Source organism: Loktanella sp. DSM 29012 (genome assembly GCF_900110705.1).
Classification (GTDB): domain Bacteria; phylum Pseudomonadota; class Alphaproteobacteria; order Rhodobacterales; family Rhodobacteraceae; genus Loktanella; species Loktanella gaetbuli.
In genome coordinates this window covers 1-55,898 of the sequence record NZ_FOEJ01000003.1, presented here as the reverse complement: position 1 = coordinate 55,898, position 55,898 = coordinate 1, and the positions used below count along the sequence as shown (strand labels likewise).

At 61.2% G+C, this 55,898-nt stretch carries 57 protein-coding genes, 1 tRNA gene and 1 pseudogene (1 of these 59 running past the window's edge); 31 read left to right on the top strand and 28 right to left on the bottom strand.

From position 1 onward, the window contains the following. Together hpt and BMX27_RS07555 are read left to right on the top strand one after the other, a co-directional pair. Window positions 1-29, top strand: partial view of a hypoxanthine phosphoribosyltransferase gene (gene hpt, locus BMX27_RS07560; protein WP_056031527.1) — the 3' portion only. 508 nt of this gene lie to the left of the window's left edge; only the last 29 of its 537 coding nucleotides appear in the window; its start codon lies beyond the left edge, outside the window; the stop codon is at window positions 27-29. Further along, entirely contained in the window at window positions 26-205 is a 180-nt protein-coding gene (locus BMX27_RS07555; protein WP_090159277.1) for a hypothetical protein, read from the top strand. Before hpt ends, BMX27_RS07555 begins: the two co-directional genes overlap by 4 nt. Here the strand turns inward: BMX27_RS07555 and lipA are convergent. Both lipA and BMX27_RS07545 read right to left on the bottom strand, forming a co-directional pair. Then, window positions 202-1,149 carry a lipoyl synthase gene (gene lipA, locus BMX27_RS07550; RefSeq protein ID WP_056031521.1) on the bottom strand — a complete coding sequence of 316 codons (948 nt, stop codon included), beginning with the start codon at window positions 1,147-1,149 and terminating at the stop codon, window positions 202-204. The two genes, BMX27_RS07555 and lipA, sit on opposite strands and share 4 nt — an antisense overlap. Before the next feature lie 99 nt (window positions 1,150-1,248). Continuing rightward, window positions 1,249-2,316, bottom strand: coding sequence for a DUF6456 domain-containing protein (locus tag BMX27_RS07545; RefSeq protein WP_090159276.1), 1,068 nt, complete (start codon window positions 2,314-2,316; stop codon window positions 1,249-1,251). Window positions 2,317-2,551: 235 nt separating this feature from the next. Here BMX27_RS07545 and BMX27_RS07540 point away from each other — a divergent pair, with 235 nt between their 5' ends. Then, window positions 2,552-2,860, top strand: coding sequence for a DUF6477 family protein (locus BMX27_RS07540; protein ID WP_090159275.1), 309 nt, complete (start codon window positions 2,552-2,554; stop codon window positions 2,858-2,860). Here BMX27_RS07540 and BMX27_RS07535 read toward each other — a convergent pair. Then, window positions 2,853-4,400, bottom strand: coding sequence for a trimethylamine methyltransferase family protein (locus tag BMX27_RS07535; protein WP_090159274.1), 1,548 nt, complete (start codon window positions 4,398-4,400; stop codon window positions 2,853-2,855). The two genes, BMX27_RS07540 and BMX27_RS07535, sit on opposite strands and share 8 nt — an antisense overlap. A 127-nt stretch (window positions 4,401-4,527) precedes the next feature. Here BMX27_RS07535 and guaA point away from each other — a divergent pair, with 127 nt between their 5' ends. From guaA to BMX27_RS07515, 4 genes are all read left to right on the top strand, one after another. Further along, entirely contained in the window at window positions 4,528-6,102 is a 1,575-nt protein-coding gene (gene guaA, locus BMX27_RS07530) for a glutamine-hydrolyzing GMP synthase (protein WP_090159273.1), read from the top strand. Beyond that, the gene (locus BMX27_RS07525; RefSeq protein ID WP_090159272.1) at window positions 6,099-6,365 is read left to right on the top strand and encodes a putative quinol monooxygenase; all 267 of its coding nucleotides are present in this window, start codon (window positions 6,099-6,101) and stop codon (window positions 6,363-6,365) included. The genes guaA and BMX27_RS07525 overlap by 4 nt, the downstream gene beginning before the upstream one ends. After that, on the top strand, window positions 6,362-7,219 hold the full coding sequence (locus BMX27_RS07520) for a DMT family transporter (protein ID WP_090159271.1): 858 nt from the start codon (window positions 6,362-6,364) through the stop codon (window positions 7,217-7,219). The genes BMX27_RS07525 and BMX27_RS07520 overlap by 4 nt, the downstream gene beginning before the upstream one ends. Before the next feature lie 132 nt (window positions 7,220-7,351). After that, the gene (locus BMX27_RS07515; protein WP_090159270.1) at window positions 7,352-8,839 is read left to right on the top strand and encodes a hypothetical protein; all 1,488 of its coding nucleotides are present in this window, start codon (window positions 7,352-7,354) and stop codon (window positions 8,837-8,839) included. A gap of 76 nt (window positions 8,840-8,915) precedes the next feature. Here BMX27_RS07515 and lpxB read toward each other — a convergent pair whose 3' ends face one another. From lpxB to pyrH, 13 genes are all read right to left on the bottom strand, one after another. Beyond that, window positions 8,916-10,067, bottom strand: coding sequence for a lipid-A-disaccharide synthase (lpxB, locus tag BMX27_RS07510; RefSeq protein WP_090159269.1), 1,152 nt, complete (start codon window positions 10,065-10,067; stop codon window positions 8,916-8,918). Next, a complete protein-coding gene (locus tag BMX27_RS07505) occupies window positions 10,064-10,846 on the bottom strand; it encodes an LpxI family protein (protein ID WP_090159268.1) in 783 nt (260 codons plus the stop codon). The genes lpxB and BMX27_RS07505 overlap by 4 nt, the downstream gene beginning before the upstream one ends. Next, entirely contained in the window at window positions 10,843-11,625 is a 783-nt protein-coding gene (lpxA, locus tag BMX27_RS07500) for an acyl-ACP--UDP-N-acetylglucosamine O-acyltransferase (protein WP_226746883.1), read from the bottom strand. Before lpxA ends, BMX27_RS07505 begins: the two co-directional genes overlap by 4 nt. After that, window positions 11,622-12,095 carry a 3-hydroxyacyl-ACP dehydratase FabZ gene (fabZ, locus tag BMX27_RS07495; protein ID WP_090159266.1) on the bottom strand — a complete coding sequence of 158 codons (474 nt, stop codon included), beginning with the start codon at window positions 12,093-12,095 and terminating at the stop codon, window positions 11,622-11,624. Before fabZ ends, lpxA begins: the two co-directional genes overlap by 4 nt. Window positions 12,096-12,168: 73 nt before the next feature. Beyond that, a complete protein-coding gene (locus tag BMX27_RS07490; RefSeq protein ID WP_090159627.1) occupies window positions 12,169-12,777 on the bottom strand; it encodes an OmpH/Skp family outer membrane protein in 609 nt (202 codons plus the stop codon). Window positions 12,778-12,797: 20 nt separating this feature from the next. Continuing rightward, the gene (gene bamA, locus BMX27_RS07485; protein ID WP_090159265.1) at window positions 12,798-15,125 is read right to left on the bottom strand and encodes an outer membrane protein assembly factor BamA; all 2,328 of its coding nucleotides are present in this window, start codon (window positions 15,123-15,125) and stop codon (window positions 12,798-12,800) included. A 125-nt stretch (window positions 15,126-15,250) separates the two neighbouring features. Next, window positions 15,251-15,376 (bottom strand): hypothetical protein, encoded by a 126-nt coding sequence (locus tag BMX27_RS17000; RefSeq protein ID WP_256212435.1) that lies wholly within the window; start codon window positions 15,374-15,376, stop codon window positions 15,251-15,253. Between the two features lie 74 nt (window positions 15,377-15,450). Beyond that, on the bottom strand, window positions 15,451-16,779 hold the full coding sequence (gene rseP, locus BMX27_RS07480; RefSeq protein WP_090159264.1) for an RIP metalloprotease RseP: 1,329 nt from the start codon (window positions 16,777-16,779) through the stop codon (window positions 15,451-15,453). A 4-nt stretch (window positions 16,780-16,783) separates the two neighbouring features. Next, complete coding sequence (dxr, locus tag BMX27_RS07475) at window positions 16,784-17,953, bottom strand: 1-deoxy-D-xylulose-5-phosphate reductoisomerase (RefSeq protein WP_090159263.1); 1,170 nt, start codon at window positions 17,951-17,953, stop codon at window positions 16,784-16,786. Beyond that, entirely contained in the window at window positions 17,950-18,759 is an 810-nt protein-coding gene (locus BMX27_RS07470; protein ID WP_090159262.1) for a phosphatidate cytidylyltransferase, read from the bottom strand. Before BMX27_RS07470 ends, dxr begins: the two co-directional genes overlap by 4 nt. A 1-nt stretch (window position 18,760) precedes the next feature. Beyond that, window positions 18,761-19,486, bottom strand: a complete 726-nt coding sequence (gene uppS / locus BMX27_RS07465; RefSeq protein WP_090159261.1) for a polyprenyl diphosphate synthase — start codon at window positions 19,484-19,486, stop codon at window positions 18,761-18,763. A 124-nt stretch (window positions 19,487-19,610) separates the two neighbouring features. Then, complete coding sequence (gene frr / locus BMX27_RS07460; protein WP_090159260.1) at window positions 19,611-20,171, bottom strand: ribosome recycling factor; 561 nt, start codon at window positions 20,169-20,171, stop codon at window positions 19,611-19,613. Between the two features lie 117 nt (window positions 20,172-20,288). Then, window positions 20,289-21,011, bottom strand: a complete 723-nt coding sequence (pyrH, locus tag BMX27_RS07455; protein WP_056032126.1) for a UMP kinase — start codon at window positions 21,009-21,011, stop codon at window positions 20,289-20,291. An 83-nt stretch (window positions 21,012-21,094) separates the two neighbouring features. Here pyrH and miaA point away from each other — a divergent pair, with 83 nt between their 5' ends. The 3 genes from miaA (at window position 21,095) to BMX27_RS07440 (ending at window position 24,697) form a co-directional block, all read left to right on the top strand. Next, window positions 21,095-21,991 carry a tRNA (adenosine(37)-N6)-dimethylallyltransferase MiaA gene (gene miaA / locus BMX27_RS07450; protein WP_177172680.1) on the top strand — a complete coding sequence of 299 codons (897 nt, stop codon included), beginning with the start codon at window positions 21,095-21,097 and terminating at the stop codon, window positions 21,989-21,991. A 61-nt stretch (window positions 21,992-22,052) separates the two neighbouring features. Next, the gene (locus BMX27_RS07445) at window positions 22,053-22,910 is read left to right on the top strand and encodes a helix-turn-helix transcriptional regulator (protein ID WP_090159258.1); all 858 of its coding nucleotides are present in this window, start codon (window positions 22,053-22,055) and stop codon (window positions 22,908-22,910) included. 125 nt (window positions 22,911-23,035) lie between these two features. Beyond that, a complete protein-coding gene (locus tag BMX27_RS07440) occupies window positions 23,036-24,697 on the top strand; it encodes an ABC transporter substrate-binding protein (RefSeq protein WP_090159257.1) in 1,662 nt (553 codons plus the stop codon). 61 nt (window positions 24,698-24,758) lie between these two features. On the opposite strand, the gene BMX27_RS07435 is transcribed toward BMX27_RS07440, so the two are convergent. Further along, the gene (locus tag BMX27_RS07435; protein WP_090159256.1) at window positions 24,759-26,045 is read right to left on the bottom strand and encodes a DUF2254 domain-containing protein; all 1,287 of its coding nucleotides are present in this window, start codon (window positions 26,043-26,045) and stop codon (window positions 24,759-24,761) included. Window positions 26,046-26,091: 46 nt separating this feature from the next. After that, on the bottom strand, window positions 26,092-26,592 hold the full coding sequence (locus BMX27_RS07430; RefSeq protein ID WP_319004428.1) for a lytic transglycosylase domain-containing protein: 501 nt from the start codon (window positions 26,590-26,592) through the stop codon (window positions 26,092-26,094). Window positions 26,593-26,818: 226 nt separating this feature from the next. Here BMX27_RS07430 and ssb point away from each other — a divergent pair, with 226 nt between their 5' ends. Beyond that, window positions 26,819-27,358 carry a single-stranded DNA-binding protein gene (gene ssb / locus BMX27_RS07425; RefSeq protein ID WP_090159255.1) on the top strand — a complete coding sequence of 180 codons (540 nt, stop codon included), beginning with the start codon at window positions 26,819-26,821 and terminating at the stop codon, window positions 27,356-27,358. A 43-nt stretch (window positions 27,359-27,401) separates the two neighbouring features. On the opposite strand, the gene aroB is transcribed toward ssb, so the two are convergent. Then, complete coding sequence (gene aroB, locus BMX27_RS07420; protein ID WP_090159254.1) at window positions 27,402-28,505, bottom strand: 3-dehydroquinate synthase; 1,104 nt, start codon at window positions 28,503-28,505, stop codon at window positions 27,402-27,404. Next, the gene (locus BMX27_RS07415; RefSeq protein WP_256212434.1) at window positions 28,502-29,080 is read right to left on the bottom strand and encodes a shikimate kinase; all 579 of its coding nucleotides are present in this window, start codon (window positions 29,078-29,080) and stop codon (window positions 28,502-28,504) included. Before BMX27_RS07415 ends, aroB begins: the two co-directional genes overlap by 4 nt. 165 nt (window positions 29,081-29,245) lie before the next feature. Here BMX27_RS07415 and BMX27_RS16840 point away from each other — a divergent pair, with 165 nt between their 5' ends. From BMX27_RS16840 to BMX27_RS07395, 4 genes are read left to right on the top strand one after another with little or no spacing between them, the layout of a single operon-like run. After that, window positions 29,246-29,386, top strand: a complete 141-nt coding sequence (locus BMX27_RS16840) for a hypothetical protein (RefSeq protein ID WP_172794847.1) — start codon at window positions 29,246-29,248, stop codon at window positions 29,384-29,386. A 32-nt stretch (window positions 29,387-29,418) separates the two neighbouring features. Continuing rightward, on the top strand, window positions 29,419-30,894 hold the full coding sequence (locus BMX27_RS07405; RefSeq protein WP_090159252.1) for a hypothetical protein: 1,476 nt from the start codon (window positions 29,419-29,421) through the stop codon (window positions 30,892-30,894). 11 nt (window positions 30,895-30,905) lie between these two features. Beyond that, entirely contained in the window at window positions 30,906-31,829 is a 924-nt protein-coding gene (locus BMX27_RS07400) for a site-specific tyrosine recombinase XerD (RefSeq protein WP_256212433.1), read from the top strand. 55 nt (window positions 31,830-31,884) lie between these two features. After that, window positions 31,885-33,201: an HlyC/CorC family transporter gene (locus BMX27_RS07395; protein WP_090159250.1), complete on the top strand. Its 1,317-nt coding sequence runs from the start codon at window positions 31,885-31,887 to the stop codon at window positions 33,199-33,201. 42 nt (window positions 33,202-33,243) lie between these two features. Here the strand turns inward: BMX27_RS07395 and BMX27_RS07390 are convergent, their stop codons facing one another. Continuing rightward, a complete protein-coding gene (locus BMX27_RS07390) occupies window positions 33,244-33,867 on the bottom strand; it encodes a class I SAM-dependent methyltransferase (protein ID WP_090159249.1) in 624 nt (207 codons plus the stop codon). After that, window positions 33,867-35,405 carry a helicase HerA-like domain-containing protein gene (locus BMX27_RS07385; protein ID WP_090159248.1) on the bottom strand — a complete coding sequence of 513 codons (1,539 nt, stop codon included), beginning with the start codon at window positions 35,403-35,405 and terminating at the stop codon, window positions 33,867-33,869. The genes BMX27_RS07390 and BMX27_RS07385 overlap by 1 nt, the downstream gene beginning before the upstream one ends. Window positions 35,406-35,728: 323 nt before the next feature. Here BMX27_RS07385 and BMX27_RS07380 point away from each other — a divergent pair, with 323 nt between their 5' ends. Then, window positions 35,729-36,325, top strand: coding sequence for an invasion associated locus B family protein (locus BMX27_RS07380; protein ID WP_090159247.1), 597 nt, complete (start codon window positions 35,729-35,731; stop codon window positions 36,323-36,325). A gap of 61 nt (window positions 36,326-36,386) precedes the next feature. On the opposite strand, the gene BMX27_RS07375 is transcribed toward BMX27_RS07380, so the two are convergent. From BMX27_RS07375 to BMX27_RS07360, 4 genes are read right to left on the bottom strand one after another with little or no spacing between them, the layout of a single operon-like run. Next, complete coding sequence (locus BMX27_RS07375) at window positions 36,387-37,589, bottom strand: beta-ketoacyl-[acyl-carrier-protein] synthase family protein (RefSeq protein ID WP_090159246.1); 1,203 nt, start codon at window positions 37,587-37,589, stop codon at window positions 36,387-36,389. 5 nt (window positions 37,590-37,594) lie between these two features. Then, window positions 37,595-37,879, bottom strand: a complete 285-nt coding sequence (locus BMX27_RS07370) for an acyl carrier protein (RefSeq protein ID WP_090159245.1) — start codon at window positions 37,877-37,879, stop codon at window positions 37,595-37,597. Between the two features lie 3 nt (window positions 37,880-37,882). After that, complete coding sequence (locus tag BMX27_RS07365) at window positions 37,883-38,977, bottom strand: UDP-3-O-(3-hydroxymyristoyl)glucosamine N-acyltransferase (RefSeq protein WP_090159244.1); 1,095 nt, start codon at window positions 38,975-38,977, stop codon at window positions 37,883-37,885. Between the two features lie 32 nt (window positions 38,978-39,009). Further along, a complete protein-coding gene (locus tag BMX27_RS07360; protein ID WP_090159624.1) occupies window positions 39,010-40,608 on the bottom strand; it encodes a L,D-transpeptidase family protein in 1,599 nt (532 codons plus the stop codon). A gap of 335 nt (window positions 40,609-40,943) precedes the next feature. Between BMX27_RS07360 and BMX27_RS07355 the strand changes: the two genes are divergently transcribed. The 15 genes from BMX27_RS07355 to BMX27_RS07290 all read left to right on the top strand — a co-directional run bounded on the left by BMX27_RS07355 (window position 40,944) and on the right by BMX27_RS07290 (window position 53,569). Next, the gene (locus BMX27_RS07355) at window positions 40,944-41,513 is read left to right on the top strand and encodes a YcbK family protein (RefSeq protein WP_090159623.1); all 570 of its coding nucleotides are present in this window, start codon (window positions 40,944-40,946) and stop codon (window positions 41,511-41,513) included. A 93-nt stretch (window positions 41,514-41,606) separates the two neighbouring features. Further along, a tRNA-Gly gene (locus BMX27_RS07350) sits at window positions 41,607-41,680 on the top strand. Window positions 41,681-41,973: 293 nt separating this feature from the next. Continuing rightward, on the top strand, window positions 41,974-42,150 hold the full coding sequence (locus tag BMX27_RS16835; RefSeq protein WP_177172679.1) for a hypothetical protein: 177 nt from the start codon (window positions 41,974-41,976) through the stop codon (window positions 42,148-42,150). A gap of 285 nt (window positions 42,151-42,435) precedes the next feature. Beyond that, window positions 42,436-43,434 (top strand): ABC transporter substrate-binding protein, encoded by a 999-nt coding sequence (locus BMX27_RS07345; protein ID WP_256212432.1) that lies wholly within the window; start codon window positions 42,436-42,438, stop codon window positions 43,432-43,434. After that, complete coding sequence (locus tag BMX27_RS07340) at window positions 43,431-44,468, top strand: FecCD family ABC transporter permease (RefSeq protein WP_090159242.1); 1,038 nt, start codon at window positions 43,431-43,433, stop codon at window positions 44,466-44,468. Before BMX27_RS07345 ends, BMX27_RS07340 begins: the two co-directional genes overlap by 4 nt. Beyond that, complete coding sequence (locus tag BMX27_RS07335; RefSeq protein WP_090159241.1) at window positions 44,465-45,229, top strand: ABC transporter ATP-binding protein; 765 nt, start codon at window positions 44,465-44,467, stop codon at window positions 45,227-45,229. The genes BMX27_RS07340 and BMX27_RS07335 overlap by 4 nt, the downstream gene beginning before the upstream one ends. Window positions 45,230-45,302: 73 nt before the next feature. Beyond that, window positions 45,303-46,205 carry a DMT family transporter gene (locus BMX27_RS07330; protein WP_090159240.1) on the top strand — a complete coding sequence of 301 codons (903 nt, stop codon included), beginning with the start codon at window positions 45,303-45,305 and terminating at the stop codon, window positions 46,203-46,205. A 193-nt stretch (window positions 46,206-46,398) separates the two neighbouring features. After that, window positions 46,399-47,316 carry a LysR substrate-binding domain-containing protein gene (locus tag BMX27_RS07325; protein ID WP_090159239.1) on the top strand — a complete coding sequence of 306 codons (918 nt, stop codon included), beginning with the start codon at window positions 46,399-46,401 and terminating at the stop codon, window positions 47,314-47,316. 223 nt (window positions 47,317-47,539) lie between these two features. Next, window positions 47,540-48,925, top strand: a complete 1,386-nt coding sequence (locus BMX27_RS07320) for an NAD(P)H-dependent oxidoreductase (protein ID WP_090159238.1) — start codon at window positions 47,540-47,542, stop codon at window positions 48,923-48,925. Beyond that, window positions 48,922-49,215 (top strand): putative quinol monooxygenase, encoded by a 294-nt coding sequence (locus BMX27_RS07315; protein ID WP_090159237.1) that lies wholly within the window; start codon window positions 48,922-48,924, stop codon window positions 49,213-49,215. Before BMX27_RS07320 ends, BMX27_RS07315 begins: the two co-directional genes overlap by 4 nt. Beyond that, entirely contained in the window at window positions 49,212-50,126 is a 915-nt protein-coding gene (locus BMX27_RS07310; RefSeq protein ID WP_090159236.1) for an NAD(P)-dependent oxidoreductase, read from the top strand. The genes BMX27_RS07315 and BMX27_RS07310 overlap by 4 nt, the downstream gene beginning before the upstream one ends. A 25-nt stretch (window positions 50,127-50,151) precedes the next feature. Beyond that, a complete protein-coding gene (locus tag BMX27_RS07305) occupies window positions 50,152-51,171 on the top strand; it encodes a DctP family TRAP transporter solute-binding subunit (protein ID WP_090159235.1) in 1,020 nt (339 codons plus the stop codon). Between the two features lie 69 nt (window positions 51,172-51,240). Beyond that, window positions 51,241-51,729: a TRAP transporter small permease gene (locus BMX27_RS07300; protein ID WP_177172678.1), complete on the top strand. Its 489-nt coding sequence runs from the start codon at window positions 51,241-51,243 to the stop codon at window positions 51,727-51,729. Continuing rightward, window positions 51,726-52,997, top strand: coding sequence for a TRAP transporter large permease (locus tag BMX27_RS07295; RefSeq protein ID WP_090159233.1), 1,272 nt, complete (start codon window positions 51,726-51,728; stop codon window positions 52,995-52,997). The genes BMX27_RS07300 and BMX27_RS07295 overlap by 4 nt, the downstream gene beginning before the upstream one ends. Beyond that, window positions 52,973-53,569, top strand: coding sequence for a gluconokinase (locus BMX27_RS07290; RefSeq protein WP_218144652.1), 597 nt, complete (start codon window positions 52,973-52,975; stop codon window positions 53,567-53,569). The genes BMX27_RS07295 and BMX27_RS07290 overlap by 25 nt, the downstream gene beginning before the upstream one ends. Window positions 53,570-53,763: 194 nt before the next feature. On the opposite strand, the pseudogene BMX27_RS07285 reads toward BMX27_RS07290, so the two are convergent. Together BMX27_RS07285 and BMX27_RS07275 are read right to left on the bottom strand one after the other, a co-directional pair. Next, window positions 53,764-54,888: pseudogene (locus BMX27_RS07285) on the bottom strand (IS3 family transposase). Between the two features lie 458 nt (window positions 54,889-55,346). Further along, complete coding sequence (locus tag BMX27_RS07275) at window positions 55,347-55,829, bottom strand: hypothetical protein (RefSeq protein ID WP_090159231.1); 483 nt, start codon at window positions 55,827-55,829, stop codon at window positions 55,347-55,349. Between the last annotated feature and the right edge of the window lie 69 nt (window positions 55,830-55,898).

Below are 55,898 nucleotides of genomic sequence, written 5' to 3'. Positions count from 1 at the left end.
ATATCGGCTGCGTGCGGTTCACGTCATGAACCCGCGCTGGCTGCTGAACGCCAGTCGATGGGCCCGCAATCCGCCATCGGCCAAACGGGTCTGGCTGGGTCTGGGGGTGATCGCGATCTGTCTTGCTCTGGCGGGTGTCGAGCACCTGTTCGGCCTGTCGATGGACGCGGACCCAGCAGGTCCGCGCCCCATCACGCAGCCCTAGCCCAGTTTGGCCAGCCGTGCCGCCTGAAGCCGGGCGAAATCATCGCCCGCGTGATAGCTTGATCGCGTCAGCGGTGAGGCCGAAACCATTAGGAAACCCTTGCCGAACGCGGCCTTCTCGTAGGCTGCGAACTCCTCGGGGGTGACGAACCGATCAACGCGGTGGTGCTTGGGCGTCGGTTGCAGATACTGACCGATCGTCAGAAAATCGATGTCAGCGGCGCGCATGTCCTCCATCACCTGAATGACAGCCTGACGGTCCTCGCCTAACCCGACCATGATGCCGGATTTGGTGAACATGGTGGGGTCCAGCTCCTTGACCCGCTGCAACAGTCGCAGGCTGTGGAAATACCGGGCACCGGGCCGCACCTCGGGATAGAGACCGGGCACGGTTTCAAGGTTGTGGTTGAACACGTCCGGCTTCGCCGCGACCACGACCTCCAGTGCCTCTGGTGCGCAGCGAATGAAATCGGGGGTCAGGATTTCGATTGTCGTGCCCGGGGCCTGACGGCGCACGGCGCGGATGGTCTGCGCGAAATGCTCTGCCCCGCCGTCCGCGACGTCGTCACGGTCAACCGATGTGATCACGACGTGTTTCAGACCCAGTTTCTTGACCGCATCCGCCACACGGCCCGGCTCAAACACATCCAGCGCCTCGGGAGGTTTGCCTGTCGCGATATTGCAGAACGTGCAGGCGCGGGTGCAAACCTCGCCCATGATCATCATCGTAGCGTGGCCCTGGCTCCAGCATTCGCCGACGTTCGGGCAACCCGCTTCTTCGCAGACCGTCGTCAGCTTGTGCGTGCGCATGATGTCGCGCGTGGTCTTGTACCCTTCGGACGTCGGTGCCTTGACCCTGATCCAGTCCGGTTTCTTGGGCTGGACGTTGTCGGGCCGCTTGGCCTTTTCTGGATGCCGCTGAGCCGGAATTTTCAGGTCGCGCATGATGACCGCCTTGGTTCGCCATTGGTTCCCTTGCACTTAGGCGCTTGCGCAGCAAAAGTCCATGAACCCGCCGCGCAGTCCCGCCATGCAAATCGGCGCTTAGCCTATCATGGGTGACTGTTTGCCGTTCGCACTGTCATAGTGACGCAGCAGGCGTTGCAAGGCGATGCGCAGAACGATCTTGCCCGAACGCGAGGACCAGCCCATGGCGCGTTCGGTTACCTCCAGGCCTTCCAGCAGACAGCAACAACGCAGGACGGCGTCCTGCAATCCCGGCCCCAGGTCGTCCAACGCATCCGTCACCCGTTTGCGCGCGGCCAATGCACCACGCGACAATGATCTGCGCGGTTCAGGCGACAGCGCCGCGCGCCAGTCCTCGGTCACGTCCGGGCCTGCGTCAGCGACGACGAAATCCTCTCGCAGACGCTCGCCTGCCTGCACCAGTTCACGCGACAGGAACGGTTTGCCCGCCTTGTCGCGCCGGCGCGACAGCCCCATCAACGGCGTTTCGGTCGCAATGAACCGTGACGCGGCCTGCCGACCGTTCGGGGCAATCCAGTCCGCATGCCCTGCCGCCGCATCCGCAAATCCCTGCGCCCTGTTTTCGTCACGTGCCGTCAATCGGCGCAATTCCGCCCGGCCCGTCGATGTCACGAAATAACGCGCAATCCGTGCGCCCGGATCGGCGCAGGAAATCCAGTTCTGCAACGCAAAGGCCTGCGCCAATTCAGCCTCGACCACAGCCGTCCGCAGCGTCTCACCCTCTGCGTCCTCTCTGACGATCACCGCGCTGTCCATGTCACGGGCGACAGCCATGACCGCACCGGGTTCGCACAGACGTCGCAGGATATGGCCCGCCTCACGTTCCATCCGCGCCTTGCTCAGGGTGCGCGACGGCATCGCCGCAACCGGAGATATGGGCGTGATCGGAGATACCTTTTGTGCGAGATGCGCATCCGTTTCGGACAGCGCCCGCAAAGCCGCGTCAACCAGCGGATCATCACGACGCGCCTCGCAATTGCGCACCTGCCGCAGGATCGTTGACGGATGAACCGCCCGCTTGCGCGCGAGTGCGCGAATGGACCGTCCCTTGGTCGTATGGGCGATATAATCCTGGACTGGCGACGGCACCCAGTCCGCATCGTTTGCGTTTTGTGTTGAATTCATCGTTGCGTCCCCTTCCCGGCTACGCAGGTTTGACCAAGGCCAACCTGTCTATTTCGAACAACCTATGAGTGTCTAATTAACTAGACGTTAATATTAACACACTCGTAACTTTCTGCTCTGAAAGGATTTATTTTCGCCTGATGGATCGCGCGATGAAATCGACCGCGGCGCAACACCGCCTGAGATTGTGAAAAACTGACATCCGTTGCGATACGAAAATGCAAAGGATGACACGATGCTCGATCTTCATACACAGATACGCAGGCTCAATCGACCACAGCTCCTTGTGCGCGCGGCACGCTTTGCGCTGACCGACTATCAACTGGGGCGCGATCTGTCGCGATTGCTGGACGGGCGGGTTCCGGCGACCCCCGGCCCGACACTGATGATCCTGATGGAACGAGAGACCGAAATGGAGGCTGCCCGCCGCGCGCAATCCTATGATTACCGGATTGGCGATCACATCACCGCGTTATGTGCCATCATGTCAGAGGCGCGCGACCTTGCAGCGACGCGCCCCTGCCCGGTGCCACCCCCTACATGAAGCTGTCGGGCATCGACGCCTTCTTGTCGGCGACATAGGCACGCAGCCGTGCCTCGATCTCGGGATCGAGGGGCGGCTGCCGGTATGTGTCCAGCAGACGTTTCACCCGCGCGCTGGCGAGAGCCTGCGTATCGCGCGCGCCCTCCTCGTCCCAAGTCTCGAATGGCTTGTAGTCCAGCAGCTCTGACCGCCAGAATGCGGATTTGAAATTCTGCTGCGTATGCGCACAGCCCAGAAAATGCCCACCCGGTCCGACCTCGGCGATGGCATCCATGGCCTGCCCGTTTTCGGACATGTCCACGCCCTTGGCGAAATGGTGCAATGCCCCCAACTGGTCGGCATCCATCACGAATTTCTCAAAGCTGGCGACCAGACCGCCTTCCAGCCAACCACAGGCATGCAGCATGAAATTCACACCCGACAACAGGCCCATGTTCAGACTGTTTGCCGTTTCATAGGCAGCCTGTGCATCGGGCAGTTTTGACCCGCAGAACGACCCGGCCGACCGGTATGGCAGGTTCATTCGCCGTGCGAGCTGCCCCACACCGTAGGTGATATGGCTGGCCTCTGGCGTGCCAAAGGTTGGCGCGCCAGAGTTCATGTCGATCGAGGTCACAAAGGCCCCCATCACCACCGGCGATCCGGGCCGCACAAGCTGGGAATAGGCAATGCCGGCCAGCGCCTCTGCCAGCACCTGCGTCAGCGTTCCCGCCACCGACGTCGGTGCCATCGCGCCACCCACGATGAACGGACTGATGATGCTGGCCTGATTGTTGGCGGCAAAAACCTCCAGTGCACCCATCATCACCGAATCGAACGTCAGCGGACTGTTGATATTGATCAGTGACGTCATCACCGTGTTGTTCTGCACGAAGTCCGCACCGAACAGGATGTTGCACATGTCGATCGAATCCTGCGCGCGGCTGGGTTCTGTCACGGACCCCATGAACGGCTTGTCCGACAGAATCATATGCGCCAGCAGCATGTCCAGATGCCGCTTGTTCACCGGAATGTCGGTGGGTTCGCAGACCGTTCCGCCGGAATGGTGCAACCATTTCGACATATAGCCCAGTTTTACGAATTTCTCGAAATCATCCAGCGTCGCATACCGGCGGCCGCCCTCTGCGTCGCGCACAAATGGCGGGCCGTAAACCGGGGCCAGCACCAGATTCTTGCCGCCGACCACGACTGACCGTTCGGGATTACGGGCATGCTGGATGTATTCCGACGGGGCCGTGCTGCACAGCTTGCGTGCCAGACCGCGTGGAATCCGCACGCGTTCACCCTCGATCTGCGCACCCGCAGCGCGCCAACGATCCAGCGCCGCCGGATTATCGACGAAATTCACGCCGATCTCTTCCAGAACCGTTTCGGCGTTGCGCTCGATGACCTGCAACGCCTCTTCGGTCAGAACCTCGTAGTTGGGAATGTTGCGTTCGATATACTTTGCGGTTTCGACGCTGACGGCGGTGCGTTCCGCGCGCCGGGCGGCCCCACCGCCACCACGGGCCCTGCGGCTGGGGGAGATTGTTTCTGTCATGTCGGGCCTCTTCAAGCTTGCGTTGCCCCTACATACGCCCGTGAATCATGTCGGGCGGGGTGACAAACGCCATGCCGCGCACGAAAGCGACATTGCAGCGCCGCCTGTGACAGCATAATCAGGCCACATGGATATGATTGAACATGAACGCCTGTTGATCGTCGACTTTGGCAGCCAGGTCACCCAGCTGATCGCCCGCCGGCTGCGCGAGTTAAACGTCTACTGCGAAATTCACCCCTACCAGAACGTCACGGACGCTTTTCTGGCTGATTTTGCCCCCCGCGCCGTGATTTTCTCCGGCGGACCGGACAGCGTGACCCGGCCGGGATCACCCCGACCGCCCAAGTCGATCTACGACCTGGGCGTGCCAATTCTGGGCATCTGCTATGGCCAGCAGGTCATGATGCAGGATCTGGGCGGCCATGTTGAAGGTGGCAAGATTTCGGGCGGTGGCGGCACCGCCGAATTCGGCCGCGCATTCGTGACACCCACGGGTCGGCTGGACCTGCTGGACGGCTGGTTCACCAATGACCGCGAACAGGTCTGGATGAGCCATGGCGACCACGTGGCCAAGATCGCACCGGGGTTCGAGGTCTATGGCACCTCCCCCAATGCACCATTCGCCATCACCGCCGATGCCGCACGCCATTTCTATGCCGTGCAATTCCACCCAGAGGTGCACCACACCCCCAACGGTGCAAAGCTGTATGAAAACTTTGTCCGGCTGGCCGGGTTCAGCGGCGACTGGACAATGGAAGCCTACCGCGAACAGGCCATTGCCACGATCCGCGAACAGGTGGGCGACAAACAGGTCATCTGTGCGCTGTCCGGCGGGGTCGACAGCTCTGTCACCGCTATTCTGATCCACGAAGCGATCGGCGATCAACTGACCTGCGTCTTTGTCGACCACGGTCTGTTGCGGCAGGGCGAGGCCGAACAGGTCGTCACGATGTTCCGTGACAATTACAACCTCAACCTGATCCACGCCGACGAATCAGAACTGTTTCTGGGCAAACTCGACGGCGTCAGCGACCCCGAGACCAAGCGCAAGATCATAGGCGGGTTGTTCATCGACGTGTTTCAGAAATACGCCGACGGCATTCAGGGTGCCGAATTCCTTGCCCAAGGCACGCTGTATCCCGACGTGATCGAATCGGTCAGCTTTTCCGGTGGGCCGTCCGTCACGATCAAGAGCCACCACAACGTCGGTGGCCTCCCTGAAAAGATGGGTCTGAAACTGGTCGAACCCCTGCGAGAGCTGTTCAAGGACGAGGTCCGCGCACTGGGCGTCGAACTGGGTCTGCCGCCGTCTTTCATCGGGCGTCACCCGTTCCCCGGCCCGGGCCTTGCGATTCGCTGCCCCGGCGAGATCACCCGCGAAAAGCTGGAGATCCTGCGCAAGGCCGACGCGGTCTATATCGACCAGATTCGCAAGCACGGCCTCTATGACGAAATCTGGCAGGCCTTTGTCGCGATCCTACCGGTGCGCACCGTCGGCGTGATGGGCGACGGACGCACCTATGATTTTGCCTGCGCCCTGCGCGCGGTGACATCGGTCGATGGCATGACCGCGGATTACTACCCGTTCACCCACGATTTTCTGGGCGAAACCGCAACGCGCATCATCAACGAGGTGCCGGGCATCAACCGCGTCACCTATGACATCACCAGCAAACCTCCGGGCACGATCGAGTGGGAATGATCTACCTGACGGGGGCAATGACCTGCCCGCCTGACCGCCGTGATGCGGTCCGGGCGGCCTTGCCCGCGCATATAGCGCTGACCCGTCAGGAAAACGGCTGCATCACATTCGATGTGGCCGAAACCACGCCGGGCGTTTTCACGGTGTCTGAAACGTTTGCAGACCAGGCCGCATTCGACGCCCATCAATTACGCGCTGGCGCGAGCACATGGGCAAAGATCACAGCGGGGCTGCCACGCAACTACACGGTGACCAAGGGATGAACCCGACCCTGCGCGCTGGTTTGTGGATGATCGGCGCCATCGGGTCCTTTACATCCATGGCGGTTGCAGGACGCCAGATCAGCTTTGCCCTCGATACCTTTGAAATCATGCTGTTTCGCAGCCTGTTGGGTATAATCATCGTGGTCACGGTTGCAGGTTTCGCAGGCACGCTGAACCAGGTCGACACCCGCGATCTGCGCTTGCACGGGATGCGCAACCTTGCGCATTTCACCGGCCAGAACCTGTGGTTCTTTGCCGTCGCCAGCATCCCGCTGGCACAGGTTTTTGCACTGGAATTCACGACGCCGATCTGGGTGCTACTGTTGTCACCTCTCTTGCTGGGGGAACGCATTACACAGGCAGGCGTCATCGCGGCCATCATGGGGTTCGTGGGCATTCTGATCGTCACCCGTCCGGGCACGATCCCCTTGACACCTGGTCTGGCCGCAGCCGCGGCCTGTGCCATATTTTTCGCGCTGACCGCGATCTTTACCCGGCGGCTGACCCAGCGGCACAGTATCACCTGCATCCTGTTCTACCTGACCGTCATGCAGGCCGTCTTTGGCATCGTCTGCGCCGGTTGGGACATGGACATCGCCATGCCAAATGCCGCGACCCTGCCATGGCTGATCGTGATCGGATGCGCGGGCCTGCTTGCGCATTTTTGCCTCACGAACGCCTTGTCGCTGGCGACCGCAACGATCGTCATGCCGATGGATTTCGCCCGGTTGCCGACCATCGCGATCATCGGTGCACTGGTTTATGCAGAACCCCTCGACCCGTGGTTATTCCTGGGTGCCGCGTTCATCATTGCAGGCAATTACATCAACCTGCGCCGCAAGGCAGCCGCGTAAACCGTCCCCCGCGTCAATCAAGTCACATGGACAAATGCAACACTTGTTTAACGTAAGGTCAAACATTGACCGAATCGTAAACGCTTCTCAGACATGAATGAATGCAACCAATTTCATGGATGGGATGGAGACATGAAACTTTCACTATCGACGGCCGCAGCACTGATGCTGACGACCGCCGCATCTGCCGGTGGTATCGACCGTACGCTCAACAATTACGCAGTCCTGTTCGAAGACGGAAACTACGTTGAATTGGGCTTTGCGACCGTGCGCCCAGACGTATCAGGCGACTACCCGACAACCGCCCCGATCTTTGAAGGCGGACCCCGCGTTTTCAACGGTGGCAGCACGGGTGGCATGGCCGAGGATTATTCCACTGCATCGTTGTCCCTGAAATACGCGCTGAACGAAAAACTGGACCTGGGCCTGTTCCTGAACCAGCCCTTTGGTGCCAACGCATTCTACCCCGACGGTGATTACACCGGTCTGGCCGCAGAATGGGATTCGTCGCAGATCGCACTGGTGCTGAAATATCAGGCAACGCCGAACATCAGCGTCTACGGTGGTCTGCGCAGCATCGAGAGCCGGGCCAACATCGTGATCCCCAACAAGCTGGTCGCGCTGAACACCGTCGTACCCCAGTCCGCAGCGCAGGCCGCCGCGGCACAGGCACAAGGTGCAGCAGCACAGGCACAGGGCGGTCAGGCGCAGGCGCTGGGCGCAGAGGCGCAGGCGCTGGGCGCATTGGCACAGCAGCAAGCGGCACAAGCTGCCGCGGCCGCAGCCGCACAAGACTTCGCAACAGCTCAGACTCTTGGCGCAAGCGCAGCAGCAAACGGCGCGCAAGCGGTCGCACTTCGCGATCAGGCCATCGCACTGGGTGCCGATGCGCAGGCACAGGGTGCAGCAGCGCAAGCGCTGGGTGATCAGGCCCTCGCAGGCTTTGCTGCCGGCTTTGGCGGTGATCCCATCGATGGTCCGTATTCCTACACGGCCACCACCGAAAAAGACCGCGCAACCAGCTACCTTGTCGGTGTCGCATACGAGCGTCCAGAAATCGCGCTGCGCGTCGCACTGACCTATGAGGCCGGCTATACGCATTCGTTTGTGACCACCGAAAACGTTGATGCACTGCCCGCAGCTCAGCTGACCAGCATCACGGAAATCGAGATGCCTGACGTCTTCACCCTCGACTTCCAGTCCGGCGTCGCAGCTGACACGCTGGTCTTCGGCTCGATCCGCCACGCCAAGTGGTCTGACTGGGAAGTGCGGCCCGCAGGCTATCAGGCTATCACCGGCGACCGCGTGACGGGTATCGACGACGACGTGACAACCTACCGTCTGGGTGTGGGCCGTCAGATCAACGACCAGTTCTCGGCCTTTGCCCGCGTCACCTATGAAAAAGGCAACGACGACGTGCTGTCGCGCCTTGCGCCCACAGACGGTTCAACCGCGTTCGGCATCGGTGGCACCTACACCAATGACGCCTTCAAGATCACGGGCGGCATCGAATACGTGACCTTTGGTGACGGCCTCGACAACGCGGACGAAACGCTCGCCACCAACTTCAGCGATAACAAGGCCATCGCTGTTGGTCTGTCGGTCGGCTATCGTTTCTGATCGCACAAACATCTGAATAACAATTGGCCCCGCCTGTCCAAGGCGGGGCCATTTGCATTTGCAGGGGGTGTCTGGATCAGGCGTTCTCAGCGACGGCGATCAGCGCACGCGCGGCCCGCAGGCCGGGTGCCTCACCACCGCGCCCAAGCTGGTCCATCGTGACGTCCATCGCGACCTGCTGCGCACCCGGCGCGGCCAGCGTGTCGCGCAGGCCGGCACTGATCTTGTCCGCCGTGCAATTCGCAGCAATGTATTCTGGCACCGCACGTGTGTCGGACACCAGGTTGACCAATGTGACCGTGTCGATCCGCACCATGCGCTGCATGATGACCCGCGACAGCCACGCCATGTCATAGGCAATCACCATCGGCGTTCCGGCAGCCGCCAGTTCCAGCGACACCGTGCCGGATGCCGCCAATGCCACGTCAGCCGCACGAAACGCCGCACGTTTCACCGCACCCTCAGGATCATCCGCAGGATCAATCAAAACCGGCGTCACAGGCCAATGCGCGGTCAGATCCCGCACCAATCCGACAACCGATGCCGCACAGGGAATGACCACCGACAGATCGGGATGACTGTCACGTAATTGTCCCAGTGCGGCACCGAAACGGGCGGTCAGGCGCGTCACCTCCCCCTTGCGCGATCCCGGCAATGCCAAGACCAGTGGCCCGTCACCATTGCGATATTGCGCGCGGAACGCCTCGGCCTCGGCCTGGCTGGCCTGCGGCTGTGCAACGACCGGGTGACCGACGAAATCGCACCCCATGCCTGCTGCGGTCATGTAGGGCGGCTCGAACGGCAAGAGCGCCAGCACATGGTCGATATGACGCGCCATGCGATCTGCCCGCTTTGGTCGCCAGGCCCAGACCGACGGGGCCACATAGTGCACTGTCGTGATGTCGCTGCGTGCCTTGACCAGCTTGGCCACGCGCAAACAAAAATCGGGGCTGTCGATCGTCAGCAGCACATCAGGTCGCGTGTCTAGAACCGCCTGCGCGCATTCGGCAATCCGCCGTTTGAGCGCGCGATATTTCGGCAGCACCTCGGCCAGGCCCATGACACTCAGCTCGTCCATCGGGAACCGACTGACCAGCCCCTGCGCCTGCATCAACGGCCCGCCCACACCGTCAAAGCTGACGTCAGGCCGCAGTTGCCGCAACCCGGTCATGACGGCCCCACCCAGCGCGTCGCCAGACGGCTCTCCTGCGATCACGAAAACCCTCATCGCGTCACCTCGCGCACCCAGAGAAATTTCTGTGCGGCATCCAGCGTGGCGATGACCGCGTCGCGGTCCAATACCATCACGCCACTGGCCTCGATCACGATACCGTCGAGACCTGCCGCGATCACGCCCCGCGCCGTGCCCGGCCCAATGACAGGCAGATCAGCACGCCGATCCTGCTCGGGCTTTGGCCCCTTGAACAGAATGCCGCTCCTGCCCGGATTGCGTTCGATCAATGCGTCCGTGCCGCGGCGGTCCTCTTCGTCCACGATCCTGCCATCGCGCACAATGCAGGCTTGCCCGCTGTCGCGCCGTCCCATGTCGTGAAGACAACGATCACCCACCAGCGCATCGGACCGATGGGGCGGCCCGGGTTGTGTCACCGTCAAAACGCCAGCCGCAGGCAGCAGCCCTGGCACGATGTCATGGGCTGCTACCACCCGCAGACTATGATTTTCGAGAACAGCGATGAATGTCCGCAGTGCGCCATCGTCACCTTTGGACAACGCACGCAGCATCACGGGCAGCAACCGCACCGTCGGCCAATCGAAATGCCGCCACGCGATACCGGGACGCTGGATGCCGCCAGCCATGCAGACCTGCGTCACTCCTCGCGCCCGCAGATCCCGCAAGAAACCCCCAAGCCGTTCCAGCCTGAACCACAGATCGACCGGCACACGCGGCTCGGCCCCGTCCAGGGCGCAGATCAAAGGTCGCGCAGGCAGCCTATCCAATAGCGCCACCGGCAGGTCACCGGCACCCGCGATCAGCGCCAGCGTCATTTCGGGATCAGAAAACTGCGATCCGTCTCACCCAGCACGAAATCGACCAGCTGTTTCACATAGGCGCTATCGGTATCCTGCAAGGCCTCGACCCGCGCATGGAATGTGCCTTCACCGGACTTCAGACTCTCGAACGCCTTGCGCAGCGCAGAGATATCGTCGCGCGGCACGCCGCGCCGGCGTAGCCCGACCAGATTCAACCCTTCCAGCCCGGCACGTTCGCCCATGACCAGCCCGTGCGGCAGTACGTCGTTTGTTACCATCGACAGCGCACCGATGATCGCGCCCTGCCCGATCCGGACGAACTGGTGAATCCCCGACAACCCACCGATGATCACATCGTCCTCGATGATGCAGTGACCGGCGATGGCAACCGAATTGACGACCACGATCCGGTCGCCCAGTTGCGCATCGTGGGCCACGTGACAGCCCGCCATCAGCAGGCAGTCGTCGCCGATCCGTGTGACACCGCCACCACCGGCCGTGCCAGTGTTGATCGTCACACTTTCGCGGATGCGATTGCGCTTGCCGATCCGCAGTTGTGTTTCCTCGCCCGCGAATTTCAGGTCCTGCGGGATTTCTCCGATCACCGAAAACGAAAACACGGTGCAATCGTCACCGATATGGGTGTCACCATCCACAACAACGTGGCTTTTGAGCCAGACACCGTCACCGAGGACGACCTTGGGCCCAACCATGCAGAATGGCCCGATGGTGCAATTCGCACCGATCACCGCATGATCGGACACCACCGCAGTCGGATGAATGTCGGCACTCACCCCTTGAGGTCCAGCATGGCCGAGAATTCGCATTCTGCCGCCAGCTCGCCGTCGACTTCGGCACGTCCGTGGAATTTCCAGACCTTGCCGCCCGGCTTGCCGCGCGTCGTGGTCACATGCATCAGCATCCGGTCGCCCGGAATGACCTTGCGGCGGAACTTGGCCTTGTCGATCGACATGAAATAGATCAGCAGGTCGCCGTTCACCAAACCCATCGACGCGCCCACCATCACACCGGCCGTCTGCGCCATCGCTTCGATGATGGTCACACCGGGCATGATCGGCGCACCGGGGAAATGCCCCTGAAAATGAGGCTCGTTCATGGTGACATTCTTGATCCCGGTCGCGGTCTGTGTGCCGTCGATATCGATCACGCGGTCAACCAGCAAAAACGGATACCGATGCGGCAGGATCGCCTGAATCAGATGAATGTCAGCGACGGTGATCGGGGTCTGTTGGGTATCGGACATCTGGGCTCCTGCGTGTCTGGGCGGCTTAGGCCACGAGACTGACTAACAACTGGCCTCTTGATCGACAAGTCACTCAGGGGTCCAGCGGCGCCGCCGGTGACGTATCCAGGGGCGTGTCATCGGGGGCTTGTGGCTCGGTTCCGCCGATCAACGGCTGGTCGGCATCGGGCGCCTGCCCTGATTGCAGCATCACCGCGTCGATCCGGCTGACAGCCTCGTCCGTGATATCTGACGCTGCCAGTGCCAGAAAAACGGAACGTCGATCCAGAATGACCGATGCGCCACGTTCCAACATGAGCTGCCCGACCACATCCCGCACCGAGACAAAGAATTCATCTCGCGCGGCGGACCGCGCGCGTTGCAGCTCGACCTCCTTGGCGTCACGCGCGCGCCGGATGGCCTGCACCTTGGTGTCGAATGCATCTGCCTCGGCGCGGAATGCCTCGGCGGTCATGGTCGGTCTGCGCAGGGTCAGTGACCGTTCTTCTTCGGTCAGGGCCGCCACGATGCGATCGTTCTCGGCCTTCAATGCCTCGGCGTCCGCGTCCAGTGCGGCGCGGATCTGCTGGGCGTATTCGCTGTCGATGTACAACCGGTCATAGTCGACGATCAGGATCGGCAACGCCTGCGGATCCTGCTGTGCGGCGGCCGGGCCAGCCCACGCCGCAGCTGCGACGCACATGGCCAGAACCGCCGCCCGCATCAGAATGCGGTCGAAATCGTCAGGTCAAACGAACGGGTTTCGTCGAATTCCTCGGCCTTGAGCGCATCGGTAAAGTTGAACCGCAGCGGCCCCAGCGGAGTCGTCCAGAAAATCGCGAAACCGATGGTCGAACGCCCGGTAAAGTCATTGTAGATGGTCGTCGCATTCGGCTGGCGACCGATATCCCAGACTGAACCATAATCGACGAAAACACCGCCTGTGATACCGTATTCCTCGGGCAGACCCAGCGGGAATTCCGCCTCGAGCCGCGCCACGGCAAAGCTGGTGCCACCCAGCGCGTCGTTCACGTCATTGGCCGGATCCAGATCGCGCGGTCCCACACCGTTGGCATCAAACCCGCGCAGGGTGTTGCCGTTCAGGAAATAACGGTCCGTCACACGGCTGAACCCGTCCTGATACGACAGATGCCCACCCTCGATCGTGGCCCGCAGCGTGACGTCCTCGTTCAGCACCTTGGTTTCGGCGGCAGCCAGCGCAGATGTCTTGATGAACTGCGTGTCACCAAATCCGAATTCCTGACCGAACCGGAATACGAAACCTGTGGTCGGGTCCAGTCCGGTGCGCCGGTTGTCAAAGCTGTAGGCGTAACCCAGAGACTGCGTCGTCACGCCGTCCAATGCGGCCTCTTCCTGAATGATCGAACTGATGCCGGTGGCATCTTCCAGACCGCTCAGATCGTCATAGCTGAGTGCTACAAAAGTCGTCAGACGCCCGTTTTCGCTGACAGGGAACGTCAGGTTCGGACTAAGTCGGAAATTTTCGGTGTCATAGTCCGCATTCTGATTATCGGTGACGCGGTAGGACAAATCGATGCCCGCACGCAGATCACGACCCAGGAAATTCGGTTCCGAGAAATTGAAATCGAACACACGGTTGGAACTGGCAGTGGACACCTGCACGCCGACGGCCTGTCCGCGGCCAAGGAAATTTGCCTCGCGGAAACTTGCCACCAGTCCCACGCCCACATCGCTGTTGTAGTTGGCACCGAATGACAGCGAGCCTGTGGGCTGCTCTTCGACGTTCACATCCACGACGACCTGATCCGGGCTGGACCCTTCGCGCGCGTCAACCTCGGCATTCGCGAAAAATCCAAGGGCGCGGATACGTTCGGCGGCCTGGCGGATTTCGCGCGGGTTGAACGGGTCACCCTCGACGACGCGGAACTGGTTGCGCACAACCCGGTCCAGCGTGGTGGAATTGCCTTCGATGTCGATGCGTTCGACAAAAATGCGCGGACCGCGCACCAGCTCGAAATTCACGTCCAGCGACAGGTCGCGGTCGTTGCGCGTGATCCGCGGCTCCACCGCCACAAACGTCAGACCCTGCTGGATTGCAAGCCGTTCAAGACGCGCGATATCGCGGTCGACCTGGCCGGGCGAATAGGTCCGCCCGCTGCGCGTGCTAAGTGCAGCCTGAAATGTCGCGACATCGACCTCTGGCAGGGCAGAACTCGCGGACACGTTGCCGAACGTGAACTGCTGTCCTTCCTGAATGTTGTAGGTAATCAGATAGGCGTCGCGTTCGCGTGTCAGCGCAACATCGACGTTTTGCAGCGTGAAATCGGCGTAACCACGCGACTGGTAGAAATCGGTCAGCACCTGACGATCAAACGCGATCCGATCCTCAGAGAATGTATCGCGGCTGATGATCGCACGCAAAAGACCGGCTTCCTTGGTTTCCAGCACGCCCCGCAGGCGCCGGTCGGAAAAGCTGCGGTTGCCGACAAAGGTAATCCGTTCGACCTCGGTGACGCCTGTTTCGCTGACCTCGAAGACCACGTTCACGCGGTTTTCGGACAGACGAATGATGCGGGGTGTCACGCTTGCGTTGATGCGACCGTTACGCGCGTAGACCGACGTGATCGTCGCAACATCACGTTCAACCGTTTCAGGCGAATAGATACGGCGTGGCTGGCTTTCCAGCAGCGGCAGAAACTCGCCATCGGCCAGACGCCGGTTTCCGTCGATTGCAACCTGACTGACTGTCGGGAATTCGACTACGTCGATGACCAGCGTATTGCCCTGCGCCCGCACCTCGACGTTGTCGAACAGGCCGGATGCACGGATATTCTGGCCTGCATCGTTCAGGGTAGCCGCATCGACCGTTTCGCCGCGCGAAATGCCACCAAAGGTCAGGATGGTGCTGTCGGCAACGCGCTGGTTACCGTTGATGACAACGTTATTGAACGTAAAACTCTGTGCAAATGCTGGTGCAGCTGGCAGAACCGCGACCGCAAAAACCAGCGTCGCAGTGCGACACATTCCCATCAGTCCGGACGCACGAACGCCCCCCGTTGTCAAAGTCATGTCAGCGCCTGCTTTTGTCATCCCCAGTTGTAAACGGATTAGCCATTCCCAAGCAGGATGTCAAAAGCAAGACGCGCCCGCAAAGCTGCGAGCGCGTCAATATTCGGTAGGTTCGGTCGCTGTTGCTACAACAACGCGACGTAGCCGCCCAAATACAGGGCAAGCATCAAGATTGCGGTCATGATCGCGCGGTCCCAGTTCAGGGACACGATGGTGCTGACACTCCGATAACCTTGTTTTATCGTCTGCATCTCTCGGCTCCTTTCACATGTTGTGTGAGGAATACCGCGCAAATGTGTCGAAACTATGCAGCAAGTCTGGCCGATCAGGGGCAGAACCAGATGTCGTTGAGAATTGCAAAGATCATGAACGTCAGGATCAGCGCCAGCCCCGCTGCCATCAGCACACGCAGCGCTGCATCCGTCGGCTTGCGGCGGAAAACCGCCTCATAGGCATGAAACACCAGATGTCCGCCGTCCAGGATCGGGATCGGAAACAGGTTCAGCAGGCCGACAGCCGCCGACAGCGATGCGATGAACAGGATGAAATTTCCTGCACCCTGACTGGCCATCGTGCTGCTGGTTTCCGCGATTCCGACGGGTCCCGAGATGTTGCAGGTCGAAATTGCGCCGGTCACCACATGCCACAGCCCCGACAGCGACACCGTCAGCGTGCGCCACAGCTGCTGGACACCGATCCAGAGCGCCTCGAACGGGCCGACCCGGTCTGTGGCGGCGCTAAAGAACAGATCTCCGTTCACACCGATCAACCAGCGCGTCTCGAACCCGCCTTCGGGCAAGGGCAGATCGACGCGCCGGGGTGCAAGTTCCACGTCAATCATGTCACCGCGACGCCAGACCTCCAGTGACAGTGCGTCGCCGTTACCGGCCGTCACGATATCAACCAGTTCGCGAAATGCGATGATCGGCTGCCCGTTCACCGAGGTGATGACATCACCAATCCGCAGGCCCGCATCATCAGCCGCAGACCGCGGTGTCACCCCCGATGCGCGCGGCGGCACCGGATAGGGACCGGATACGACCATTTCAGCGCCGTCGCGGATCACCGTGTAGTCAACGCTGGCGGCAACAGGGATGGAATCGAACTGCACACCCTCTTCGTTCAGATCCAGACCATCCACCGCGACCAGCGCATCACCCGGCTGGATTTCGGTTGCGAATTGCGGCGGCAGGTCGAACACCCGCTTCACCGTGGTCGGATCGGACGGTGTCCCAACCCACATCAGGTAACCCGCAAAGATCAGGATCGTCAGCGCAAAGTTGAACAAGGGCCCCGCGGCAACGGTCGCGGCCCGGGCCCATAGCGGCGCACCCAGCATCGTGTGGCGCGCATCCCGACCGGGCACCTCCTTGCCGTCGCTGCCAACGGATGCAGCGTTCGCATCGCCCAGAAACTTGACATAGCCGCCCAGCGGCAGGGCCGCGATCTGCCAGACCGTGCCGCGCTTGTCCGTCCGGGACAGCAGCACCGGCCCGAATCCGACTGAAAACACTTCGGCATGGATACCGGACCAGCGCCCGACGATATAATGGCCGTATTCGTGGATCGTCACGATGATCGACAGCGATACGACAAACGCCAAAAGCGTAAACAATCCACCACCCAGTGAAGGCAGAAGCGTCGTCATATCCATGATGTCATCCCAGTTTTGCCAATGCCGCGTCGGCGCAGATACGCGACAGGCGATCCGTTTCCATAACCTCTTCTAACGAAATCGGGGCGTTTTGCAGACCCGAATGCGCTGACATTTTGGCGAGCGTTTCCGCCACCGCCACAGGCATGTCCATGAACCCCACCTGCCCTGCGATGAACGCATCAAGCGCCCGCTCCTTGGCTGCGTTGAAAACCGCACCCGTCTTGCCACCTGCGGACATCACCTCTCGGGCCATGCGCAGCGCGGGCCAACGCACCTCGTCGGCGGCACGGAACGTCAGTGCGCCGATGGCCGCCAGATCCAGCCGCGCGACCGGCAGGTGACTTCGGTCCGGCCAGTTGAGCGCATAGCCGATCGCGTGGCGCATATCAGGCGGTCCGACATGGGCCATCAGCGCACCATCGTTGAAGCCGACCAGCGCATGGACCAGCGATTCAGGGTGGACGATTGCTTCGATCTTGTCCGGCGAGATGCCAAAATACTCTTTTGTTTCAATCAGCTCCAGCGCCTTGTTGAACATGGACGCGCTATCGATGGTGATGCGCTGACCCATGTCCCAGTTCGGATGTGCCGAGGCCTGCGCCACAGTCGCGGTCTTGAGCTGCTCCAGCGGCCAATCACGGAATGCGCCGCCGGACGCAGTGATGATGACCCGTTCGACGGCATCCATCGGTTCACCGACAAGCGCCTGAAAAACGGCGGAATGTTCACTGTCGACAGGCAGGATGCGCGCACCGTACCGCGCAGCCGTCGCCATCAAGAGTGGCCCGGCAGTAACCAGCGATTCCTTGTTCGCCAGGGCCAGCGTGCTGCCCTGTTCCAGGGCGGCCATACCCGGCGGCAGGCCAGCAGCACCAACAATCGCGGACATGATCCAGTCGGCAGGCCTGCGTGCGGCATCGGCGATGGCCTGCGCACCGCAAGCAACCTCGATCCCCGTGCCGGACAGCAGGTCCTTTAGTTCGCCATAGCAGTCAGCACTGTCCAAAACCGCAATTTCAGCACGCAAGGCGATGGCATCGGCAGCCAGCTGTTTCGCATTGCAGCCACCTGTCAGGGCGACGACATCGAAATCATCGGGACGTCGCTTGATCAGATCAATGGTGCTTTGTCCGATTGACCCCGTGGCACCCAGTATGGTGATGCGCCTCAAAAGTTCACGCCCGGCACGTTGAATGCGCTGGCGATCAGCAGCATGAATAGCGATGCCCCCAGCAGCGCATCAAACCGGTCGAACAAACCGCCATGACCCGGGATCAGTGTGGAACTGTCCTTGACCCGCATCCGGCGTTTGAACGCGCTTTCCATGATGTCGCCCAACTGGCTGGCGAAACTCAGAACCACGCTCAGCGCCACGATGATGAAACCTGCATTTGTCAGCATCGCAAAAATGACCCCGACAACGCCTGCCGCAGCCCAACCGCCCGCGGTCCCGGACCAGGTTTTCTTAGGGCTGACCTTGGGCCAGAATTTCGGACCACCCACGACCCGGCCTACCAGATAGCCGAACACGTCAGTGGCCACGACAACGCTCACCAGCCACAGAATCCACGTGAAACCATAGTCCGCGCGGAATGTGAGCAGCCCCCAGCCGGCCACCTGCACGCCAAAGGCAAAACAAAAGAAATACAGCCGTTCGTGTTTGACCATATAGGCACCGACGATTGGCACCACCAGAAACAGCAGCAATATAAATGCGCTTTCGTGCGTCAACATGCCCGACAGCACCGATGCGGTCAGCGCCGCAAGGATCATGCCGGGTGTCGGCAGATCGGGTGCGATCATCATCCAGATTTCCCAGATCATCACGGCAACAGCGAAAATCACCAAAATCTGGAACCAGACGCCGCCCAAAACGACGGCCACGGCACCAACCGCGACCATTGCCGCGCTCGACGCCATGCGGACAGTCAGATCATCCCATTTTCCGGGGTCGGTTTGCGGGTCAGATCCAGCCATCTTATGCTGGAACAGCCCCAAATCGGCGTTCGCGCTGGCCGTATCCGGCCAGAACCCGAGAGAAAACGTCCTTGGTGAAATCAGGCCAGAGCGTGTCGATGAATTCGTATTCCGCATAGGCGGACTGCCACAGCAGGAAATTGCTGATCCGTGCTTCGCCACTGGTCCGGATGACCAGATCCGGGTCCGGCAGGAAACGCGTATCCAGGAACCGGGACAGCGTTTCCGCATCCACGTCCTTGTGGCTCAACCGGCCCTGTTCGATCTCGACGGCCAGACGCTGTGCGGCGCGGGTCACCTCGTCACGACCGCCATAGTTCAGGGCGATCGTCAGATGCACCTTGTCGTTGTGAGCCGTCAGCAGTTCAAGGTTGTCCATCAGGCTGACCAGCTTGTCGTCCAGCTTGATCCGGTCACCGATGAACCGCACCCGCACACCTTCGGACAAAAGCGCCATCGCCTCGCGTTGGATGTAACGGCGGAACAATGCCATCAGGCCCGCAACCTCGGTCTGGGTCCGTTTCCAGTTTTCGGTCGAAAAGGCAAAGATCGTCAGATACTTGACGCCTTCATCGGGACAGGCCCGCACGATTTCGCGCACGCGCCGCGCACCGGCATGGTGGCCGAACAACCGGGGCCTGCCCCGCTGCTGCGCCCAGCGCCCGTTTCCGTCCATGATGACCGCGACGTGGTGCGGTCCCTGTGGTGTCTGCTCGTCCTGGGGCATGGTGGCCCTTCCTGATTTAAACATGGCGGATGATCTTCCGCCCGGTCACTACGCCCGCATTGATGCGGTCGTAAACAGCGCTAAACTAGGTTGGCGGATCAACGCCCAACCCGGGCAATTGGCGTCAAACCTGCATGATCTCGGCTTGCTTGGTTTCCAGCGTTTCATCCACCAGCTTGATATGGCTGTCGGTCAGTTCCTGAACGGCGGCCTCCCAGAATTTCTGGTCGTCGTCAGACATGCCGTCCTTGGCCTTCTTGATCTGGTCCATGCCGTCGCGCCGCAGGTTGCGGATGCTGACACGCGCGCTCTCGGCGTAGGAACCGGCCACCTTGGTCAACTCGCGGCGACGTTCCTCGTTCAATTCGGGGATCGGCAGCATGATGATCGTGCCGTTCAACTGCGGGTTGATGCCCAGCCCGCTTTCGCGGATCGCTTTTTCAACCTTGTTGACCAGACCCTTGTCCCAGACGTTGATCGTGACCATCCGCGGTTCGGGCACGTTGACGGTGCCGACCTGGTTGATCGGCGTCGGGCTGCCATAGGCATCGACCATGATGGGTTCCAGCATCGAACCGGACGCACGCCCCGTCCGCAGGGACGCAAGTTCCACCCGCAGGTTCGCAATCGCGCCGTCCATACGGCGGCCCAGGTCGTCGGTATCAAGTTCGAAATCGTCTGCCATGTCTTGTCGCTCTCTTATCGGAGTATCATCCGGTTTTGCTTGCACTTACGTCAATTCGTGCTGCGTGTATAGATCACCGTTCGGATTGCCTGTGACCCGTTCGGATCGTTTTGCCTGTCAGTCGTGCACGATGGTATAGGTTCCGTCGCCTGCAAGGATGCCCTTGAACCCGCCGGGTTCATCCAGCGAAAACACGATGATGGGCAAGTGGTTGTCGCGGGCTAGCGCGATCGCACTCGCGTCCATCACACCCAGATGCTGGGCCAGCACCTCGTCATAGGACACCCTGTCATAGCGTTTGGCATCGGCGTGTTTGGCGGGATCCTTGTCATAGACGCCATCCACCTTGGTCCCCTTGAAAATGGCCTCGCAGGCCATTTCGTTGGCGCGCAGCGTGGCGGCCGTGTCGGTGGTGAAATACGGGTTTCCGGTGCCGGCGGCAAAGATGCAGACGCGCTTTTTCTCCAGATGGCGGACGGCACGGCGACGGATATAGGGTTCGGCCACCTCGTTCATGGTGATTGCGCTGATCACGCGGGTATGGATGCCCAGTTCTTCCAGCGCGGATTGCATCGCCAGCGCATTCATCACCGTGGCCAGCATCCCCATGTAATCGGCCGTGGTGCGTTCCATCCCCTGCGCACTGCCCTGCAACCCGCGAAAGATGTTGCCGCCACCGATCACCATACAGATCTCGACCCCCATCTGGTGCACGGTCTGGACCTCTTTCGCGATCCGCTGGACGGTGGGCGGATGTAGGCCGAATGCCGTATCGCCCATCAGGGCCTCGCCGGAAATCTTGAGCATCACGCGGCTGTAGGTCGTCGCTTTGTCCGGCATTTGGGGCATCCTGTTGGTCGGGGTTTCACTGTCCCGCAAATTGTCGCAAAAAGACCCAAGGTTCAATTGCAGAAAGGCCCGCCGTGGCACCGATCACGATCCACAGCGGCAGGCCGGTCCTGATTGCAGGCCCGACGGCATCCGGCAAATCGGCGCTGGCCTTGCACATCGCGCGCACCCAAGGCGGCGTCATCGTCAATGCCGATGCCATGCAGGTCTTTGACGGCTGGCGCATCGTCACCGCCCGCCCGGACGACGCCGATCTCGCGCAGGCAGATCACGCGCTATACGGACACGTTGCATATGATGCGCCCTATTCTGTCGGTCACTGGCTGCGCGATGTGGCACCTTTGCTGTCAGGACCGCGCCCCATCATCGTCGGTGGGACCGGCCTGTATCTGACCGCCCTGACCGAAGGGCTGGCCGACATCCCCCCCACGCCGGATGATGTGCGCGCGGATGCGGACAGCCGTCCACTGGCGGGGCTGCTGGCAGACCTTGATGAAGCCACGCGCGCGCGGATCGATACGGCCAACCGTGCCCGCGTGCAGCGCGCGTGGGAGGTGCAGAAATCGACCGGTCGCAGCCTGATCGCCTGGCAGGACGCGACTCCACCGCCGCTTTTGCCGCGTGCGGATGCAACAGCCATCGTGGTGGACGCGCCAAAGGACTGGCTGACACCTCGGATCGAGCGCCGATTTGATGCGATGCTGGATGCCGGCGCGCTGGACGAGGCACGGGCCATGGCCCCGACGTGGGACCCACGGCATCCTTCGTCCAAGGCCATCGGCGCACCTGAGCTGATCGCTCATGTCACCGGCCAGCTGTCATTGCCCGACGCACGTGCGTCGGCCATCGTCGCTTCGCGCCAATATGCCAAGCGGCAACGGACGTGGTTTCGCAAACGGATGCGCGACTGGCAAGTTGTCCCCACTGTATCCACAGATCCATCCACAGCTTTACAATTTGTTTCCGATTAATTCTGTTGTTTTTGAACAAATGGGCAGGCACTTTTGTCCAAATCGAACACTGGACCTGCCCATGTCGCATATTGCCAGCCTGATCCCCTCCCAACCGCCTGACAGCGCGCTTGCCCTGCAACCCATCGGCGGCGCGACACAGGCGAACCGATGGCGCACCGAGGCCATGCGCAGCCATGCCACGCCGCGCCTGCTGTTCATTGCGCGCGGTCAGGGCCGCATTATTATCCAGGGCCTGACCCACGGATACTTCGCCAACAACCTCATCTATATCCCGGCACGGACCATGTACGGGTTCGAGGCCGGACCAACCGTTTTCGGCCATCTGCTGACCCTGCCGCGAGCCATGGCATCCGAATGGCCGTCCGAGGCCGTGCACCTGCGCCTGCGGGACGTCATGGCCCAAAAGGAATTCCTGACCCTCTTTGACGGGCTTGAACGGGAACTTTCGTCAGACAGGCAGCATGCACGGCGCGCGGCACATTACCAGACCGGGCTACTGGCCGTGTTCTTTGCGCGGCAGATCGACAATCAGCGCAATACCGGTCCTGACGTGGATCGGCGCAACTCCAGTGCTGCGCGACTAGTCGCGGCCTACACGGACCTGATCGAACGTCATTTCCCGACGGACAAAGGTATTGCGGACTATGCGGCCACACTGGGTGTCACCGCCACGCATCTGACCCGATGCTGCCGTCAGACCAGCGGTCAATCCGCCCTGACGCTGCTGTCGGATCGCAGGCACTATGAGGCATGCCGCATGCTGCGCGAAACCCGCGCGCCCATCGCCGATGTCGCCCAAGTCGCAGGCTATGGCTCTGCGGCCTATTTCAGCCGCGTGTTTCAGGCGCGTGCCGGCCAGACCCCCAGTGCATTTCGCAAATCCGTCCCGGAACAGCGTCGCGCGGGAAAGCATTAGGTCTCGGGCTTCGCAGGCGTCGATCGGATTCCTGCCCGCACAATGACAGCCGCGTTGCGCAGTCGCATGCCTTGGGGCATAGCCAATAAGGTACAACAGCCACAGCAACGACTGGATCGGAGACCATGATCGACCCGACATCGCAGCCCGTTCATCCTGCCGCACTGATGTATGCCAAAGAGGTGCGGTCCGGGCAGCTGGATCGACGCGAATTCCTGACCCGGAGCACAGCACTGGGATTGACCGGCACGGCCGCCTACGGCCTGCTGGGTCTGTCCGCACCCGCGGCAGTACAGGCTCAGGTGCGGCCGGGCGGCACCTTGCGTATCCAGATGGGGGTCCGCGCGCCCCGTGACCCGCGGACCTTTGACTGGACCGAACTCGCTTATTTCACCTCTGGCTGGCTGGAATACCTGGTTGAATACAACAATGACGGGACCTTTGGCCCGATGTTGCTGGACAGCTGGACCGTGAACGCTGAAGGGACACAGTACAGGCTGAATGTGAGACCGGGCGTGACCTGGAACGATGGCACAGCCTTTACCGCGTCGGATGTCGCGCGGAACATCACAGGATGGTGCGATACCTCGGTCGCGGGCAACTCCATGGCCGCCCGCTTTGGCGTGTTGATCGACGATGCGACCGGTCAGATCAGACCGGATGCGATTGAAATTGTCGACGACCTGACCGTCGCACTGCATCTGCAGTCACCCGATATCTCGCTTGTTGCCAGCATGTCCGATTATCCGGCGGCTATTACGCCTGCCGGATTTTCGCCCGACACGATGCTGGAAAATCCTGTTGGCACCGGACCGTATCTTCCGACCTTCTTCGAGGTGGGCACGCGCGCCGATCTGGTGCGCAACCGCGATCACGTCTGGTGGGGCGAGGCCGCTGGCAAGGGTGCCACGCTGGACCAGATTTCATTGATCGATTGCGGCACTGACCCGGCCGCCTGGGTGGCTGCCGCGGTCGCAGACGAGGTCGACATGCTGTTCGAGACCGTCGGCGATTTCATCGAGGTCATGGACGCGCTGGGCTGGCAAAGATCACAGGTCGCGTCAGGGGCAACCATCTGCATCCGCACCAACGCGCAGGCCGAGGTTGATGGCGTCACACCCTACGCCGATGTCCGGGTCAGACGGGCGATTGCGATGGCCGTGGACCCCGCCGTCTGCCTGGAACTGGGTTATGCCGACAGGGGCATTGCCGCGCGCAACATGCATGTCGGCCCCATGCATCCCGAATGGGCCGACATTCCCGCCCTGCCCCATGACCCCGCTGCCGCCTTTGACTTGCTGACCGAGGCCGGGATGGCCGATTTCGAAATGGAAATCACCTCGATTGATGACGACTGGCGCAGGAACACCGCCGACGCCGTGGCGGCACAACTGCGAGACGCGGGTTTCAGGGTCAACCGCCGGATCGTCCCCGGATCGACCTATTGGGCGAATTGGAACAGCTATCCGTTCAGCGCGACGAACTGGAATCACCGGCCCTTGGGCATTCAGACACTCGCCCTTGCTTATCGGACCGGTGCCGCATGGAACGAAAGCGGCTATGCCAATCCCGCCTTCGATGCCGCGCTGACCGAGGCAGGCGCCATCGCCGACGCGGACGCCCGCCGCGCTGTCATGGCGCGGCTGCAGGCGATGATGCGGGATGACGCGGTGACGCTGCAACCCTACTGGCGCATGCTCTATCGACACGCGAAACCCGATGTCACCGGCGCAGACATGCATATCGCGTACCTGCCCCAGCTCTACAAACTGGGTCGCAGCATCTGAACCGAATTTTCGCGAAAATTCAGGGGCCGCCCGATTTTTCGCGAAAAATCGGCGCATCGGATCAGATCTGTGCGATGTGACCCTGCGCCGGACGAGCGGCCGTGGCGATATCATCGGACATCTGGCGCAACCGATCAATGTCCGCGCCGATCAGCATCGCATCTGCCGCATGCGCGAGGGCGCGTTGCGATTGCACCACCGCGGCCGGCCCGAATACGGGCGGCTGCAGCCGGGTCAGCGCAAGCAATGATCGCTGGACCGCGATCTGCACTTCCATCAGTGCGGCACCGTCCCGTGCGATGGCCTGAAAGGCGTCCACCAGCGCATCCTCGGCGCGCAATCCCCGCACGAAAAGATGCGAAAGCGTGACTTCGGGATCGGCCGGTGTGTCCCATTGCGACAGGACGCGTGTCATGCGGCGGATCACGTCTATTCCTGTGCCCGGATCGTTCACCGCAGGCGACAGTGCGCGGCTTGCAATTTCCGACATCACGATCAGGCCAAAACGTGGATCCTGATCGAAACTGCGGTCTGCGCTGATCTCGAAGCACGACAGTGCGTCTTGCAGCAGGCTATCATAGTCAGGACCGACCGGGCCGCCCGCGACATGGGCCAGCGGCGTGCCGCGTGTCACGAAACCGCCGGGCAGCACCTCAAGATAGATCGAGGCCCCATGGGTCTCGGCCAGCTTGTTCAAACGGGTCAGACCAATGAAGCTGACATGTCCGATATCCGTCGCCCGTATCGGCACGGCATCGGTCGGCACGGTGGCAATGAACGGGCGCCCGCCCAGGAACGGGGCCGCGAGCCGTGCCGCCATCGCATCAGTGGCCGCGCGTTCGACCCGTGCCAGCGTATCGCCAAGCCGTCCGAAATCCGTCAGATGCCCGATCCATCGGACCAGATTGATGATGATCAGTGACAACACCAGCAGTGTCGCCCCGAACAGGATCACGCGACCGCCCTCGCCATAGAGGCCGATCTGCAAACTGATGATCCCCACCAAGCTAAAGATGAATGCGCCGATGAAGCTGGCCAGAACCTGTTGCGCCGTCTGGTCGGTCTTCAGCAGCAGGAACGCGCGCGGCGTGGCCGTGCTGGACGCCGTGTTAAAGGCCGACAGCATGATCGACAGTGAAAAGGTCGTCACGGCCAGCATTGACGACGCCATGATGTTCAGGATCGCATCGATCGATTCCGCGCCGATCTGAAACGCAAGCGACGACGGGATCACGTCCGCCAGCATAGACCCTATCGCGGCCGCGATCACGCCCAGCAGGCCGTATGCGCCGATCGGCACCCAGATCCGCTCGAACAGCCGCTTTAACCGGAATTTCAATGACGACATGCAGCACCCCTTTCATGCACGTGGCGACGACAGGGGCAAATCCGCGTCAACTCCCCCAGATGCGCGCCACGTAATTCTGTGTCTCGCGGTAGGGTGGGATGCCACGGAATTTTGCAACGGCGCCGGGACCAGCGTTATACGCCGCCAGCGCGTGTGGCCAGTTCCCAAACGTAACGTATTGCTGTTTGAGGTATCGTGCGCCGCCATCCAGGTTTTCGGCTGGATCTCGCGGGTCAACTCGCAACATCCGCGCGGTATCCGGCATCAATTGCGCAAGACCAATGGCACCCTTGTGCGAAATCGCACCTGCATTCCAGTTCGATTCCTGCTGAACCAGACGCGCAAAGAGATCCTCGGGGATGCCGTGGCGCCGCGCGGCAGCACGCGCAAGCGCGAGATAAGGTCCCGCATAACGCCCCGCGTACTGCGGTGTCGGCGGTGCCAGGCTTGGCACTTCTACACGCGGCGGCTGCAGACGGATCGAGTTATTGTATTGCTGCGAGGCCCGATTATCGAGCACTGACAACTGGTTCTGAAACAATTGCATCCGGTTCGACGTCGAAACGCTTTGCGCGGATGCAACGGTTGCCGCCGCGGCCAAACCGACTGAAATCGCAAGACTGGCTCTGATCATGGACGCCCCCGGGATACGCATGAGTACTCAGTCTATCCGATTCGACGCGCCTGACCACCCCAATGGTCTTCAGGCCCTGTTAACCTTGGGCCGCAAATCTGTCACAACGGCACGAACATCAGAATCGCAGGGGGACTTCATGGCGGGTTCAGTGAACAAGGTCATCATCATCGGCAACCTGGGGCGCGACCCAGAGGTGCGCACGTTTCAGAACGGTGGCAAGGTCTGCAACCTGCGGATCGCCACTTCTGAAACCTGGAAGGACCGCAATTCGGGCGAACGCAAGGAACGCACCGAATGGCACAGCGTCGCGATTTTCAGCGAACCCCTGGCCAAGGTGGCAGAACAATATCTGCGCAAGGGATCCAAGGTCTATATCGAAGGCCAGCTGGAAACCCGCAAATGGCAGGACCAGTCCGGTCAGGACCGCTACAGCACCGAAGTCGTGTTGCGCCCCTACAATTCGACGCTGACCATGCTTGACGGTCGTGGCGACAACGCCGGTGGCGGCGGTGGCTACGGCGGTGATTCCGGTGGCGGCTATGGCGGCGACAGCGGCGGCGGCTACGGTGGCGACAGCGGCGGCGGTTATGGCGGCGGCAGCTCTAGTGGCGGCTACGGTGGTGGTGGCAATGGCGGTGGCGGCGGCCGCGACATGGACGACGAAATCCCGTTCTGATCCAGCAGACGCCGCCCCACGGGGCGGCGTTTTTCGTTCCGCCCTAGAACGAATCCGCCAGGACCGACAGGACCGCATCGCGTGGCACATCGGACGTCACGAACGCCTTGCCGATGCCGCGTGCCAGCACGAACCGCAGCACACCGGCCTGAACCTTTTTATCCTGTCCCATGAGGGCAAGCAGGGCCTCGGGGTCGGGCAGATCGCCGGGAATGTCGCGGATGTCCTTTTTCATGCCAAGCGCCGCCAGATGCGCGCGGACGCGGCTGGGGTCCTCTTGTGGGCACAGACCCAGCCTTTGCGACAGCTCGAACGCCAGCGCACAGCCGATCGCCACGCCCTCGCCATGCAGCAAACGGTCCGAATACCCCGTCGCAGCCTCGAGCGCGTGACAGAACGTATGACCCAGGTTCAACAGCGCGCGGTCACCCTGTTCGGTTTCGTCGCGCAAGACGATGTCGGCCTTCATCTGCACCGACCGCGTCACGGCGCGCACCCGCGCGTCCACATCACCTGCGGCCATCGCCGCGGCGTTCGTCTCGAGCCAGTCAAAGAATGCGGCATCACCCAGCAGGCCGTATTTCACGACCTCGCCGTAACCCGCCAGAAAATCCCGGACGGGCAGCGTGGCCAGCAGATCCGTATCGGCCAACACGAGGCTGGGTTGATGAAATGCGCCGACCAGGTTCTTGCCCTGCGGTGCGTTGATCCCGGTCTTGCCCCCGACCGAGCTGTCGACCTGCGCCAACAGGCTGGTGGGCACCTGCACGAAACGGACACCGCGCCGCAGGATCGCTGCGGCGAACCCGCCCAGATCCCCGATCACGCCACCGCCAAGCGCCACGATCACATCGCCGCGTTCGACCTTTTGATCCAGCAGCCACTCGACACTGCGCGACAGCTGCGCCCAGCATTTGGTCGCCTCGCCCGGCGGCAGGGCCAAGGCCTCTGACGTCAGACCTGCGTCAGTCAGCGCCGCCTGCAAATTGTTCAAATGCAGCCCGGCCACGGTTTCATCCGTCAAAATGGCGACATGGCGACGCCCACCCAGTGCTGCAATGCGCGCACCGGCACCGGACATCAGGCCCGGACCGATCACCACGTCATAAGCACGCCCCGGCAGATCAACAGTGACGGTTTCGGTCATCGGTGAACCTCCAGTATGTCGGGACGTGTCGCCAGCAAGTCGATCACCGCGCTTGTGGTGTCCTCGATTGTCGACCGTGGCTGCACGTCCAGTGTCAATTCCGCCTGCGCATAGACCGGACTGCGGTTGGCAAAGAGCTGCGCAAGCGTGCCATAGGGATCGGCAGTCCGCAGCAGCGGTCGCGTATCCTTGTTTCTGACCCTGTCCCACAGCACGCTCAACGGTGCATTCAGCCAGACCGCGATGCCGTGTTTGTGGATCACGTCACGGTTCCGTTCTGCCAGATAGGCACCGCCTCCGGTGGACAGGATCGCGGGACGGTCGGTCATCAACCGCGCGATGACCTCCGATTCGCGGCGGCGGAAAAACGTCTCGCCATCGCGTTCAAAGATTTCGGCGATCGTGGCAGCGGCGGCCGTTTCGATCTCGGCATCGCTATCGGTGAACGGCACCCCAAGTCGTGCCGCCAATGCGCGGCCAATCGCGGTCTTGCCCGACCCCATCATGCCCACCATCACCACGGTGCGATGCAGGGTCAGAGATCCAGAGCCGGTGGTGCGTGTCTCGGACCCCACTGGTCACCCATTTGCCTATCGCGGCAGGCTATCTACCGCCAGTTTCAGATTTCCTGCCTTGAATGGCGTGATCTTGCCGAAAAGGCCATATATAAACATCTCAAATCCGTGGCGACCAATCGTCCGGCGACAAATCGGCAGGGGCCCAGACAGATGTGGCGATTGATGAAATTCTTGTTTTTCCTGATCCTGGTCGCAGGCCTTGCGTTGATCGCATACGCCTATGCGGGACCGCTGCTGTTTCCCGACGATTTTGCAGCACCCAGCACGCAGATCACGCAACCCGTCACGTTGGAAACCGATTGAACAGGCATGCAGCCATAGCGGCGGTCGTGCTGATGCCCGCAACAGGCCTGTCGCAGACAGCGAATGAACCCCTGTCGGCGATTGACTGGCTGTCGCAATCCGTGGCCATCACGGCCCCTGCCCCGTTGCCGCCAGTGCCGCGCGATGAACCATCGGTGGCCAGCAGCATCGATGTCCCTCAGGTCACAGTCACCCCCCTCGGGGCCTCGGGTTTCGGTGCTGTGGGCGTCCTCGCCCCGCGCATCAGCGGCCTGCCCGCAGACATGTGGCAGGCCAGCACAGGTGACGACGTGACGACCTTGATCAACGCACAGGCAGCGCCCGGCCTGCCTGCATTGCATGGCCTGTTGTCCGCCCTTTTGCTGACCCGCGCCGAGGCACCCGCCGGGGCGGAACTGCCCGTTTTGGTCGCGCGGATCGACAAATTGCTGGACCTGGCGCTGTTGCCACAGGCGCAGGCACTGATCGACACCTTGGACGCGACCCGTGATCCGGCCCTGTTCCGGCGTTGGTTCGACGTCGCACTGCTGACCGGATCCGAGGATGACGCCTGCCGCGCCATGCAGGCCAGCCCATCGCTTGCCCCCACGGTATCGGCGCGGGTCTTTTGTCTGGCGCGCGCGGGCGATTGGTCGGCCGCGGCCCTGACTGTCAACACCAACGCCGCCCTCGGCGATCTGGATGCAGACGAAGAATTGCTGTTGTCACGCTTTCTGGACCCGGAATTGTTCGAAGGCAAAGGACCGATGGCGGCCCCGGACCGTATCAGCCCGCTTGTGTTCCGCCTGCGCGGTGCCATCGGAGAGGGTCTTTCGACCGCACGCCTGCCGCTGGCCTTTGCCTATGCGGATCTGGGCGACACGGTCGGGCTCAAGACACGACTGGACGCAGCCGAAAGGCTGGCCATGCACAACGCCCTTCCCGCCGCCAGCCTGTCGAACCTTTATCTGGCGCGCACGCCGTCAGCATCCGGCGGGGTCTGGGACCGGGTCGACGCCTTTCAGGAATTTCACGCCGCAACCCGCATTGCGGATAGATCGGCAATGGTCGCCACCCTGCCCGCTGCCTGGGACGCCATGCAGGCCATCCGCGCAGAGACCCTCTTTGCCACGCTCTATGCCGACGATCTGGATGGTCTCGATGACCCAAAGGTGTCTGACATCGTGCGCACGGTCCGGCATCTGGGCGGTCAATCGGCCCCTGGCGGCAGCGCATTGATCCAGGCCTTGCTGTCGGGCGATCCGGCGGATGTGCCGACACGTACCACGGTCGAGGCCGCGATCAGTGCAGGCTTTGACGGTGCGCCACCGTCCGCGCAGCTGGATACCCTGCTCCAGGATGACCGCACGGGAGAGGCATTGTTGCGTGCTATCGCGATCTTTGACGCCGGTGCGGCAGGTGATGGTCCTGCGATCACCGATGCGCTGCGTGTGCTGCGCGCCGCGGGACAGGACAAGGTGGCACGCCAGGCCGCGATCGAGTTGCTGCTGCTGGACCGCCGCACATGACGGCGCAGCCGATGACGCGCTGGGTACAGACCTTTGTCGCGGCACAGGCTGCAGAACTGGACGCAGCACAGAACACACAACTGGCCTATGCACGCGATCTGGCCGATTTCGCGGATTGGCTGGCGGACAAGGGACTGCATTTCGACACCGCGACGCAGGACCATGTCGAAAGCTATCTGATCGATTGCGACGCGCAGGGCCTTGCCCGCGCGACCCGCGCTCGCAGGCTGTCGGCGATCCGGCAGCTTTACCGTTTTGCATTCGAAGAAGGCTGGCGCACCGATAACCCTGCGATCCGGATCAAGGGGCCGGGCAAATCCAGATCCCTGCCCAAGACGCTGACCGTCGATGAGGTCGGCAGGCTGTTGCAGGCGGCCCGTGACACAGGCCCCGACGCGACACGCAATACCTGCCTGATGGAATTGCTGTATGCGACGGGGATGCGTGTGACGGAACTGGTCAGCCTGCCCGTCAGCGCCGCACGCGGTGACCCCCGCATGCTGCTGGTGCTGGGCAAGGGTGGCAAGGAACGTCTGGTCCCGTTGTCGCCCCCTGCCCGCATGGCCGTGCGCGACTGGTTGCAGGTCTGGGACGCCGAACAGGACGCTCGCCGCGCACAGGGCAAACCTGTGTCGAAATTCCTCTTTCCCGCCCGCGGCAAGGCGGGGCACATGACCCGCCAGCGGTTTTTCACATTGATCAAGGAACTGGCCGCGACCGCTGGTCTGGCCCACACGGATGTGACACCGCACACCATGCGTCACGCCTTTGCCACCCATCTGCTAGCGGGCGGTGCCGATCTGCGTGCGATCCAGATCATGCTGGGTCACGCCGACGTCGCCACGACCGAAATCTATACCCATGTCCTGGACGAAGCGCTGTCTGAACTGGTGCTCAATCACCACCCGTTGGCACAAGCGGGCAAAACTACTTGAAGCGACTGTGCCAGACCCCATATCCTCGCCTTGATCAATAAATGGAACTGACCTGATGGACCCCCTTTCGAGCGCGCCCGCGCTCTTTGACGCCGCTTTCTGGATTACTGCCGGGGGCATCCTTCTGCTGTTGTTCATGTCAGGGTTCTTTTCGGGGTCCGAAACCGCCTTGACCGCTGCCTCGCGCGGGAAACTGCGCGCCGCCGCCGACCGCGGCAACAGGGGTGCATCGCGTGCGCTGGACCTGACCGAGGATAACGAACGCCTGATCGGGTCAGTCCTGCTGGGCAACAACGTGGTCAACATCCTGGCGACGTCGCTTGCAACGGCGCTGTTGACCCGGCTCTTTGGTCCCAACGGCGTGGCGCTGGCCACCCTTGTCATGACCACGCTGGTGCTGATTTTTGCAGAGGTTTTGCCGAAAACCTACGCCATCACCAACCCCGAAACCACGGCCAGCATCGTGTCGCGCCCGATCAAGGTGGTCGTGATCCTGTTTTCGCCCATCGTCGGGGCCGTCCGGTTTTTCGTGCGCGGTGTGCTGCGCGTTTTTGGCGTGCAGACCGATCCCGACAGCAACATCCTCGCCGTGCGCGAGGAAATCGCCGGTGCGCTGCAACTGGGCCATTCAGAAGGCGTCGTGCAGAAAGAGGACCGCGACCGCATCCTGGGCGCGCTGGATCTGGCGGAACGCACCGTGGAAGAGGTGATGTTGCACCGGTCCGGCATCGAAATGGTGGACGCCGACCAGCCCGCAGCCGATATCCTGCGCCAGTGTCTGGAAAGCACGCACACCCGCCTGCCGCTGTTCCGTGACGACCCCGAAAACATTGTCGGCGTCATCCATGCCAAGGACCTGTTGCGCGCCATGCATGACGTGCAGGACGACGGCACGAAACTGTCCGACGGTGTCACCCGCGTCGACATCATGGACGTGGCCATGCCGCCCTATTTCGTGCCGGAAACCACGACGCTGAACGACCAGATGCGCCAGTTCCTGAAACGCAAATCGCATTTCGCGCTGGTGGTCGATGAATACGGTGCATTGCAGGGTTTGCTGACACTCGAGGATATCCTCGAGGAAATCGTGGGCGAAATCGCTGACGAACACGACGACGAAGAAGATTATGTGTTCGAAACGACCCCAGACGGCGGCTATCTGGTGGATGGGTCCATGACGATCCGCGACGTGAACCGTGCGCACGACTGGAACCTGCCAGACGAGACAGCGAATACCGTCGCCGGCCTGGTGATCCACGAGGCGCAGATCATCCCGCTGGTCGGTCAGGTCTTCAGCTTTCACGGATTCCGGTTCGAGGTGATGGAAAAGGACGAGAACCGGATTTCCGTCCTCAGTATCCGTCCGCTCTGACCGTCCGGCCCAGGCAGATGGTCCGACCTTTGGGTCAATCCGTCAGATGCGGCGTGCAACGATATAGTGGCGCGGTGGGCGCGTAGGCTGAACATCTGCGGCGACGATATCAAATCCAGCAGCCCTGACCCTGTTTTCCAGACGCTCCGCAGTGAAAAAATGGACATTGGACGGTGCCTTGCCCAGACGCTTCATCGGCCACATGATCAACTTGAGTGCTGACCAAAGCCCGCCAAGACATGGCGTTTTCGAAATGAACAGGCCACCCGCTGGCAATATTTGATGTATCTGACGCAGGCCAGCGTCCAGATCGGGCAGCAAATGCAGCAGACTGAAACACAAAACGACGTCGGCGTTTTCGTGCGAAAACCCCGCGAGGTCTGCCACGCGGTAATCGATGTTGTCGGGGCCGTTTTCAGTGTCCTGCAGTTTGCGCGCATGCCCGATCATTGCGCTGGACAGATCGGTCGCCGTCAGATGACCGACATGCGGGGCCAGCCTGCGGGCGGTCATGCCCGACCCGCACCCAATCTCTATCGCGCGCATGTCCTTTGACAGATAGGGGATCGTGCGGCACAATCCTTCTTCGTAGGCATCCATATCAGCGATCGGATCGCTGATGTATTTGTCCGCCGCGCGATCCCAGAATGTTTTGTCATCGACCATCAGCGACCCTTGAACAATCCGCCCAGAATGCCGCGCACGATACGACGACCGGTGGTGCCCTTCAGTTCCTTGACCACGACCGATGCGATGGCCCCTCCAAAACCGCCGTCATCCTTGGCCCGGCGCGAGGTTGACCGCCCGGTCTGCTTACCTTCGTAGCGACGCGCCATCTTGAATTCGCGTTCTTGCGCTTCGGCCTTTTCCTCGGCCGCTTCGGCTTCTGCTGCGGCCTTGGCCGCGTCGTCGGCGCGCTTGCTCAGCATCTCGAACGCGCTGTCGCGGTCCACTGCAGTGCTGTATTTTGCGTGCATCGGGTTCTGACCCATCATCACGGCGCGCGTGCTGGGATCAATGGGGCCCAGTTGCGACGACGGCGGGCGGATCAGCGTCCGCTCGACGATCATCGGGGCGCCTTTAGGGTCCAGCATCGACGTCACGGCCTCGCCGGTGCCGACCTGCTGGATCGCCTCTGCCGTGTCGAATGCGGGATTTTGACGATAGGTTTCAGCCGCCTTTTGCAGGGCCTTGCGGTCGCGTTCGGTAAATGACCGCAGGGCGTGCTGCACGCGGTTTCCCAACTGCCCCAGCACATCATCCGGCACATCGTCGGGGTTCTGCGTGATGAAATAGACGCCAACCCCCTTGGACCGGATCAGGCGTGCGACCTGTTCGACCTTGTCCACCAGCGCCTTGGGTGCGTCGTCGAACAGCAGGTGCGCCTCGTCAAAGAAAAACACCAGTTTGGGTTTGTCCGGGTTGCCGACCTCCGGCAGTTCCTCGAACAGTTCCGACAACAGCCACAGCAGGAACGTGGCATAAAGCGCGGGTGACGCCATCAGCCGGTCAGCCGCCAGAATGTTGATCATGCCGCGCCCGTCATCGGCACAGCGGATAATGTCCGACAATTCCAGCGCGGGTTCACCGAACAACTGGTTGCCGCCCTGATTTTCCAGCACCAGCAATTGCCGCTGGATCGCGCCCACCGAGGACGCGGCCACATTGCCATAGCGCAGCGACAGATCCTTGGCATTCTGCCCAACCCAGACCAGCAGCGCCTGCAGATCCTTGAGGTCCAGCAGCGGCAGCCCCTCTTCGTCGGCCACGCGGAATGCGACGTTCATCACGCCTTCCTGCACGTCGGTCAGACCCAGCAGACGGCTGAGCAGCAGCGGACCCATTTCCGCGACGGTCGCCCGGATCGGGTGGCCCTGTTCCCCCAGCAGGTCCCAGAACGTGACCGGAAAGGCGCTGTATTGAAGGTCCAGACCGATGGTTTCGGACCGCTTCATAAAGGGTTCGTGCAGCTTGAAATCGGCTGATCCGCTGACAGCAAGGCCCGACAGATCGCCCTTGACGTCGGACAGGAACACCGGGACGCCCGCGGCGGAAAATCCTTCGGCCAGAATTTGCAGCGTGACAGTCTTGCCGGTCCCGGTGGCGCCCGCGATCAGGCCATGGCGATTGGCCTTGTCCAGCAACAACTCCTGCGGCACGGCATAGTTTTCACCACCACCCCCGATGAAAATACGATCCGTCATATCAACCCCCAAAGCGTTCTTTCGCAGCGAAACTCTATGCGCCCGGTGCGCCTGATAAAAGCCTCAAACCGGGGTCGGTTCGATTTGCCGACTTGGCAACGGGACCCAATGCCGCGCCCCACCATTTTCGCGTTGACGCAACAGAAAGCTTGCCATAGCGTTCGGTCAATTCGTCGGCAACGTCCGGCAGGGAGAACGGAAAAGGGTCCTTTGCGGGGCCCTTTTTTGTTGTCGGCGGCGCTGCGTATGGTCTTAAATTTGTCACTGACAGTCCTGCGGTTGCATGCTACGTCAGGGCCAAATTCTATACCAAGAGGTATCCGATGTTCGAAACGACCAAGACAACGCTGCTGGCACTGCTGGTTGCCGCCGCGCCGCTGGCTGCCGCCGCACAGACCACAGAAGAAACCCCCGCGACGGACACCCCAGCCGAGGCGCCCGCAGCCGAGGCACCTGCAGTAGAAGAACTGCGCATCGGACAACCCTACATCCGCGAAGAGTTCAACGATTGGTCGCTGCGCTGTCTGAAGGCCGAAGAAGGCACCGATCCCTGCCAGCTGTATCAACTGTTGATGGACGACGACGGCAATGCCGTGGCCGAGGTCAGCACCTTTCCCTTGCCCGCCGGAGGAGAGGCTGCAGCTGGCGCGACTTTCGTCGTGCCGCTTGAAACGCTTTTGACCCAGAACCTGCGCGTCACGATCGACAGCAACGAACCCAAGGTCTATCCGTTCACGTTCTGCAACCAGGCCGGATGCGTGGCACGTGTCGGGTTCACCGCACAAGAGGTCAACCAGCTCAAGCGTGGCAGCAATGCCGTCGTGCGCATGGTGCCTGCCGCTGCACCTGACCAAGAGGTTGTTCTGGACATGTCGCTGTCGGGTTTCACAGCCGGTTTTGACAGCGTCGATCAGCAGTAATCACTGACGCACATCTGCGACCGGGCCGCCCGCCACCGTGCAGGGCGGCCTTTTTCATGCCTCAGGCGCGCGTCAGGGCCACCACCGCATTCAATCCGCCGAATGCAAAGGCATTGGACAGCACCGCGGACACATCGGCCCTACGTGCCGTATTGGCGACGATATCCAGATCGCAGTCGGGGTCAGCCGCACGGTGGTTGACCGTGGGCGCGATCACCCCTTCGGTCAGGGCCATCAGGCAGGCCAGCAACTCGACGGCGCCTGCGGCACCGATCAAATGGCCGTGCATGGATTTGGTCGATGACATCAACAGGTTACGGGCGTGGTCGCCGAACACCTCTTGGACCGCTGCACATTCGGTCCTGTCATTCGCCGCAGTCCCGGTGCCATGGGCATTGATATAGCCCACCTGCGCAGGGGTCAGCCCGGCATCGGCCATCGCACCGCGCATCGCGCGTGCGGCACCGTCCTGGCTGGGGCTCACGATATCGCCCGCATCAGAGGTGGCGGCAAATCCCGCAACCTCGGCCATGATCGTCGCACCGCGGGCCAGCGCGTGATCCCGGTCCTCGAACACAAACACTGCGGCCCCTTCGCCCTGCACCATCCCGGTCCGGTCCGCCGAAAACGGGCGGCATGTGTCGCGCGCCATGACGCGCAGTCCTTCCCAGGCCTTGATCCCGCCAAAACACAGCATGGCCTCGGCCCCGCCGGTCAGCATGACGTCGGCCTGCCCTGCGCGGATCGTGGCCAATGCCTGCCCCATCGCATGATTGGAGGACGCGCAGGCCGTCGACACGGTCGTTACCGGTCCGCGCAGACCGTGTGTCATCGACAGATGACTGGCTGCGGCATTTGCCATCAGGCGCGGCACGATGAACGGATGAACACGGTCGCGGCCCGCCTCATAGACAGCGCGGTAATTGTCATCAAGCGTGTTCAGACCGCCCCCCGACGTGCCCAGCACCACACCGGCTCGGTCAGGATCAAAATCGACCAGCCTTGCTTGTGTAACGGCCTGCGCGCCCGCGATCAGCGCGAACTGGGTGAACCTGTCGTACAGCGCCAACTGCTGCTTGGTGAAATGGTCGGCTTCGTCGTAGTCGCGCACCTGCGCACCGATCCTGACCTGCAGGCGGTCAACATCACGAATATCCAACGGCCCGATGGCGCAGATCCCTGCCCGCATCGCTTTCTGTGTTGCGGCGACCGATGCGCCCAGCGGGTTGATCGTGCCCGCCCCGGTAATGACGACCCGCCGCACCCCCGTCAGCCCGGCCGCTGGATCAGATCCTCGACCGCGGCCACGATGGACCGCACCGAGGACACGTCAAACCCGCTGTCCTGCGGCGCGTTTGCATTGAACGGCACGGCAATGTCGAATGTTTCTTCGATGGCGAAAATCGTCTCGACCACACCCATGCTGTCCAGACCGAGACTGTCCAACGTGTCGTCCATGCTCACATCGGCCCTATCCAACAAGGCTTGATCGGCAAGGATCTGGATAATCCGGTCTGCAACAGTCTGATCGTATTGCATCTGCCGCTCTGACATGGCTCAGCCCGCCTCGCCCGGATTGGTCAGGCGGGCACGCAGGTCCGCCACGATTTTTTGCAATTGCGGCAGACCGCGCAGCGCCTTTTGCTGTGCGCGATGGTCCGGCATGTCCAGCGCCGGACTGCCCATGACAAAGGCACCGTCGGGGAAATCGGAATACACGTTTGCCCCGCCCCCCATCACCACATCATTTCCAAGGGTCACATGGTCCTTGGTCCCGACCTTGCCGGCAAAGACGCAGCGGTCGCCAAAGGTGCCGGACCCCGCAAGACCCACGTGACCGCAGACGATACAATCCTCGCCCACCACGCAATTGTGGCCGATGTGCACTTGGTTATCGATCTTGGTCCCGCGACCGATCCGGGTGGGTCTGATGGTGCCAGCGTCAATCGTCGAATTAGACCCGACCTCGACATCGTCCCCCAGCACGACCCCACCCAGCGAATGAATCCGGTGGCGCGTGCCGTCCTGCGGCGGAGTGAGCGGCGTCCGCCCCATCGTCTTTATCGCGCGTTCCTCGTTGGCGAGGTCGGTGGTCACATAGGAAAATCCGTCGGACCCGATCACCGCATTGGGCTGGGTGATGACACGCGCACCCAGATGGCAGTCGCGGCCGATGCGCGTGCCCGCCCCCAGCCAGCACCCAGCCCCAAGGGTCGCGCGGTCACCGATACTGACATGGCTGTCGATGCGGCACCCGTCGCCCAGTGCGACACCCGACCCGATCACCACGAATGGTCCGATATGCACATCCGCGCCGATCTGCGCCGCAGGATCAATGACGGCCGTAGGATGTATGCCCGTCCCCGTAGGACGCGGATCAAAGGCCTGCGTCAACTGCGCCATGGCAAGGCGTGCCCGTGGCACCGTAATCGCCGCCGCAAGGCCAAGATCGTCCAGATCCGCCCCGTCCCAGACAATCGCCGCGCGCGCCTGACTTGCGCGCAGCGCATCGGCATAGGCCTTGGACATCGCAAGTGCGAGGTCATCAGGACCAGCGCTGCCCGGCTCGGCGGGGCGTTGCACCACCAGTGCCGTGTTGCCATGCGCCGTGGTCCCGAGGGCCTGCGCGATTTCGGCGATCGTCAGGGGCATGTCATCCTCCGCAGCGGGTGTCTGACGTTGATTTAGCCCTGCACCGCCCGGATCGCTACCCCCTCGCGGGCCAAAGCGTCCCAGATCTTGGCGTCGCGCCCGTAAATATCGTTCCGGAACTGCAACTTGCCCGTCACATGGGTAAATGCGGTGCGATAGACGATGTGCACCGGCACGGGTTCGTTCAGGTTCACCCGGCTCTCTGCACCTGTCGCAAGCCGCGCCTGAAAGAAGCCTTCGGGATCGCTCTCTTGTTTTGCAAGCAATGCATAGGCGAAATCGAACGGATCGTTCAGGCGGATGCAGCCGTGGCTAAAGGCACGCACGGACCGGCTGAACAGGTTCTTGGCCGGGGTGTCGTGCAGATAGATGTTGTACTGGTTGGGAAACATGAACTTGACCAGTCCGAGTGCGTTGCGGGGGCTGGGCCCCTGACGCATCGAGTAGGGAAAGCTGCGTTCGGTATAGGCACTGGCATTGACCGCACCGCGCGGCACCACGCGCCCGCTACGGTCGGTGACGTCCAGATGGCTGACGGCATTGGCGTTGCGCTGCAGCTGCGGCAGATATTCCCCCACCACGATGGAACGCGGCACGTACCAGCTGGGATTGATCACCATGAATTCCATCACATCGGAAAATTCAGGTGTGCGGCGATCCATGTCCTGCGCCCCGATGACCGACCGCGTCGAGAACGTGGTCCGGTCATTGTCCATGATGGCGGCGGTGAAATCGGTCAGGTTGACCCAGATGTGACGCGCGCCACGCGGCCGGTTGATCCAGCGTTCGCGCTCCATAGCAACGATCACGGACTGCATCCGCCGTTCCATGGAAACGTTGATCTGGGACATGGTGCCTTCACCCGCCACACCGTCAACGGCAAGTCCCATCGCCTGCTGAAAACGCTGCACGCCAGCCTGAATGGTGCTGTCATAGGTTTGGGTCGCCGTGCGTTCGAGGTGCCCCATGGCAACCAGGCGATCCCGCAGTGCCACGACCGCAGCACCCGAGGCACCGGGTGCCAGGCTGTCGGCGGGAACACTTGGGCCATAGCCACCCTGGGCCAGCTGGCGTTCCATGCGCAGCTTTTCGGTCATCAAACGTGCGTATTCAGGGCTACTGGGCGGCAACGACCGCAGAAACGCCGCCGGGTTCGACCGGACAAAGGCGTCAATCGTTCCCGCACGCGACCGCAGCGGGACTTCGCGTTTGATCAGCGGCACAACATTTGCAGGCGTCAGGATACCGGTCTGCACATCGCGGGCATACTGCAAAAAGATCTGGCTCAGCCGGACTTCCATCTGGCCTTGCTGTGCGGGCTCCTGTGCGGCGCGCAGCTCTGCCATCAGCTGGTCGGCGTCATAGGTCGACGCTGGCAATCCATGCGCGGGCGCATCGGCCAGCGCTGCCAGCAATGCGTTGCGGCGCTGTTTCGCGGCGTTGTCCGACCCGGTCCAGATCCCCTGAAAATCGCGCGCACGGTAAAACGCGGCAAGGTCCGCATCCCGGGCTGCGGATTCAGCAACAGCTTGGCGGAATGCCGTCACCTGTGCCTGCGCCAGTGTCGGCAGACTGAACAGTAACACGACAAGGACACCCGCGACAGCGGCGGCGCGCGAAACAAGAGGCATGAACCCCACGGGCAGTGCGTTTGACAAGAGTTTTCCCCGGACTTGACGTGACGCCCCGTCAACAGGGCTTTGTCAGACTTGTCCGGTCTCGGAGTCACCCTGTCCACTGATATTGGCGACAATACGCCGCCTTTCGCATCCCTGTTGCATCTGGGCCGCGACACGCAAACCATGGAATCACGGGTTCGTGCGCGAAAATTTGCCGAGATGTGGCAAAATTATGGAACAATTTCAGAGGGGGCTTGGTCCGTTCAGACAACTGTGCAACACAGTCCGGGTATCTGATGATCGTTAGCGTGGATCAACCGCGCATCGGCAGACTGGGACAGGTGATTATGGGAACGAACAGCTCTTCGGGCATGACCCGGCGTGGACTACTCGGTGCGTTTGCTGCAACAGCGCTGACAGCGGCACCGACATATTCCAACGCAGCAGGATTTCTGCGCGGTGGCGGCGACATCCGCAGGATCAAGATGTATTCTGGGCGCACGGGCGAACGTCTGGACACCATCTATTGGATCGAAGGCCAGTACATCGGCGAGGCCATCAACGAGATCAACGTCTTCATGCGTGACTGGCGCAACGGCAAGACGATCAACATCGACACCCGCACGGTCGACATCATGGCGGCCGCCCATCGTCTGCTGGATGCGAACGAACCCTACATGCTGCTGTCGGGCTACCGGTCACCGGAAACCAACACGATGTTGCGCAGCAAATCGTCTGGCGTTGCCCGCAATTCCCTCCATCTCAAGGGTCAGGCCGCGGATCTGCGCCTCTCCAGCCGGTCCGTGCGACAGATCGCACAGGCAGCGGCGTCCTGCCGCGCAGGCGGTGTCGGTCGTTATTCCGGTTCGGATTTCGTCCATATGGATTGCGGCGACGTGCGCACCTGGGGCAGCTGATCCAGCTCTCTCCCCCCTGAAACAAAGCGCCTTCGGGCGCTTTTTTCATGCCCACTTGCAGCAGCACCGGACCGCGTGTAAGCACTGATTTGCGCGGGTATGGTGAAAAGGTATCACGAAAGCTTCCCAAGCTTCAGTTACGGGTTCGATTCCCGTTACCCGCTCCAACGAATCACGCAACGTACTGTAAATTCAATAATATTTACGTCAGACTGACGCCTACCCGCCCAAAAACCCGCCATAAGAATTACTCTTGAAAGCGATTGCTTTCACCGGTGTGATGCAAGCTTGCTGGTGCGGCGCGCCATACGGCTGACGGCAACCGCGACCCCGTCGCTTACGGCCCCAAGCTGCCGTTAGAGCGCAAGCCTTTTTGCTACAGTGCAGCATCGTAAAGCGGTCGTTTGAAGTTCCCGGTTAAAGATGCAATTCAAACAAGGAACCAGGAGGAGATCGACTTATGGCCAAGCTGAAAAAGACAGACGTCTTTACAACTGCACAACCACGATCCGAAACACCGCTCGAAAGAACCGCACGTGCATCGAAGGAAATCACCGACGCAGAAGCAAAAGAACGCGAAGAGAAAACTGTGCGTCTTCGAACGGCCCGTCACGACAGCGAGGCAGGTGATGCATAGTTCAATGTTCGAGTGACTTTAACCAAACTTTTCCTGCGGAATTGACCGACGATCAGTAAGCGGGCTTTTTTGGCTGTTGGGCACATGGCGCTTCCGGCCCAGAGCCGCTGTTGAAAGTTCATCCGGCGACTGTCCGCTCAGAAGGTATTCGGCCGCGTTTGCACACTCACATGTATCGAAACGGAATTCTTGACAAAAATACATTGATATTGCTTTCAGGCACCACTAAGGATTTCCGACAGAAACAGTCAACAATTAGGTGGCACCATGTCGGACAGATCAGTCATGGCGATTACAATCGCAGCTTCAACCTTATTTGGCCATTCGGCTCAGGCTCAGGCTCAGGCGAACTTTCCCCTGACAATTGAGAACTGCGGGCAGTCGGTCACTTTTGAGGCACCGCCGCAAAATGCGGTCGCGCTCGGCCAAAACAGCGCCGAGATCATGCTGATGCTGGGGCTCGAAGATCGCATGGCCGCCACAGCGTTCTGGCCAAACACGGTGCTGCCCGAACTGGCCGAGGCGAATGGCAAGGTTGAGCTTCTGACGGTCGAATTTCCCTCGCTGGAGACGGTGTTGTCGGTGCAGCCCGACTTCGTCGCGGCAATGCTGGTCACCCTCATGGGGCCTGACAGCAAGGTCGCCAAACGCGAAGATTTCGAAAATCTGGGCATTCCCACCTACCTGTCGCCAAGCGCTTGTTCAGTGACGGAGGTTTCAACCGACATCTACGGTGCCCGTTCCGAACTCTGGACGATGGAACAGCTTTACAAGGAAATCGACGACCTGTCGCGGATCTTTGATGTCGCGGATCGCGGTGAGACCGTGATTGCGGATCTCAAGGCGCGCGAGGCAGCCCTGCACGGGCGCTTCGAGGACCGCGACGACCTGACCTTGCTGTTCTGGTTCTCCAGCCCCTCCCCCGAAGACGACGCATACCTCGCCGGAGGCAACGGTCCGTCGACCTACATCGCAGATCTTCTGGGCGGCTCGAACGCGGTCAAGGCCCCGTCCGAATGGCCGACCCTCGGCTGGGAAGGCATCATGGCGACCGACCCCACCGTGATCGTCGCCGCGCAGGTCGACCGCAAGCGCTGGAGCCTCGACGAAGCTCGGAACAAGATCGCCTTTCTTGAATCTGATCCGATCGTCAGCCAGATGGAGGCCGTGCGGAAAGGGCGGATTGTTGTGATGCCCGGCGCTGCGACCAATGCCAGCATCCAGACGCTCTATGGGGCCGAGGAGGTCGCCGCGCAACTCGAGGCGCTTGATCTGTCGAAATGAGCATAGGCGTCATAGATCGCGAAATTGTGCGGCTTGGGCTGCTGACGCTAGTTTCAGCCACGGTTCTGGCTTTCGCCGTCGCCTTCGCGACAGCCATCGGTGACTATACAATCAGTCTAGGCACCGTGTCGCTCGCTATTGGTAACGGTCTCGGCCTGACCGCAGCCGAGCTGCCGCCCATCGAGGAAAGCGTGGTCTGGGACCTGCGGCTGAGCCGGGCGCTTGTCGCTGCATTCGCGGGGGCGGGGCTGGCGCTTTGCGGCGCGATCCTTCAGGCGCTGTTGCGCAATCCACTGGCAGAACCCTTTGTGCTGGGTATCTCGGCGGGTGCCTCGACGGGTGCGGTCTGCGTGATCATCCTTGGCATCGGCGCGGGCAGCCTCACGCTTTCCGCTGGGGCATTTGCCGGGGCCTTCGCAGCTTTCGGCGTGGTGGCGCTCTTGTCAAACGGCGCGACGAGCGGGCCGAACCACACGATCCTCGCTGGCGTCGCCGCTTCGCAACTCTTCAACGCGCTGACCTCATACATCGTGACGACTTCCGGGAATGCCGAACAGGCGCGCAACGTCATGTTCTGGCTTCTGGGCAGCTTCGGCGGCGCGCGCTGGCCCGACGTCCAGCTCCTCGCGGTGGTGGTGCCGCTTGGCCTCGTGCTCTGCGTCACCATGGCCCGCGCCCTCGACGCCTTCACCTTCGGAGACGAAGACGCTGCCGCCCTTGGCGTGTCGGTGGGGCGCATCCGTCTTACGCTTTTTGCGGTGACGGCGGTGATGACGGCCACCATCGTCAGCATGGTCGGCGCCATCGGTTTCGTGGGCTTGGTTGTCCCCCACGCCGCGCGATATCTCGTGGGGCCGATGCACATGCGGCTGCTGCCCGCTTGCGCCGTGATCGGGGCGATTTTCATGGTGACCGCGGACATCGTCAGCCGCGTAATCGTGGCGCAGCAGACGGTTCCCATCGGCGTCGTCACTGCTCTTGTCGGCGTACCGTTCTTCGCGATCATCCTTTACCGCGCGAGGCCGCAGACATGAGCGTTGTGGCACATAACCTCAGCTGGGGCGTGAAGCGCAAGACCATCGTCTCGGACGTGTCGCTGACGGTCGGGCCCGGCGAGACGCTTGGCTTGATCGGTCCGAACGGGTCGGGAAAATCCTCGCTGTTGCGGCTCCTGGCGGGACTGCGCCGTCCCGCTTCGGGCAGGGTTGAGATCAACGAGCAGGATATCGCGCAGGTCCCGCGCAAAGCGCTGTCACGGCAGGTGGCGTTCGTGCAGCAAAGCGCCGAGACCGACACAAATGTCGCCGTGGCCGATGTGGTGCGCCTTGGGCGGACCCCGCACCGGTCGGCGCTTAGCGGTTGGTCCGAGGCCGATGAGACAGCGGTGCGCGGAGCGCTGGCCCGCGTCGACATGACATCGCGCAGCGCCCAGGCGTGGCAGACCCTGTCCGGAGGAGAGCGGCAGCGTGTCCACATCGCGCGCGCGCTGGCGCAGGTACCGCAGGTGATGTTCCTCGACGAGCCGACCAACCATCTCGACATTCATCACCAGATCGAGATCCTGCGCATGGTCCGGGACCTGGACTTGACCAGCGTCATCGCCCTGCACGACCTTAACCTCGCCGCGATGTTCTGCGACCGTATCGTTGTCCTGCAAGAGGGGTCTGTTTGCGCTTGCGGGACACCCCAGGCCGTACTGACACGTGATATTCTGCACGACGTGTTTCGCGTCACGGCACAAATAGAGGGATCGGCGGATGCCGGTCGTCCACATATCCGCTACAGCGCAGGTTAAGACATTTTGGAGAGAGCCAGATGACACAGTTTGCCGAGGCGCGCACTGTCGTGCGCGCAAAGCGATCGTGAGTATGCCGTTACCCCAGGCGCCCGCGCTGCCCTTTTCGCCTAACGAGGCGCTCGGGGTCACCCTGCGTATTCTGTCGACCCTTGCGTTTGCCCTGATGGGCGTTTGCGTGAAAGCGCTTGGTGATGCTGTCCCGCTCGGACAGGTGGTATTCTTTCGCTCAGCGATCGCCCTTTTGCCACTTGGTTTGTACATGTGGTGGCGTGGCGATTGGCCCCATGGCCTACGCACCGCGCGACCATTCGGCCATATCTGGCGCTGTCTTATGGGTGCCGCAGCGATGTTCACCTCTTTCGCGACGATCCGCCTGTTGCCTCTTGCCGAAGCGACGATGCTCTCCTACCTCGCGCCGGTCATGCTTGCCGTTCTGGCTTGGGCACTTCTAAAAGAGCACATGACCGCGCGGCGGATCGTCGGGGTAGCCCTCGGCCTCGCAGGTGCGGCGGCCTTCTGCCTGCCAGCCTTCTCGGGCGCACTGCCCGATGCAGGCGGCCTCGGGGTCTTTCTCGGTCTTCTGACAGCCGCGCTAACCGCTGGCGCGATGGTACAGGTACGCCGTCTCACCCTACTTGGTGAAGGCGCGGGCACCATCGCTTTCTACTTCGCCGTCGTCTGCGCCCTTTGCGGCCTTTCGACGCTTCCTTGGGGCTGGGCTTGGCCAAGTACGGTCGGCCTGATGTTGTTGATCGCCACTGGCCTCGCGGGCGGGCTCGCCCATATCTTCATGACGTTGTCCTTCCGCCATGCCGACGCCTCCGCACTGGCACCGTTCGAATACCTTTCCGTGCTTTGGGCCATGACGCTTGGCTTTTTATTCTTCGCAGAGGTGCCGGGATTGGCCTTCTTGCTTGCAGGTCCGCTGGTTCTGATGGGAGCCGCTATCGCCCGGCCTCCAACAGCGAAGTAACGCCCACGCCATGAAAATGCTGGACCACCCGATTGGGGCACTCCATATCAGCAAATAGGACTTACCAAGCATTCCATAGAAGCCTGTTCTTTCAACAAGCTCAATTTTTTCCTGAGGACCTTAGATAATCCCGCACTCCTATTAGAAAAACTATAACGATAGTGCAGACACTTTATATTCAAAGGTAAAGACGCTGATACCGTTTCGCGCAATTTCTGTCTTTCATCAAGTTGCCACGCTGAACTCAGTCAGTGCGGCAGCTGAACAATTGTGCGTCACGCCCTCGGCAGTCAGCCAACAGATCCGTCTACTGGAGGAACAGATCGGCACGGCGCTGATTGTGCGGGTCGGGCGTCGGATCAAGCTGACCGAAGATGGAGAGCGATATTTCGAGCTGATCGCCGATCAGGTCGAGACCATCACAGCGGCGACCCGGCAAATGCAGGGAGCCAAGACGGCGACGCGGCTGACCATCCGCACCACGCCCACGGTGTCTACCAAATGGCTGCTGTCGCGACTGCCACAGTTTCTGCAGGCCAATCCCGATATCGACGTCCGCCTTGACGGCACCAACGAGCCGACGGATTTCAACCGAGATCATGTCGATCTGGATATCCGCCACGGCACCGGGCGGTGGCCGGGCCTGCATGTGGAACCCCTTGCGGTAGAACGGTTCCTGCCGGTCTGTGCACCTCACTTGGCGGCACCCTTCTCTCTCGACCCTGATCAGGTTCGTGGGTTCCGCATGATCAGGTCGGTGAAGGCGCAGGTCCAATGGGAAAAATGGTTTGCGTACCTTGGCCTGAAGGACGACGGGATCAAAAGCCAGCTTTTGTTCGATCGATCACACATGGCAGTCGATGCGGCGGTGTTGGGGATGGGCATGGCGCTGGAAAGCGATCTGATGATGGGGCAGGACCTGAAGGACGGACGTCTTGTCGTCCCGGTGCGGACCCCGCCCGAGATGCTGGTCACGACCCAGTGGCTGGTCTGTCCGCACACCCACATGCGGCGCAGCCGTGTGCGAACCTTCTTTGACTGGATCAGGGCAGAGGCGGCGCACTGGCAGGCCGAGAATGGGCACTCCGTCGCGGGCGAGCAAAGTATGTAGCACAGCTACACAATCGATCTGAAAAGTTAAATTGTGCTTGCCGACTATTTTCGCGATCTTGCCTGTATAGGACGCAAAGGTCGTCCGCACGGTGGGGGGAGACACTGCGGCGCATGACGCCGTTTCAGCACGGTCGCTGCGGCGACGCGCTGCCCCCTTTCCGCGATGTGATTGATGCAGGCAACGCGGCAATGCGCCCTGCCCTACAGACGGAGACAGGTCGATGAATCTTAATTCCATGCTCGCAGAGCGCAACGCCGGTGGTCGCCCGATCCGCGTCGGGCTAATCGGCGCCGGCAAGTTCGGCTCGATGGTGCTGGCGCAGGCACGCAAGATCGAAGGTTACCATATCGTTGCGGTGGCCGACCTTGACGTCGGCAAGGTCCGGACCTCGCTGAACCGCACGGGATGGGAGGCTGAGGAATATGCTGCCACGTCCTTTGGTGATGCGATGAGCACCGGACGCACCTTCGTGACTGACGACGCCAAGGCGCTTTGCGATTTCGAAGGCATCGAGTGCGTAATCGAGGCGACGGGACATCCGCTGGCCGGCACGCGCCACGCGCTGATGGCGATCGAAGGGATGAAGCACATCGTCATGGTCAACGTTGAGGCGGACGTCATGTGCGGGCCCCTGCTGGGCAAAATGGCGCGCGACAAGGGGCTGATCTATTCCATGGCGTACGGCGACCAGCCTGCCTTCATGTGCGAGTTGGTTGACTGGGTTCGGTCCTGCGGGTTTGAGCTGACCTCCGCTGGCAAAGGCATGAATTTTCAACCAGAATATCGCTATTCGACCCCGGACACAGTCTGGGGCTACTTCGGCTGGTCGGATGAATTCGTGGCCAAGGGCGACTTCAATCCCAAGATGTACAACTCCTTTACCGACGGGACGAAGGCCGCGATCGAGATGGCGGCGGTCGCGAATGCAACCGGGCTGGAGTGTTCAGACAACGGCCTCGCATTCCCGCCGGCCGGGCTCCATGATCTGGCGCAGGTCTTCAAACCCGCGTCCGAAGGCGGCCGACTGGAACGTGGCAACATGATCGACATCGCCGCCAGCCAAGAACCCGACGGGCGCGAGGTCGTGAACAACATCCGCTATGGAATGTTCGTGACCTTCCGGGCGCCAGACGAATACACCAAGCAATGTTTCGAACAATACGGCCTGCTGACCGACAAGTCCGGGTGGTACGGTTCGATGTGGCGGCCCTTCCACCTGATCGGGCTAGAAACTTCTGTTTCCGTCATGTCCGCCGTCCTACGAGGAGAGCCTACCGGCACGTCCAAGATGTTTCAAGCCGACGCGGTCGCGACGGCGAAATCCGATCTGGAGGCGGGATCATACCTTGACGGTGAAGGCGGCTTTGCGACCTGGGCCAAGTCGATCTCTGCCGCGCATTCCACGGCGATCGACGCACTACCGATGGGTCTGGCGCATCACGTCAAACTGAAGAACCCGATCAAGCGCGACCAGATCGTCAAAATGTCGGACGTGGAATTCGTGGACGACCTTGACGTTGTGAACCTGCGAAAGGAGCAGGTTCGCACGATGGGACCGACCAGTGCCGGGGCTGCGTCGCCAGATCGTCAGAAGGCCGACGCATGACCCTGGTTGTCGTCCCCGAATTCCTGGTAACACCGGACAACTGCGCGGCCTTTCTGGCGGCCGCGCGGGCGGACGCCGAAGCCTCGGTCGCATCCGAGGACGGCTGCCTGCAGTTCGACGTGGTCGTGGACGACACCGTCGATCCGATCCGCGTGTTGTTTTACGAAGTCTACCGGGACGAGGCGGCCTTCAAGACTCATCTTGAAACGCCGCATCTTGCGGCATTCCGGGATGCATTGACCCTGTGCGATGAACAGCCAGTGCGGCGTTTCCTGCGGGTCGTGCCATGACTGTCGTCGCCGTCCTTGGCACTGGACTGATGGGTGCACCAATGGCCGCCAATCTGGCCCGTGCCGGTCACGATGTCCGGCTTTGGAACCGTGATCCAGCCAAGGCGCAAGCCATCGGCCATGGCGCTAGGGTCCTCGCCTCGCCGCAAGAGGCCGTGGCGGAGGCTGACGCTGTGATCTGCATGCTGTCATCGGGCCCTGTTTGCAAGGCGGTCCTTTTCGGTGACACCGAAAAGCCCGGCGCGGCGCAGGCCATGTCCAATGGTGCCCTGCTGATCGTCATGTCCTCGATCTCTCACACCGAGGCGTTAGAGATGTCAAAGAGGTCGCAGGCATCGGGATTGCGTTGGATCGATGCTCCGGTGTCGGGCGGCACGCTGGCAGCACGGGACGGCCACCTATCGATCATGGCCGGCGGCGCGGATGACGTGGTGGAGGCCGCGACACTCCTTTTGTCAGCCATGGGCACCGTCACCCACATCGGCCCGGCTGGTGCAGGCGCGCTGTGCAAGCTTGCCAATCAAATGCTAGTCGCCTCTACCATCGCTGCAGTGTCCGAATGCCTCCTTATGGCTCGCACGGGTGGTGCTGACCCTGCCCGCGTGCGCACCGCCCTGCTGGGCGGCTTTGCCGGATCGCGCATCATGCAAGAACACGGTGCCCGCATGGTCGCCGGAGACTTCGCCCCCGGCGGCCCAGCCAAATATCAAGTTAAGGATACCAAGGCCGCGCTGGAGGTTGCGCGCGACTTGGGTTTGACCTTGCCTGTCCTGAGTCTCGTGGATTCGTTGTTCGAAAGCCTCGTCACACATGGCGGTGCAGACCTTGACCATTCCGCGCTGATCCTGGAGCTGGAACGCCGCAACGCCACACCGTTGCCCGACAGGGTGCGACTGTCCACAACTCACTGAAACGTCAAACTGGGAGGAGACCCGAATGACACAACCGATCACCCGCCGCAGCCTGATGCAAAGCGCCGCAGCCATTGCAACCGTAGCGTCGCTGATGACCGCAACCGCCGCCCATGCGGAAACGCAACTCCGCTTGGCCGTACCCGATCCTGCGACCAGTTCTGTGGGTCAGGCTGCAAGCCGCTTTGCCGAACTTGTGACCGAAAAGACTGGCGGAGAGGTCACCTTTCAGGTGTTTCCCGACGGCATCCTGTATGGCAAGGACCAGAACGCCGCGATCAATCAGCTTGGGTCCGGTGCGCTGGACGGCTTGATCTTGGCCAGCTCTGTCTACGCCAGTTTCGAACCTGCGATGAATGCGATCTCTCTGCCCTACTTGTTTGCGGACTACGATCAGCTGCAGGCCTATCTGTCAGGCGCGCCCGGCGACACGCTTCTTGCATCGCTAGACCGGCTCGACATCCACGGATTGGGTTTCTTTCTGCGGACTTTCCGCAACGTGACGGCTCGCGACACCGTCATCACAAAAGCAGAGGATTTCAACGACCTGACCCTGCGGACCCCGAACAACCCGCTATTCGTATCCTTGTTCGATGCGCTTGGCGCGAACCCCACGCCTATGGCGTTCTCGGAGGTCTATTCCGCACTGCAACTCAAGGCGATCGACGGTCAAGAAAACCCCGTTGAAGTGCCGTGGAACAATCGGTTCTACGAAGTGCAGGGTCAGTTGAACATGACACAGCACTTGGCCGATAGCTTCGTGCTGGCGCTGTCCAAGCAGTCATGGGACAAGATCCCCGCCGAATTCCATGACGCCGTACAGGCCGCCGCAGACGAGATGATTGCCGAACACGACGCGCAGGAGATCGCGCAAGAAACCGACATCATCGCCAAGCTTGAAGAGGCCGGCATGCAGGTCAACCGCTTTGAGGCGGGCGAGCTGGAGAAGGTGCAGGAGATCGCACGCGGCATCTATCCGCAGTTTGAAGAGCAGATCGGCACGGACTTCATGCAGACAAGTCTGGACTTCGTCGCGCAGAACTGACCGATGAGGCCTGGTGCGGGTGCCGCACCGGGCCACAGGCTCCCCCCCAACGCATTTGTGGAGGCTGCAATGCGCTCTATCGACACCGCGCTCTGGCGTCTGGTTGACGGCATTCTGATGATTGCTGTTCTTGGAATGGTCTTCCTTATCGGTCTTCAGGTTGTCTCTCGTCTGATAGGCAATTCTTTGCCATGGACCGAGGAGCTGTCGCGTTTCTTTTTCATCTGGACGATCTGGCTGGGCCTTGCAGCCGGATTTCGCGGTGGACAGCACCCGCGCGTCACCGTCCTATCGGATCTGCTGCCCGCTGCATGGGCGCGCAGAGCGCTGAATTTGCTGGCCGCCGGTGCCGCAGCCCTGTTGTTCATCATCGTCACGCGGCATGGCTGGGACTTGATGTGGCAACAGATCAGGTTCGGTGAAACGTCCGCCATTCTGCAAATCGGGATGTGGGTTGCAACTTTGCCAATCGTGCTGGGCAGTGGTCTGGCCGTGATGGGGGCCATGATCCACGGCCTTTTCCCCGAAGATTATGCCACGATCGGGGATGCGCAATGAGCCTCACGCTTCTGGGCGTTTTCGCCGTGCTCGCCGGTCTTGGCGTCCCTTTGTCGGTGGCGCTGGGTCTCGGCACCGTCGCAGCGATGTATCAATATGCCTTGCCAATGTCGATGCTGACGCAGTCACTTGCCACCTCGATCAACTCCTTTCTTCTGATCGCCGTCCCACTGTTCATCCTGGCTGGACAGATCATGGAACGCGGTGGTCTGTCCGAACGCATCTTCGACGCGGCAGAAGCTGTCGTGGGTAGGTTCCGCGGCGGTCTGGGCAACGTCAATATCGTTTCGTCCTTCGTCTTTGGTGGGATCTCCGGATCGTCCGTAGCAGATATCGCAAGTCTCGGGCCAATCACGATCCGGTCCATGACATCTCGCGGGTATCCACTTCCTTATTCAGCGGCCCTGACGCTGATCACCGCCACACTTGCAACGCTCGTGCCACCATCCATCCTGATTATCGTCGCGGCCTCGGCATCCGGCCTTTCGGTCGGTTCGGCCCTCGCAGGTGGACTTGGACCAGGCCTTCTGCTGGCCGTCGCTCTGGCGATGTACAATTACATCGTTTCGCGCAGGCACGGATATGGCGTCATCACCGGCTTTGACCGGGCAAAGTCCACCCGCGCATTCTTGCGTGCGCTACCGTCGGTGGGCGCACCTATCATCATCCTGACAGGCATGTTCTCGGGCATCGTTACTCCGACGGAAGCCGCCGGATTGGCTGTGATTTACACCCTGCTGGTCGCAGGGCTGGTGCACCGAGAGATCGGATGGCATGACCTCTTCGTCTTAGCGATCCGCGCGGGACAGCTGGCCGGAACCGTGTTGCTGATCCTGATGGTCGCATCCGCCGCCACGTTCATCTTCACGGTGGATATGCTGCCGCAAAAGGCGTCCGGTGTTCTGGCGGGCTTTACCGGTTCACCCTTCCTCACCCTCCTGCTGATGGGTCTGGTGTTCCTGATCGTAGGCATGTTGATGGATATCGTCGCGGCGGCCCTGATGCTTATCCCTGTCCTGATGCCTGCGGCGATTAGCGCGGGCATTGACTCGATGCATTTTCTAATCTTCATGGTGACGTGCCTGGCGGTAGGTCTCGCCTCGCCGCCTGTGGGTACCTGCCTCTTTGCGACGGCCCATGTCTCGAAGGTTCCGACGGAACGTCTGGTGGTGGCAACGATGCCATTCTACGCGATCAACCTCGTCGTTCTGGTCCTCGTCGCCGCCTTTCCGCAGATCATCATGTGGCCGATCTGGATAATGACATGACGGGGAGAGCCAATGATCTGCACCGGATCGTCATCATGGGGGTCAGCGGGTGCGGCAAATCAACGGTGGGTCAGGCACTCGCGCATACGTTGGGAGCGCTCTACCTTGAAGGCGACGACTTGCACCCCCCGGGAAATATTGCCGCGATGTCAGCGGGGCAGCCGTTGACGGATGAGATGCGCGCTCCCTGGCTTGATCGAATCAGAGATGCGATGGACCAGCTGGTCAACGAGGGCCACATGGTCATCGCCGGATGTTCGGCTTTACGGCGCATCTACCGCGAACGTCTCGCACAGACCGGGCCAGTCTTCTATGTTCATTTGGCGTTGTCTCCGGCAGTGGCTCATGAACGTATAGCTAACAGACTAAGGCATTTCATGCCAGCGTCACTGTCCGTCAGTCAAGCGCGCGCGCTGGAGCCGCTGTACAATGACGAGCAAGGCATTACGCTGGATGCAGGCAGCGATCTACCCGAAATTGTCGAGCAAGTTCTGCTAGCGCTTAAATCTAGCCCTGATCCTGAACCAAAGCGATTCCCTATCGACAGTGGGCCGTTTTCAAATCGGGGCTGATCAGAATGTGTTGATTTCCCCCCAGAAGTGACCCGGGTAGCGGCATAATTTCCATTGAGAATTGACCCATGTGACCCTTCCCCCAGCGGCATGCGCAGCGGGGGACATTGGAGTGATACACATGGGACTTTTGAACATCATCCGACGTATGGCTTGGTAATCCTCCCGTTTTTAACGGGACTTGGTCGTAGAACTTACGCAGCCATTTTCAGTTTCATTGCAGGCGTGATGCCGCCGATGCCCATGTTCGGGCGGTCGTTGTTGTTCAAGATGAGATCATGAACGCCACTGGTTCAAGAGAATGATCGAATGAGCCACTGGGTGGCAAAATGCTGGGCCTCCTCGATGCTGTTGATGATGTATTGGTCCAGCCATTCGTGCCGGACGGTGCGGTTGTAGCGCTCGATGTAGGCGTTCTGTTGTGGCTGACCCGGCTGGATGTGGGCCAAGTTGATGCCTTGCTCTTCGGCCCATTCCAGCAGCGCATGACTGATGTATTCCGGGCCGTTGTCCACGCGGATGGTCTTTGGCTTGCCCCGCCACGCGATGATATTGTTCAGGCTGCGGATGACCCGCTCGGCCGGCAGGGAAAAATCCACCTCGATCCCCAGACCTTCGCGGTTGAAGTCATCCAGCACGTTCAGCAGCCGGAAGGCCCGACCGTCCTCGAGCCGATCTGCCATAAAATCCATCGACCATGTCACGTTCGGCCTTTCGGGCACGGCCAGAGCGTCCGGCACTTCCCGCTTCAGGCGCTTGCGCGGCTTGATCCGCAGGTTCAGCTCCAAGGCGCAGTAGATCCGGTAGACGCGTTTGTGGTTCCAGGGATGCCCTTTGACATTGCGCAGATGCAGGAAACACAGCCCAAATCCCCATGTCTTGCGGGCGTCAGTCAGGCCGACCAGTAGATCGGCGATCAGCTCGTTCTCGTCACTGAGCAAAGGGCTGTAGCGATAGCACGTCTCGCTCACGCCAAACGCCCGGCACGCGAGTGCGACGCTGACCCCTCGATGCTTTACTGCCTTCGCGGCCATCTCGCGTCGCTGAGATGGCCCTGTCACTTTTTTCCAAGGGCTTCCTTCAGCAAGTCGGCCTGCATGCTCAGATCCGCAAACATGCGCTTCAGACGGCGGTTCTCGTCCTCCAGGCTCTTCATCTGGCTGATCATGGACGCACCCATGCCGCCATACTTCGCCCGCCATTTATAAGGACGCCGTGCTCATGCCGTGCTCTCGGCAAAGCTCAGCCACCGGCACGCCGCCTTCCGCCTGACGCAGGATCGCAAGGATCTGGGGTTCGCTAAATCTCGTCATCTTCATCAGATTCTCCTCAGGTATCTTGCTGAGAAAATTCTACGTCCGCATCCCCTTAGTTTTGGGGAGGATTACCCACCAAAGCGGTCGTTCGTGCTTCGCGCAGCATTTTTCGACGGTTATGCGGACCTTTCTGCCGTTCGCTGCACCCGCTCAGTCACCGCTGGGTCCGGGCAAGCCCCGAGAGGAAGGGCGGAAAGCGGTCATTCGCTGCGTGCGCGACGGCACCCCGCCCACCTCGATGAACCGGACATTCAGGTGGCCTTGGCACTCACCCCTCTGGACAACAAGAACGGCGGAAAACAGTCGTTCGCTGCACTCCGGATGAATGACCGCGATGCGGAGGAAGCGGACGACAAGCATACCCTATTTTCATTGAGTGTCCTCCAGCCGCGTCCGAAAAAGAAAATTCCTGAATTGATTCCAATTTCCTGTAGCGCGGGCCTTTGGCGTCTGGGCCCATCCTATTCATCATGCGTCAACTCACATTCTACCGTTGCAAAGTCGATCGCTTTCCGAATACAGCCTTCCGTTCCGACAATAACTGACATGTCAGACGTATGATAAATTCCAGCTTTCCTAAACAGTTGGCGAACACGTGATGCTTCAGCGCTGTCGATAATGCCGATCTTGTGGAAATATCCTTCCACGAGATCAGTCTGAAAGGCGAGGTCAGGGAAAAACTTGTCCGTTACGTTCACTCCGTGGTTATCCAAAATATTTCTCGGATTTACGATTTGAAAGTTGCCCGGAATGAGGTTTGAAATCTCCGTTGATGAAGCTGCAAGGTCATAGGCGTCGATTTCGGCTCTAAAAACTGAGTGAACGTGAGCTTCATTCAACCGTCGCTTGAATATTTTGATTATCCTGCCCACAGCTTTGTCGGCGAATATTACGCCATATGCACCTTCGTCTAAGTAATGACCTGCTCCCCAGAGAGTCCTCATTTATGAGTTAGCTCTGTTCAGGTTTTGGTCTTCGTTTGACCGGTTAGCATATTCGCGCGGTGTCAGGCC

What these genes read in the sequence shown, in the direction of transcription:
- BMX27_RS07555 (WP_090159277.1), top strand. Translation starts at nt 26, where the DNA reads ATGAACCCGCGCTGGCTGCTGAACGCCAGTCGATGGGCCCGCAATCCG.
- lipA (WP_056031521.1), bottom strand. Translation starts at nt 1,149, where the DNA reads ATGCGCGACCTGAAAATTCCGGCTCAGCGGCATCCAGAAAAGGCCAAG.
- BMX27_RS07545 (WP_090159276.1), bottom strand. Translation starts at nt 2,316, where the DNA reads ATGAATTCAACACAAAACGCAAACGATGCGGACTGGGTGCCGTCGCCA.
- BMX27_RS07540 (WP_090159275.1), top strand. Translation starts at nt 2,552, where the DNA reads ATGCTCGATCTTCATACACAGATACGCAGGCTCAATCGACCACAGCTC.
- BMX27_RS07535 (WP_090159274.1), bottom strand. Translation starts at nt 4,400, where the DNA reads ATGACAGAAACAATCTCCCCCAGCCGCAGGGCCCGTGGTGGCGGTGGG.
- guaA (WP_090159273.1), top strand. Translation starts at nt 4,528, where the DNA reads ATGGATATGATTGAACATGAACGCCTGTTGATCGTCGACTTTGGCAGC.
- BMX27_RS07525 (WP_090159272.1), top strand. Translation starts at nt 6,099, where the DNA reads ATGATCTACCTGACGGGGGCAATGACCTGCCCGCCTGACCGCCGTGAT.
- BMX27_RS07520 (WP_090159271.1), top strand. Translation starts at nt 6,362, where the DNA reads ATGAACCCGACCCTGCGCGCTGGTTTGTGGATGATCGGCGCCATCGGG.
- BMX27_RS07515 (WP_090159270.1), top strand. Translation starts at nt 7,352, where the DNA reads ATGAAACTTTCACTATCGACGGCCGCAGCACTGATGCTGACGACCGCC.
- lpxB (WP_090159269.1), bottom strand. Translation starts at nt 10,067, where the DNA reads ATGAGGGTTTTCGTGATCGCAGGAGAGCCGTCTGGCGACGCGCTGGGT.
- BMX27_RS07505 (WP_090159268.1), bottom strand. Translation starts at nt 10,846, where the DNA reads ATGACGCTGGCGCTGATCGCGGGTGCCGGTGACCTGCCGGTGGCGCTA.
- fabZ (WP_090159266.1), bottom strand. Translation starts at nt 12,095, where the DNA reads ATGTCCGATACCCAACAGACCCCGATCACCGTCGCTGACATTCATCTG.
- BMX27_RS07490 (WP_090159627.1), bottom strand. Translation starts at nt 12,777, where the DNA reads ATGTGCGTCGCAGCTGCGGCGTGGGCTGGCCCGGCCGCCGCACAGCAG.
- bamA (WP_090159265.1), bottom strand. Translation starts at nt 15,125, where the DNA reads ATGACTTTGACAACGGGGGGCGTTCGTGCGTCCGGACTGATGGGAATG.
- BMX27_RS17000 (WP_256212435.1), bottom strand. Translation starts at nt 15,376, where the DNA reads ATGCAGACGATAAAACAAGGTTATCGGAGTGTCAGCACCATCGTGTCC.
- rseP (WP_090159264.1), bottom strand. Translation starts at nt 16,779, where the DNA reads ATGGATATGACGACGCTTCTGCCTTCACTGGGTGGTGGATTGTTTACG.
- BMX27_RS07470 (WP_090159262.1), bottom strand. Translation starts at nt 18,759, where the DNA reads ATGGCTGGATCTGACCCGCAAACCGACCCCGGAAAATGGGATGATCTG.
- uppS (WP_090159261.1), bottom strand. Translation starts at nt 19,486, where the DNA reads ATGCCCCAGGACGAGCAGACACCACAGGGACCGCACCACGTCGCGGTC.
- frr (WP_090159260.1), bottom strand. Translation starts at nt 20,171, where the DNA reads ATGGCAGACGATTTCGAACTTGATACCGACGACCTGGGCCGCCGTATG.
- pyrH (WP_056032126.1), bottom strand. Translation starts at nt 21,011, where the DNA reads ATGCCGGACAAAGCGACGACCTACAGCCGCGTGATGCTCAAGATTTCC.
- BMX27_RS07445 (WP_090159258.1), top strand. Translation starts at nt 22,053, where the DNA reads ATGTCGCATATTGCCAGCCTGATCCCCTCCCAACCGCCTGACAGCGCG.
- BMX27_RS07440 (WP_090159257.1), top strand. Translation starts at nt 23,036, where the DNA reads ATGATCGACCCGACATCGCAGCCCGTTCATCCTGCCGCACTGATGTAT.
- BMX27_RS07435 (WP_090159256.1), bottom strand. Translation starts at nt 26,045, where the DNA reads ATGTCGTCATTGAAATTCCGGTTAAAGCGGCTGTTCGAGCGGATCTGG.
- BMX27_RS07430 (WP_319004428.1), bottom strand. Translation starts at nt 26,592, where the DNA reads ATGCAATTGTTTCAGAACCAGTTGTCAGTGCTCGATAATCGGGCCTCG.
- ssb (WP_090159255.1), top strand. Translation starts at nt 26,819, where the DNA reads ATGGCGGGTTCAGTGAACAAGGTCATCATCATCGGCAACCTGGGGCGC.
- aroB (WP_090159254.1), bottom strand. Translation starts at nt 28,505, where the DNA reads ATGACCGAAACCGTCACTGTTGATCTGCCGGGGCGTGCTTATGACGTG.
- BMX27_RS16840 (WP_172794847.1), top strand. Translation starts at nt 29,246, where the DNA reads ATGAAATTCTTGTTTTTCCTGATCCTGGTCGCAGGCCTTGCGTTGATC.
- BMX27_RS07405 (WP_090159252.1), top strand. Translation starts at nt 29,419, where the DNA reads ATGCCCGCAACAGGCCTGTCGCAGACAGCGAATGAACCCCTGTCGGCG.
- BMX27_RS07400 (WP_256212433.1), top strand. Translation starts at nt 30,906, where the DNA reads ATGACGCGCTGGGTACAGACCTTTGTCGCGGCACAGGCTGCAGAACTG.
- BMX27_RS07395 (WP_090159250.1), top strand. Translation starts at nt 31,885, where the DNA reads ATGGACCCCCTTTCGAGCGCGCCCGCGCTCTTTGACGCCGCTTTCTGG.
- BMX27_RS07390 (WP_090159249.1), bottom strand. Translation starts at nt 33,867, where the DNA reads ATGGTCGATGACAAAACATTCTGGGATCGCGCGGCGGACAAATACATC.
- BMX27_RS07385 (WP_090159248.1), bottom strand. Translation starts at nt 35,405, where the DNA reads ATGACGGATCGTATTTTCATCGGGGGTGGTGGTGAAAACTATGCCGTG.
- BMX27_RS07380 (WP_090159247.1), top strand. Translation starts at nt 35,729, where the DNA reads ATGTTCGAAACGACCAAGACAACGCTGCTGGCACTGCTGGTTGCCGCC.
- BMX27_RS07370 (WP_090159245.1), bottom strand. Translation starts at nt 37,879, where the DNA reads ATGTCAGAGCGGCAGATGCAATACGATCAGACTGTTGCAGACCGGATT.
- BMX27_RS07365 (WP_090159244.1), bottom strand. Translation starts at nt 38,977, where the DNA reads ATGCCCCTGACGATCGCCGAAATCGCGCAGGCCCTCGGGACCACGGCG.
- BMX27_RS07360 (WP_090159624.1), bottom strand. Translation starts at nt 40,608, where the DNA reads ATGCCTCTTGTTTCGCGCGCCGCCGCTGTCGCGGGTGTCCTTGTCGTG.
- BMX27_RS07355 (WP_090159623.1), top strand. Translation starts at nt 40,944, where the DNA reads ATGGGAACGAACAGCTCTTCGGGCATGACCCGGCGTGGACTACTCGGT.
- BMX27_RS16835 (WP_177172679.1), top strand. Translation starts at nt 41,974, where the DNA reads ATGGCCAAGCTGAAAAAGACAGACGTCTTTACAACTGCACAACCACGA.
- BMX27_RS07345 (WP_256212432.1), top strand. Translation starts at nt 42,436, where the DNA reads ATGGCGATTACAATCGCAGCTTCAACCTTATTTGGCCATTCGGCTCAG.
- BMX27_RS07340 (WP_090159242.1), top strand. Translation starts at nt 43,431, where the DNA reads ATGAGCATAGGCGTCATAGATCGCGAAATTGTGCGGCTTGGGCTGCTG.
- BMX27_RS07335 (WP_090159241.1), top strand. Translation starts at nt 44,465, where the DNA reads ATGAGCGTTGTGGCACATAACCTCAGCTGGGGCGTGAAGCGCAAGACC.
- BMX27_RS07330 (WP_090159240.1), top strand. Translation starts at nt 45,303, where the DNA reads ATGCCGTTACCCCAGGCGCCCGCGCTGCCCTTTTCGCCTAACGAGGCG.
- BMX27_RS07320 (WP_090159238.1), top strand. Translation starts at nt 47,540, where the DNA reads ATGAATCTTAATTCCATGCTCGCAGAGCGCAACGCCGGTGGTCGCCCG.
- BMX27_RS07315 (WP_090159237.1), top strand. Translation starts at nt 48,922, where the DNA reads ATGACCCTGGTTGTCGTCCCCGAATTCCTGGTAACACCGGACAACTGC.
- BMX27_RS07310 (WP_090159236.1), top strand. Translation starts at nt 49,212, where the DNA reads ATGACTGTCGTCGCCGTCCTTGGCACTGGACTGATGGGTGCACCAATG.
- BMX27_RS07305 (WP_090159235.1), top strand. Translation starts at nt 50,152, where the DNA reads ATGACACAACCGATCACCCGCCGCAGCCTGATGCAAAGCGCCGCAGCC.
- BMX27_RS07300 (WP_177172678.1), top strand. Translation starts at nt 51,241, where the DNA reads ATGCGCTCTATCGACACCGCGCTCTGGCGTCTGGTTGACGGCATTCTG.
- BMX27_RS07295 (WP_090159233.1), top strand. Translation starts at nt 51,726, where the DNA reads ATGAGCCTCACGCTTCTGGGCGTTTTCGCCGTGCTCGCCGGTCTTGGC.
- BMX27_RS07275 (WP_090159231.1), bottom strand. Translation starts at nt 55,829, where the DNA reads ATGAGGACTCTCTGGGGAGCAGGTCATTACTTAGACGAAGGTGCATAT.